This is a genomic window from Trinickia sp. (assembly GCF_057351765.1).
Genome location: NZ_JBMRBK010000054.1, coordinates 1 through 57,218 on the forward strand (window position 1 = coordinate 1; position 57,218 = coordinate 57,218).

The 57,218-nt window shown below is 64.5% G+C and carries 48 protein-coding genes, 4 tRNA genes and 1 pseudogene (1 of these 53 running past the window's edge); 33 read left to right on the forward strand and 20 right to left on the reverse strand.

Annotated features, from left to right (window positions below):
• The first annotated feature begins 58 nt into the window (after positions 1-58).
• The 4 genes from ACO1XS_RS14900 to ACO1XS_RS14915 all read left to right on the forward strand — a co-directional run bounded on the left by ACO1XS_RS14900 (position 59) and on the right by ACO1XS_RS14915 (position 2,627).
• Positions 59-313 carry a formate dehydrogenase subunit delta gene (locus ACO1XS_RS14900; RefSeq protein ID WP_331572826.1) on the forward strand — a complete coding sequence of 85 codons (255 nt, stop codon included), beginning with the start codon at positions 59-61 and terminating at the stop codon, positions 311-313.
• Between the two features lie 9 nt (positions 314-322).
• The gene (locus ACO1XS_RS14905) at positions 323-1,363 is read left to right on the forward strand and encodes a 2-dehydropantoate 2-reductase (protein ID WP_331572698.1); all 1,041 of its coding nucleotides are present in this window, start codon (positions 323-325) and stop codon (positions 1,361-1,363) included.
• A 336-nt stretch (positions 1,364-1,699) separates the two neighbouring features.
• Positions 1,700-1,930 carry a hypothetical protein gene (locus ACO1XS_RS14910; protein WP_486391047.1) on the forward strand — a complete coding sequence of 77 codons (231 nt, stop codon included), beginning with the start codon at positions 1,700-1,702 and terminating at the stop codon, positions 1,928-1,930.
• Positions 1,908-2,627, forward strand: a complete 720-nt coding sequence (locus ACO1XS_RS14915; protein ID WP_331572700.1) for a GntR family transcriptional regulator — start codon at positions 1,908-1,910, stop codon at positions 2,625-2,627. Before ACO1XS_RS14910 ends, ACO1XS_RS14915 begins: the two co-directional genes overlap by 23 nt.
• Before the next feature lie 15 nt (positions 2,628-2,642).
• On the opposite strand, the gene ACO1XS_RS14920 is transcribed toward ACO1XS_RS14915, so the two are convergent.
• On the reverse strand, positions 2,643-3,590 hold the full coding sequence (locus ACO1XS_RS14920) for a LysR family transcriptional regulator (RefSeq protein WP_486391048.1): 948 nt from the start codon (positions 3,588-3,590) through the stop codon (positions 2,643-2,645).
• 543 nt (positions 3,591-4,133) lie between these two features.
• On the opposite strand from ACO1XS_RS14920, the gene oxlT reads away from it, so the two are divergent.
• Positions 4,134-5,432 (forward strand): oxalate/formate MFS antiporter, encoded by a 1,299-nt coding sequence (gene oxlT, locus ACO1XS_RS14925; protein ID WP_486391049.1) that lies wholly within the window; start codon positions 4,134-4,136, stop codon positions 5,430-5,432.
• Positions 5,433-5,678: 246 nt separating this feature from the next.
• On the opposite strand, the gene ACO1XS_RS14930 is transcribed toward oxlT, so the two are convergent.
• Entirely contained in the window at positions 5,679-6,062 is a 384-nt protein-coding gene (locus ACO1XS_RS14930) for a hypothetical protein (RefSeq protein WP_331572706.1), read from the reverse strand.
• A 263-nt stretch (positions 6,063-6,325) separates the two neighbouring features.
• Here ACO1XS_RS14930 and ACO1XS_RS14935 point away from each other — a divergent pair, with 263 nt between their 5' ends.
• The 14 genes from ACO1XS_RS14935 to ACO1XS_RS15000 all read left to right on the forward strand — a co-directional run bounded on the left by ACO1XS_RS14935 (position 6,326) and on the right by ACO1XS_RS15000 (position 17,692).
• A complete protein-coding gene (locus tag ACO1XS_RS14935; RefSeq protein WP_486391050.1) occupies positions 6,326-7,039 on the forward strand; it encodes a GntR family transcriptional regulator in 714 nt (237 codons plus the stop codon).
• A 221-nt stretch (positions 7,040-7,260) separates the two neighbouring features.
• Positions 7,261-9,003, forward strand: coding sequence for an oxalyl-CoA decarboxylase (oxc, locus tag ACO1XS_RS14940; protein ID WP_486391051.1), 1,743 nt, complete (start codon positions 7,261-7,263; stop codon positions 9,001-9,003).
• 32 nt (positions 9,004-9,035) lie between these two features.
• Positions 9,036-10,286, forward strand: coding sequence for a formyl-CoA transferase (gene frc / locus ACO1XS_RS14945; RefSeq protein WP_331572712.1), 1,251 nt, complete (start codon positions 9,036-9,038; stop codon positions 10,284-10,286).
• Positions 10,287-10,353: 67 nt separating this feature from the next.
• Entirely contained in the window at positions 10,354-10,785 is a 432-nt protein-coding gene (locus tag ACO1XS_RS14950; RefSeq protein WP_331572714.1) for a PAS domain-containing protein, read from the forward strand.
• A gap of 29 nt (positions 10,786-10,814) precedes the next feature.
• The gene (locus ACO1XS_RS14955) at positions 10,815-11,090 is read left to right on the forward strand and encodes a hypothetical protein (protein WP_331572716.1); all 276 of its coding nucleotides are present in this window, start codon (positions 10,815-10,817) and stop codon (positions 11,088-11,090) included.
• Between the two features lie 92 nt (positions 11,091-11,182).
• A complete protein-coding gene (gene frc / locus ACO1XS_RS14960; RefSeq protein ID WP_331572830.1) occupies positions 11,183-12,430 on the forward strand; it encodes a formyl-CoA transferase in 1,248 nt (415 codons plus the stop codon).
• Between the two features lie 133 nt (positions 12,431-12,563).
• Positions 12,564-13,343 carry a fumarylacetoacetate hydrolase family protein gene (locus ACO1XS_RS14965; protein WP_331572718.1) on the forward strand — a complete coding sequence of 260 codons (780 nt, stop codon included), beginning with the start codon at positions 12,564-12,566 and terminating at the stop codon, positions 13,341-13,343.
• Position 13,344: 1 nt separating this feature from the next.
• The gene (locus ACO1XS_RS14970) at positions 13,345-14,940 is read left to right on the forward strand and encodes a Re/Si-specific NAD(P)(+) transhydrogenase subunit alpha (RefSeq protein WP_486391052.1); all 1,596 of its coding nucleotides are present in this window, start codon (positions 13,345-13,347) and stop codon (positions 14,938-14,940) included.
• Between the two features lie 13 nt (positions 14,941-14,953).
• The gene (locus ACO1XS_RS14975; RefSeq protein ID WP_486391053.1) at positions 14,954-16,345 is read left to right on the forward strand and encodes an NAD(P)(+) transhydrogenase (Re/Si-specific) subunit beta; all 1,392 of its coding nucleotides are present in this window, start codon (positions 14,954-14,956) and stop codon (positions 16,343-16,345) included.
• A gap of 204 nt (positions 16,346-16,549) precedes the next feature.
• Positions 16,550-16,625 (forward strand) — tRNA-Glu (locus tag ACO1XS_RS14980).
• A 77-nt stretch (positions 16,626-16,702) separates the two neighbouring features.
• Positions 16,703-16,779 (forward strand) — tRNA-Asp (locus ACO1XS_RS14985).
• A 62-nt stretch (positions 16,780-16,841) separates the two neighbouring features.
• A tRNA-Glu gene (locus ACO1XS_RS14990) sits at positions 16,842-16,917 on the forward strand.
• A 77-nt stretch (positions 16,918-16,994) separates the two neighbouring features.
• A tRNA-Asp gene (locus ACO1XS_RS14995) sits at positions 16,995-17,071 on the forward strand.
• 156 nt (positions 17,072-17,227) lie between these two features.
• Positions 17,228-17,692, forward strand: coding sequence for a GNAT family N-acetyltransferase (locus ACO1XS_RS15000; protein WP_331572723.1), 465 nt, complete (start codon positions 17,228-17,230; stop codon positions 17,690-17,692).
• 30 nt (positions 17,693-17,722) lie between these two features.
• Here the strand turns inward: ACO1XS_RS15000 and ACO1XS_RS15005 are convergent, their stop codons facing one another.
• Positions 17,723-18,601: an AraC family transcriptional regulator gene (locus tag ACO1XS_RS15005; RefSeq protein ID WP_486391054.1), complete on the reverse strand. Its 879-nt coding sequence runs from the start codon at positions 18,599-18,601 to the stop codon at positions 17,723-17,725.
• 117 nt (positions 18,602-18,718) lie between these two features.
• Between ACO1XS_RS15005 and ACO1XS_RS15010 the strand changes: the two genes are divergently transcribed.
• Positions 18,719-19,150: a gamma-glutamylcyclotransferase family protein gene (locus tag ACO1XS_RS15010; RefSeq protein ID WP_486391090.1), complete on the forward strand. Its 432-nt coding sequence runs from the start codon at positions 18,719-18,721 to the stop codon at positions 19,148-19,150.
• 45 nt (positions 19,151-19,195) lie between these two features.
• Here the strand turns inward: ACO1XS_RS15010 and aceB are convergent, their stop codons facing one another.
• Complete coding sequence (aceB, locus tag ACO1XS_RS15015; protein WP_486391055.1) at positions 19,196-20,788, reverse strand: malate synthase A; 1,593 nt, start codon at positions 20,786-20,788, stop codon at positions 19,196-19,198.
• 141 nt (positions 20,789-20,929) lie between these two features.
• Here aceB and ACO1XS_RS15020 point away from each other — a divergent pair, with 141 nt between their 5' ends.
• Together ACO1XS_RS15020 and ACO1XS_RS15025 are read left to right on the forward strand one after the other, a co-directional pair.
• Positions 20,930-21,832, forward strand: a complete 903-nt coding sequence (locus ACO1XS_RS15020) for a LysR family transcriptional regulator (protein WP_486391056.1) — start codon at positions 20,930-20,932, stop codon at positions 21,830-21,832.
• A 151-nt stretch (positions 21,833-21,983) separates the two neighbouring features.
• Positions 21,984-22,418 carry a universal stress protein gene (locus tag ACO1XS_RS15025; protein WP_331572731.1) on the forward strand — a complete coding sequence of 145 codons (435 nt, stop codon included), beginning with the start codon at positions 21,984-21,986 and terminating at the stop codon, positions 22,416-22,418.
• A gap of 97 nt (positions 22,419-22,515) precedes the next feature.
• Here the strand turns inward: ACO1XS_RS15025 and aceA are convergent, their stop codons facing one another.
• The 3 genes from aceA to ACO1XS_RS15040 form a co-directional block, all read right to left on the reverse strand.
• Entirely contained in the window at positions 22,516-23,823 is a 1,308-nt protein-coding gene (gene aceA, locus ACO1XS_RS15030; RefSeq protein WP_486391057.1) for an isocitrate lyase, read from the reverse strand.
• A gap of 411 nt (positions 23,824-24,234) precedes the next feature.
• Positions 24,235-25,779: a DEAD/DEAH box helicase gene (locus ACO1XS_RS15035; RefSeq protein ID WP_486391058.1), complete on the reverse strand. Its 1,545-nt coding sequence runs from the start codon at positions 25,777-25,779 to the stop codon at positions 24,235-24,237.
• Positions 25,780-26,154: 375 nt separating this feature from the next.
• Positions 26,155-26,424 (reverse strand): acyl-CoA-binding protein, encoded by a 270-nt coding sequence (locus ACO1XS_RS15040; RefSeq protein ID WP_440558691.1) that lies wholly within the window; start codon positions 26,422-26,424, stop codon positions 26,155-26,157.
• Positions 26,425-26,597: 173 nt separating this feature from the next.
• Here ACO1XS_RS15040 and tsaB point away from each other — a divergent pair, with 173 nt between their 5' ends.
• The 4 genes and pseudogenes from tsaB (at position 26,598) to ACO1XS_RS15060 (ending at position 29,605) form a co-directional block, all read left to right on the forward strand.
• Entirely contained in the window at positions 26,598-27,362 is a 765-nt protein-coding gene (gene tsaB / locus ACO1XS_RS15045) for a tRNA (adenosine(37)-N6)-threonylcarbamoyltransferase complex dimerization subunit type 1 TsaB (RefSeq protein ID WP_486391059.1), read from the forward strand.
• Positions 27,359-27,853 carry a ribosomal protein S18-alanine N-acetyltransferase gene (rimI, locus tag ACO1XS_RS15050; protein ID WP_331572741.1) on the forward strand — a complete coding sequence of 165 codons (495 nt, stop codon included), beginning with the start codon at positions 27,359-27,361 and terminating at the stop codon, positions 27,851-27,853. Before tsaB ends, rimI begins: the two co-directional genes overlap by 4 nt.
• Before the next feature lie 175 nt (positions 27,854-28,028).
• A pseudogene (locus ACO1XS_RS15055) lies at positions 28,029-28,610 on the forward strand (uracil-DNA glycosylase); the annotation flags it as partial.
• A complete protein-coding gene (locus ACO1XS_RS15060; protein ID WP_486391060.1) occupies positions 28,607-29,605 on the forward strand; it encodes a DUF1853 family protein in 999 nt (332 codons plus the stop codon). The pseudogene ACO1XS_RS15055 and the gene ACO1XS_RS15060, both read left to right, overlap by 4 nt.
• On the opposite strand, the gene thiD is transcribed toward ACO1XS_RS15060, so the two are convergent.
• Positions 29,590-30,396: a bifunctional hydroxymethylpyrimidine kinase/phosphomethylpyrimidine kinase gene (thiD, locus tag ACO1XS_RS15065; RefSeq protein WP_440558695.1), complete on the reverse strand. Its 807-nt coding sequence runs from the start codon at positions 30,394-30,396 to the stop codon at positions 29,590-29,592. The two genes, ACO1XS_RS15060 and thiD, sit on opposite strands and share 16 nt — an antisense overlap.
• A gap of 37 nt (positions 30,397-30,433) precedes the next feature.
• Positions 30,434-31,741: a lysophospholipid transporter LplT gene (lplT, locus tag ACO1XS_RS15070; RefSeq protein WP_331572747.1), complete on the reverse strand. Its 1,308-nt coding sequence runs from the start codon at positions 31,739-31,741 to the stop codon at positions 30,434-30,436.
• A gap of 233 nt (positions 31,742-31,974) precedes the next feature.
• On the opposite strand from lplT, the gene alr reads away from it, so the two are divergent.
• Together alr and radA are read left to right on the forward strand one after the other, a co-directional pair.
• Entirely contained in the window at positions 31,975-33,045 is a 1,071-nt protein-coding gene (gene alr / locus ACO1XS_RS15075) for an alanine racemase (protein ID WP_486391061.1), read from the forward strand.
• Between the two features lie 90 nt (positions 33,046-33,135).
• On the forward strand, positions 33,136-34,512 hold the full coding sequence (gene radA, locus ACO1XS_RS15080; protein ID WP_486391062.1) for a DNA repair protein RadA: 1,377 nt from the start codon (positions 33,136-33,138) through the stop codon (positions 34,510-34,512).
• Positions 34,513-34,577: 65 nt separating this feature from the next.
• On the opposite strand, the gene ACO1XS_RS15085 is transcribed toward radA, so the two are convergent.
• Positions 34,578-35,630 carry a CaiB/BaiF CoA transferase family protein gene (locus ACO1XS_RS15085; protein WP_486391063.1) on the reverse strand — a complete coding sequence of 351 codons (1,053 nt, stop codon included), beginning with the start codon at positions 35,628-35,630 and terminating at the stop codon, positions 34,578-34,580.
• A 37-nt stretch (positions 35,631-35,667) separates the two neighbouring features.
• A complete protein-coding gene (locus ACO1XS_RS15090; RefSeq protein ID WP_486391064.1) occupies positions 35,668-37,626 on the reverse strand; it encodes an ATP-binding cassette domain-containing protein in 1,959 nt (652 codons plus the stop codon).
• Between the two features lie 126 nt (positions 37,627-37,752).
• Between ACO1XS_RS15090 and ACO1XS_RS15095 the strand changes: the two genes are divergently transcribed.
• A complete protein-coding gene (locus tag ACO1XS_RS15095) occupies positions 37,753-38,232 on the forward strand; it encodes a glutathione peroxidase (RefSeq protein WP_440558701.1) in 480 nt (159 codons plus the stop codon).
• Positions 38,233-38,264: 32 nt separating this feature from the next.
• Here ACO1XS_RS15095 and cls read toward each other — a convergent pair whose 3' ends face one another.
• The 6 genes from cls to dapC all read right to left on the reverse strand — a co-directional run bounded on the left by cls (position 38,265) and on the right by dapC (position 44,472).
• Positions 38,265-39,716 (reverse strand): cardiolipin synthase, encoded by a 1,452-nt coding sequence (gene cls, locus ACO1XS_RS15100; RefSeq protein WP_486391065.1) that lies wholly within the window; start codon positions 39,714-39,716, stop codon positions 38,265-38,267.
• 91 nt (positions 39,717-39,807) lie between these two features.
• Positions 39,808-40,695, reverse strand: coding sequence for a 50S ribosomal protein L3 N(5)-glutamine methyltransferase (gene prmB, locus ACO1XS_RS15105; protein WP_486391066.1), 888 nt, complete (start codon positions 40,693-40,695; stop codon positions 39,808-39,810).
• Positions 40,696-40,715: 20 nt separating this feature from the next.
• Positions 40,716-41,855 carry a succinyl-diaminopimelate desuccinylase gene (gene dapE / locus ACO1XS_RS15110; RefSeq protein ID WP_486391067.1) on the reverse strand — a complete coding sequence of 380 codons (1,140 nt, stop codon included), beginning with the start codon at positions 41,853-41,855 and terminating at the stop codon, positions 40,716-40,718.
• A 123-nt stretch (positions 41,856-41,978) separates the two neighbouring features.
• Positions 41,979-42,341, reverse strand: coding sequence for an ArsC family reductase (locus tag ACO1XS_RS15115; RefSeq protein WP_331572765.1), 363 nt, complete (start codon positions 42,339-42,341; stop codon positions 41,979-41,981).
• A complete protein-coding gene (gene dapD / locus ACO1XS_RS15120; protein WP_486391068.1) occupies positions 42,341-43,168 on the reverse strand; it encodes a 2,3,4,5-tetrahydropyridine-2,6-dicarboxylate N-succinyltransferase in 828 nt (275 codons plus the stop codon). The genes ACO1XS_RS15115 and dapD overlap by 1 nt, the downstream gene beginning before the upstream one ends.
• 98 nt (positions 43,169-43,266) lie before the next feature.
• Positions 43,267-44,472: a succinyldiaminopimelate transaminase gene (dapC, locus tag ACO1XS_RS15125; RefSeq protein WP_486391069.1), complete on the reverse strand. Its 1,206-nt coding sequence runs from the start codon at positions 44,470-44,472 to the stop codon at positions 43,267-43,269.
• A gap of 284 nt (positions 44,473-44,756) precedes the next feature.
• On the opposite strand from dapC, the gene smc reads away from it, so the two are divergent.
• The 4 genes from smc (at position 44,757) to def (ending at position 52,234) form a co-directional block, all read left to right on the forward strand.
• Positions 44,757-48,275, forward strand: coding sequence for a chromosome segregation protein SMC (smc, locus tag ACO1XS_RS15130; protein WP_486391091.1), 3,519 nt, complete (start codon positions 44,757-44,759; stop codon positions 48,273-48,275).
• Between the two features lie 70 nt (positions 48,276-48,345).
• Entirely contained in the window at positions 48,346-49,578 is a 1,233-nt protein-coding gene (locus ACO1XS_RS15135) for a cell division protein ZipA C-terminal FtsZ-binding domain-containing protein (RefSeq protein WP_331572771.1), read from the forward strand.
• Positions 49,579-49,655: 77 nt separating this feature from the next.
• Complete coding sequence (gene ligA, locus ACO1XS_RS15140) at positions 49,656-51,704, forward strand: NAD-dependent DNA ligase LigA (protein ID WP_486391070.1); 2,049 nt, start codon at positions 49,656-49,658, stop codon at positions 51,702-51,704.
• The gene (def, locus tag ACO1XS_RS15145; RefSeq protein WP_173259048.1) at positions 51,701-52,234 is read left to right on the forward strand and encodes a peptide deformylase; all 534 of its coding nucleotides are present in this window, start codon (positions 51,701-51,703) and stop codon (positions 52,232-52,234) included. The genes ligA and def overlap by 4 nt, the downstream gene beginning before the upstream one ends.
• A gap of 60 nt (positions 52,235-52,294) precedes the next feature.
• Here the strand turns inward: def and ACO1XS_RS15150 are convergent, their stop codons facing one another.
• The 3 genes from ACO1XS_RS15150 to map all read right to left on the reverse strand — a co-directional run.
• Positions 52,295-53,044, reverse strand: a complete 750-nt coding sequence (locus tag ACO1XS_RS15150; protein ID WP_331572777.1) for a pseudouridine synthase — start codon at positions 53,042-53,044, stop codon at positions 52,295-52,297.
• Between the two features lie 1,020 nt (positions 53,045-54,064).
• Positions 54,065-56,635 (reverse strand): [protein-PII] uridylyltransferase, encoded by a 2,571-nt coding sequence (locus ACO1XS_RS15155; protein WP_331572779.1) that lies wholly within the window; start codon positions 56,633-56,635, stop codon positions 54,065-54,067.
• A 114-nt stretch (positions 56,636-56,749) separates the two neighbouring features.
• A protein-coding gene (gene map, locus ACO1XS_RS15160) for a type I methionyl aminopeptidase (RefSeq protein ID WP_331572781.1) crosses the window boundary here: on the reverse strand, positions 56,750-57,218 show its 3' portion. The gene runs 338 nt beyond the window's last position; 469 of the gene's 807 nt are visible here — the last part of the coding sequence; the start codon falls outside the window, past its right edge; its stop codon occupies positions 56,750-56,752.

Sequence of the window (57,218 nt, forward strand, 5' to 3'; positions counted from 1 at the left end):
CGCGAGCGCGGCGCGGCCCATGCGGGCACGGGCAAATGAGCACAGTGAGAGACCGACGATGAACGAGCAGCACCTGATCGAGATGGCCAACCGCATCGGCGAGTTCTTCGAGTCGATGCCCGATCGCGACGAGGCCCTCGCCGGCATCGCCGAGCATATCCGCTCCTTTTGGGAGCCGCGCATGCGACGCGTCCTACTGAACGCGCTCGACGCGGCCAGTGCGTCCACGATGCGCGAGATCGTTCGCGAGGCGCTTTCGCTGCGCCGCGCCGAACTCGAGCCGCGCGCCACCGCTTTCGTGACTTCACTTTAGGGAACCCATATGAAGATCTGTGTATATGGCGCCGGCGCGATTGGCGCTTACATGGGCGCACAGCTTGCGCTGGCCGGTGCCGATGTGAGCTTCATCGCGCGTGGCCCTCATCTCGCGGCCATGCAGAAAAATGGCGTCCGGCTTCAAACGGAAGAGGGCGAGCGTGTGGTCAACGTGCGGTGCACGTCCGATCCGCGCGAGCTTGGCGAGCAGGACTACGTCATCGTCGCACTCAAGGCGCATTCCGTGGCCGGCGTCGTCGACGCAATGCAGCCGTTGCTGGGCCCGAATACCGCGATCGTGACGGCCATCAACGGCATCCCGTATTGGTACTTCTATCGCCATGGGGGCGTATTCGCCGGCACCATGCTCGACAGCGTCGATCCGGGCGGCACGCAATGGAAACGCCTCGGGCCCGAACGCGCGATCGGCTGTGTGCTGTATCCGGCTGCGGAGATCGTCGAGCCCGGTGTCGTACGCCATGTCTACGGCAAGAAGTTTCCGATAGGCGAGCCGAGCGGCGAGAAAACCGAGCGCATCCTCGCGTTGCAGGAAATGATGGTGGCGGCCGGCTTCGATGCGCCGATCCGTGACGACATCCGCGATGAAATCTGGCTCAAGCTCTGGGGCAATCTCTGCTTCAATCCGATCAGCGCATTGACGCATGCGACGCTCGACGTCATCACGAGCAACCCCGGCACGCGTGCCGTGTCCCGAACGATGATGCTCGAGGCAAAGTCGATTGCGGATCGCTTCGGAGTGCATTTCCGCGTCGATGTGGAGCGGCGCATCGACGGTGCGGGCGCCGTTGGGGCGCACAAGACTTCGATGCTTCAGGATCTCGAGTCCGGCCGTCCGATGGAAATCGATCCGTTGCTGACCGTCGTGCAGGAGATGGGCCGCCTCGTTGGCCAGGCGACCCCGATCATCGACACCGTTCTCGCGTTGATCAAGCTCCGGGAGCAAACGGCGCAGCACGCGCTTGCGCAGACAGCCGCCCGGGCCGCCTCGCAGCCTCCCGGCGTCACGCAAGGGGCTCGCGCGGCGTAACGCATCGTAGGGGAACTGCTTCCCGGCCGATTCCCGCCAGCCTTTTTTCTCTCCCGCACCCCGTTGCCGCGCCTGCGGCGACGGTGTCCGCATCCCGAAGTCCGCCTGATTCCCTTTTTGGTGCAAGCGATTACCCGCTGACATCCGTGCGGCGCGGTATCCTGTCGGTCGTGCGTCGCCCGGTACTCCGCGTGCGTGGGGCTCCTCCTCGTACGCGTGTCGCTGAAACAACGGATCGCGGCGATGCCGTGAAATATCACATACAAAATATTGACGGCCGCCGCGTCGCAGCATTACCATGGCTACCATCTGATCAAACTTCTCCTGGAGTGGGAAATGGAACTGGTGGAACTTCCGAACTTGTCGTTGCTTTCGCTCGCGGCCGTCGGTCTTGGCAGCCTCGTTACCTACTTGATTTCGCAATGGCTGCCCGCATCGGTCGCGGATCTCGCGGCCAAACACGGGCGTTTCGTCGGCCTGGGCGAAGTGGAGGGCGCCGGCGTGCACGCTGGGGCACGCCCGGGGCGGACTCGTGAGGCACTAAATGTCGTCAGAACTGCTAACTAAAACTACCGCTTCACCGCTCACGCTTTCGCTGAAATCGATCGGCGCGAGCGTCAGCTTGCGCGATCAGGCTTATGCGATGCTGCGCAAGGCGATTGCGGACGCCGATATCTACGCGACGCGGGAGCCCGTGAGGCTCGATGAGCGCATGCTGAGCGAAACGCTCGGCGTCAGCCGAACGCCGATTCGGGAAGCGATGACGCTGCTCGAACAGGAGGGTTTTTTACGCACGGTTCCGCGCCGCGGGATTTACATCGTGCGAAAGAGCCGGCGCGAGATCGTCGAAATGATCCAGATGTGGGCCGCACTCGAGAGCATGGCGGCGCGCCAGGCGACGCTGCACGCGACGGACGAGGAAATCGCCCGTTTGCGCCGCATGTTCGACAACTTCCGCGATACGACTCCCGCCGAGCATATCGAAGAGTATTCGGATGCGAACATCGCGTTCCATCAGGCGATCGTCGAACTGTCGAAATCGCAGATCATCCTCGAAACGATCAAGAACATCTTCGTGCACGTCCGGGCGATCCGGCGAATGACGATTTCGCAAAGCGACCGTGCCGCTCGCTCGATCGTCGACCATCTGCGCATCATCGAAGCGCTCGAAAAACGCGATACCGAGCTGGCGGAGCGACTCGTCCGTCAACATTCACTCGATCTGGCCGATTACGTCGACGCGCATTGCGATTTTCTCGACTGATCGCGCGGCCCGGGTTCAGGCGTGCTTCGCGGTCAGCGCGCCAACCCGGGTAATCTGCTCGAGCAATGCCGCGCCTTCGTCGATCAGGAAACGCTTGAAGGCTTCCGCAACGGGAGGCAGGCGTTTGTTCTTGCGGTGCACGACATACCAGTTGAGCATGACGGGGAAGCCCTCGACGTCGAGCACGACGAGATTGCCGACTTGCAATTCGAGACTGATCGTGTGAGCCGACAGGAAAGCGATGCCCATACCCGCGATCACGGCTTGCTTGATCGTCTCGGTGCTCTTGATCTCCATGGCCACCTTCGGGTGCTCGAGCCGGCCGGAGAGTCCCTCTTGCATCGAATTCCAGGTGTCCGAGCCGCGCTCGCGCACAATGAACGGCTCGTCGGCCAGTTGTGCCATGGTGATGAAGCGTTTCGACGCGAGCGGATGCGTCGGTGCCGCGACGATGACATAGGGATGGGGCGCGAACGGCTCGGTCGTGACGTCCATATTGACCGGCGGGCGGACCATGACCGCTAAGTCGGTCTGATTCGTCGATAACTGCTGAAGCAATTCCTCGCGGTTGTGGACCGCGAGATTGAATGTCACCCCGGAATAGCGGCGTGTGAACTCGGCGAGCAAACGTGGAAAGAAATAATCGCCCGCGCTGATGACGGCGACATTGAGCGTACCGCCGGAGATACCTTTGAGCTGGCTCATCGCTTCGTCCTCCTGCTGGAATTGCTGAAGGATCGTGCGGCTGAACTGCAGCATTTCGGTGCCGGCCGGCGTCAGGTAGATTTTCTTCCCAAGCTGTTCGAAAAGAGGCAACCCCGCGTGCTCTTCGAGTTGAGCAACCTGCGTGGAGACCGCCGGCTGCGTCAGATGAAGCTCCTCTGCGGCACGTGAAAAGCTCAGGAGGCGGGCAACCGTTTCGAAGACCTTCAGCTGCCGAAGCGTTGCATTTCTGATAGTCATGGCCGAAGCGGGTCCATAAGCAAAACTGGATCGTCATCGTAACAAACTTCAGGTTTTCCTAACTTAGCAAAGACCCTATGCGTCGGCCCCTTTTGCCGACGAAACGCACTTTGCGCACATTAGGGATAACACCCGGCAGGAGCGACCTGACTTGCGTAGGCGAGAGACCGGCAATCCCGCAACGTGTTGCGCCGTGGGCCCCGAGCCGTGCTCGGGCGGTCCATAAGTGAAAGTGAATCGAGACGGTAACAAACTTTGATTATCGGTAATTCATCGCTGCCCCTAGCATGCGTCTATGCAATCAGGCTTTGTCATCGAACAGGAAAGCGCGCATCGGCGCCGCGCCGCGCAGCAAGGCGGCTCGAGCCCCGGCGCGAGTCTGTCACGTCGATGCCGTCGGCCGGTTGCCTTTTCACTCATCGCATTCAAGGGCTCAGGCACTCACTCGATTTTATAAATGATTCATAAAGAATGAATGAATTAAGAGTGTAGGCCCGTTGCGCCTCTCGCTTTTCAATAATTAGATGGATGGAGACGAAGCAAATGGACGGAAACGTTGCATTTTGGAAGGGCAGGTGGTCTCAGCTGTTCATCGGCATGCTCTGTATGGCACTCGTGGCCAACCTTCAGTACGCGTGGACACTGTTTGTCGCACCGATGCAGGCGCGGCACCATTGGGAACCTGCGTCGATCCAGCTGGCTTTCTCGATCTTCATTCTGACCGAGACCTGGCTCGTTCCCGTGGAAGGGTGGCTCGTGGACCGCTTCGGCCCGCGGCCGGTGGTGGCGCTCGGCGCGGTTTGCGCGGGCCTGGCATGGGTCATTTATTCGTTTGCCACCACGCTGCCTGAGCTCTATGCAGCCTCGGTCATCGCCGGAGTCGGGGCGGGATGCGTCTATGGTACGTGTGTCGGCAATGCGCTGAAGTGGTTCCCCGATCGCCGCGGTCTCGCGGCGGGGCTCACTGCCGCCGGTTTCGGTGCGGGTGCGGCCGTCACCGTGATTCCGATCGCCAACATGATCACGCGCTCGGGCTACGAACACACGTTCTTCTTCTTCGGCATTCTGCAAGGCGCCTCGATCTTCGTGCTCGCCATGCTGCTCGCCAAACCGACGGGCCGCGGCGCGGTCGCGCCCAAGCGCAAGTTCGCGGTCACGAAGGTCGACTACACGCCTGGTCAGATGGCTCGTACGCCGGTCTTCTGGGCCATCTATATCTCGTTCGTCGCTGTGGCGGCCGGCGGGTTGATGGCAACGGCGCAGATCGGGCCGATCGCCAAGGATATGGGCCTGGCGCGCTTGCCGATGACGCTCTTCGGGCTGACGTTGCCGCTGCTGACGATGACGCTTTCGATCGACAACATCTGCAACGGCTTCACGCGGCCGCTGTGCGGCTTCGTCTCGGACAAGATCGGCCGTGAAAACACGATGTTCATCGTCTTCATCGGTGAAGGCCTCGCGCTGCTCGGCCTCATGCAGTACGGCACGAACCCCTATGCGTTCATGACGTTCGCGGCGCTGATCTTCCTGTGCTGGGGCGAAATCTTCTCGATCTTCCCCGCCATCTGCGCGGACACGTTCGGCAGCAAATTCGCCGCGGGCAATGCGGGGCTGCTCTATACAGCCAAAGGTACCGCGTCGCTGCTCGTGCCGCTCGCATCGATCCTGGCCTCCGCCGGCGGATGGAACGCGGTGTTCCTGGTGTCGGCCGCCATCACGATCACTGCGGGGGTCGCGGCGAAATTCCTGCTTGCCCCCATGCGCTCGCGTTGGATCGAGGCGCAGGGGGAGGGTGAATCGTTCGTTGCGGCACCTCGTTCGTCGTCGTCGCTGACGCATTGATCGCAGGCTAATGGGCGCCTTGCTCGGTTTCGGGCAAGGCGCCCAATGTTTTTGGACGGACGGATTGCGCGAGCTCGACTCGCGCGCAGCACTAACAAGACACGGCAAGCCTCGGCAAGTAACAAGCCTCGACAAGTAACAAGCCCCGGCAAGTAACAAGCTCCGGCAAGTAACAAGCAACAAAAACGCCGCGCGATGAATGCGCGGCGTTACGAGAAAAGATTAGGAGTACTGATGAATACCGGATCAGGCGCCGGCGAGCATGGGCAAGCTGTAATCGGTCTGGACCTGCGTATCGCGCGCGCGGACCTGCACGACGGAGGGGCGGTTCGTTTCCATGTGGATCGCCGTGTCGAGAATCGGCAGCGGCTCGGGGCGCTGCGCGTTTTTCCTCGTCAGGATGGCGTGGCTCAGGAATTCCGGGCTGTAGGCCTTGAGCAGATGCGGATGGTGAGTCTCGATGTACGTCACGATCCGCATCGCTTCGTCCTCGATGCAGGCAAGCGATGCAAGCGTGCGCGCATCCCACCGAAAGCGCAGTCCCAACTCCTCAAACGCCATGTTGTAGGCGCACACATGCGCGTGCAGATCGGCCTCGGCCTCGCGCCCCTCGATGAATGCCTGGCTCATAGCCCTTTCCTCCGGATCGATGAATCGGTGAATCGATGATTTGACTAGAGCATAAAGCGCCGATTGGATAGTCGATAGTTAAAGTTTTATTGGAAAACCATAAGGCAATACATATGGATACCCACGCCAGCCGCGCTGCGGCGGCCTCGCTGCAACGACCCGCCCCTCTTTCCTCGCGTAGCCACTGCATCGGAACGCTTGGGTCTGGTAGATATCTGATATACAGTATTGAGAATATCGAAGAGGCGAGGGGACAGAGAGCCATGGAGAGGGAAGCTGAGAGCCGCGGTGTACCGGCGGCATTGACGTTGGCGCCGATCGGCGCCTCGGCGTCGCTGCGCGACCAGGCCTACGCGAGCCTGAAGCGTGCGATTGCCGAGACGGACATTTACCGTTCGCACGAGGCGGTCCGCCTCGACGAGAAGGAGCTGGCCGAGGCGCTCGGTGTAAGTCGTACGCCCGTGCGCGAGGCCATGACGTTGCTCGAACAGGAAGGGTTCTTGCGGACCGTGCCGCGGCGCGGCGTCTACATCCTGCGCAAGACCAAGCGCGAGATCGTCGAGATGATCCACATGTGGGCGGCGCTCGAAAGCATGGCCGCGCGTCTCGCGACGCTGAGGGCGACCGACGAGGACCTCGCGCGGCTGCGGCGGCTCTTCGACGACTTCGGCGAGACGGCGCCCGCGGACCAGGTCGAGGAGTACTCCGAGGCGAATATCGCGTTTCACCAATCGCTCGTCGAGTTGTCGGACTCGCCGGTTCTCATCGAAACGGTCAAGAACATCTTCATGCATGTGCGCGCGATCAGGCGCATGACGATCGCGCGCAGCGATCGCGCCTCGCGCTCGATCGGCGATCACATGCGAATCATCGAAGCCCTCGAGGCGCGCGATACCGAGCGCGCCGAGCGCCTCGTAAGACAGCATTCGCTCGATCTCGCGGCGTTCGTCGAGGCGCATTGCGACTTCCTCGATTGAAGCAGCGGTATCGGTAAAGCAACGGAATCAGGGCGAGCTCGAGAGGCGGCTCGCTTGTGCACCGCAACCGAAAAACGGTCAGCGGTGGGTCGCGTCGAGGGCTGAGGGGAATCGCACTGCAGCAACGTTCAACGGGCCGCAAAAAAAGCCTTGACTAATACTGTGTGTGGAATATTGTATATCACCAGAAACACCAAACATCTGCGCCAAGGAGGCAAGACATGGCAGAAGTCGTTGGGACGATCGAGCCGGAGACGATCCCCGCTACCGAAACACCGCCGATGACCGACGGCTTTCATCTCGTCATCGACGCATTCAAGCTGAACGGCATCGAGACGATCTACGGGTTGCCGGGCATTCCCGTGACCGACCTTGCGCGTCTCGCGCAAGCCGAGGGCATGCGGGTCATCAGCTTCCGACATGAGCAAAACGCAGGCAACGCCGCGGCAGCCGCGGGTTATCTCACGCAAAAGCCAGGGCTTTGCCTGACGGTTTCGGCGCCTGGCTTTTTGAACGGATTGACCGCACTTGCCAATGCGACGACGAACTGCTTTCCGATGATTCTCGTGAGCGGCTCGAGCGAGCGCGAAATCGTCGATCTGCAGCAGGGCGATTACGAGGAGATGGACCAGCTCAATATCGCGAAGCCGCACGCGAAGGCTGCATTCCGCGTCCTCCATGCGGAAGACATCGGCATCGGCGTGGCCCGCGCGATTCGTGCGGCCGTCTCGGGCCGTCCCGGCGGTGTTTATCTCGATCTGCCCGCCAAGCTCCTGGCGCAGACCATGGATGCCGCGGCCGGCCGGAAATCGCTCGTGCGCGTGGTCGATGCCGCGCCGCGCCAATTGCCCGCGCCGGAATCGGTGAGCCGGGCGCTCGAATTGCTCAAGCGCGCCAAGCGTCCGCTGATTCTGCTCGGCAAGGGCGCGGCCTATGCGCAGGCCGACGCCGCCGTCCGAGAGCTGGTCGAGAAATCGGGCATTCCCTATCTGCCGATGTCGATGGCCAAGGGCCTGTTGCCTGACAATCATCCGCAATCGGCGTCCGCGGCGCGTTCTTTCGTGCTCGCCGAATCGGACGTGGTCATGTTGATCGGCGCGCGCTTGAACTGGCTGCTCTCGCACGGCAAGGGCAAGACCTGGGGCAGCCCGAAACAGTTCATTCAGATCGATATCGCTCCGACCGAAATCGACAGCAACGTGGCCATCGCGGCACCGGTGATCGGCGATATCGGCTCGTGCGTCGCGGCGCTCGCCGAAGGCATTGGCGCGGATTTCCCGAAGCCGGCGGCCGATTGGCTCGCAGCCGTGGCCGAACGCAAGAACAAGAACCTGACGAAGATGGCGGCCACGCTCGCGGCCGATCCCACGCCGATGAACTTCCACAGCGCGCTGAGCGTGCTGCGCGACGTCGTCAAGGCCAACCCCGACATCACGATCGTCAATGAAGGCGCCAATACGCTCGATTACGCGCGCAGCATCATCGACATGTACCAGCCTCGCAAGCGGCTCGACTGCGGCACGTGGGGAATCATGGGTATCGGCATGGGCTTCGCGGTGGGCGCTGCCGTCGAAACCGGCAAGCAGGTCATCGCGATCGAGGGCGACAGCGCCTTCGGCTTCAGCGGTATGGAAGTCGAGACGATCTGCCGCTACGACCTGCCCGTGTGCATCGTCGTGTTCAACAACAACGGCGTTTATCGCGGCACGGACGTCAACCCGTCGGGCGGAAAAGACGTCGCGCCGACGGTGTTCGTCAAGGGCGCGCGCTACGACAAGATGATGGAAGCGTTCGGTGGCAAGGGCTATCACGTGACGACCACGAAAGCGCTCCAACAGGCACTCGACGAAGCGATCGCGGTCGGCAAGCCGGTGCTCATCAACGCCGTCATCGACGAATCGGCGGGCACCGAAAGCGGCCGGCTGACCAACCTCAATCCGCAAAGCGCGGCAAGCAAGAAATAACGCTCGAGATTCCCATACATCAGGAGAAAAAAATGAGCCTTCCGTTAGACGGCATCAAGATCATCGATTTCACGCATGTTCAGGCCGGCCCCGCCTGCACGCAGCTGCTCGCCTGGTTCGGTGCGGACGTGATCAAGGTCGAGCGCCCGGGCGCCGGCGACGTGACGCGCAATCAGCTGCGCGACATTCCCGACGCTGACGCGCTGTACTTCACGATGCTCAACAGCAACAAGCGTTCGCTGACGCTCGACACCAAGAAGCCCGAGGGCAAGGCGGTGCTCGAAAAGCTGATCCGCGAATCGGACGTCCTCGTCGAGAACTTCGGCCCCGGCGCACTCGATCGCATGGGCTTTTCGTGGGAGCGCATCAAGGAGCTCAATCCGAAGATGATCGTGGCATCGGTCAAAGGCTTCTCGGAGGGGCATCACTATTCCGATCTGAAAGTGTATGAGAACGTCGCCCAGTGTGCGGGCGGCGCCGCCTCGACGACCGGCTTCTGGGACGGCCCGCCGACGATCAGCGCGGCCGCGCTCGGCGATACCAACACCGGCATGCATCTTGCGATCGGCATCCTGACGGCGATCATCGGCCGCCAGAAGACGGGCAAGGGGCAAAAGGTGGCAGTCGCGATGCAGGATGCGGTGCTGAACCTGTGCCGCGTCAAACTGCGCGATCAGCAGCGTCTCGAGCGCGTGGGCTTCCTGAAGGAGTACCCGCAGTATCCGCACGGCACGTTCACCGACGTCGTACCGCGCGGCGGCAATGCGGGCGGCGGTGGGCAGCCGGGCTGGGTGCTCAAGTGCAAGGGCTGGGAGACGGATCCGAACGCCTATATCTACTTCACGGTCCAGGACCATGCGTGGGAACCGATTTGCCGCGCCCTCGGCCGTCCGGAATGGATCAACGATCCCGACTACATGACGCCGGAGGCCCGTCAACCGCATATCTTCGACATCTTCGGCAAGATCGAAGAGTGGCTTGGCGACAAGACGAAGTTCGAAGCGGTCGACATCCTGCGCAAGTTCGACATTCCGTGCGCGCCGGTGCTCAGCATGAAGGAGCTGGCTTATGACGAATCGATGCGCAAGACGGGTTCGATCGTCGAAGTGCCGCACAAGGTACGCGGCACCTACCTGACGGTTGGCAGCCCGATCAAGTTCTCGGACCTCAAGCCCGAGATCACGTCGTCGCCGCTGCTCGGCGAGCACACGGAGGAGGTTCTGCAACAGCTTGGCTATACCCAGGAACAGATCTCCCAAATGAAGGAGATCGGTGCCGTCTGACGGTCTGCGCGAAAGCGGCGGGGGCGGTCGATATACTGCCCCCGTCAATACGAATGGGATATGCGCCATGAAAACGACAGTCGATTTGCAGCAGTTGCTTTCGGTTATCGGCGATGCGGTCGTCGTCTCGGACGCCGAGGGCAGCATCACGTTGTGGAACCCCGCGGCCGAACGCATGTTCGGCTTCACGGAGCAAGAGGCGCTCGGCCAGTCGCTCGATCTGATCATCCCTCAACGCTTGCAGCAGCGTCATTGGGACGGCTATCGGAAGACGATGGAGACGGGCCAGACGCGCTACGGCAACGACGTGTTGAAGGTACCGGCCGTGCACAAGGATGGCCGTGCGCTGTCGATCGCGTTTACGGTCGCGCTGCTTCATTCGGCTGACGGCGCATTGACGGGGATCGTCGCGGTGATTCGCGACGAGACGAGCCGCTTCCAGGAAGATCGCAATTTGCGCAAAAGGCTCGCGGAGCTCGAAGCGCGCGCTGGCGCGTGAAGCGCGGCTCGGCCGGCAAGCCGCACGCGATGCGGGAGAGCACAACGAAGGGGCGTGTGATGCAGGTGGAAATACTGGGCCGGTTTCGGCTCGAGCTGTCGGCGAGGCAACTGATCGACAACGGCGGATGGACAGCCTTCGCGGCGGTGCGCGATGCGGCGGACGGCGAGCCGCAGGAGCATGTGAGCCTGCTGCCGTTTCAGCGGGTCGTCGACGATGCGGTCTTCGCGAGCGAAGCCGCCGCGCTCGCGGCGGCGCGCCGGGCCGCGATGGCGCTCGTCGTCTCGGCTGGATCGTCGCGCTGACGGACTCGCACACCGCCGACCGACTGGGAATGCGGCACCTTGCGCCATCGCAATCGGCGCTGATCGATACGAATGAATATTGGAGACAGGAAGTGGGCAAGGCATTGAAGGGGGTGCGTGTCCTCGATTTCACGCATGTGCAGTCCGGGCCAACCTGCACGCAGCTACTGGCCTGGTTTGGCGCGGACGTCATCAAGGTCGAGCGGGCAGGAGCGGGCGACGTTACGCGCGAACAACTGCGCGACATTCCCGATGCCGACAGTCTTTACTTCACGATGCTCAATCACAACAAGCGTTCGGTGACCATCGACGCGAAGCATCCCGAAGGCAAGAAAGTGCTCGAGGCATTGATCCGGAAATGCGACGTGCTCGTCGAGAACTTCGCGCCGGGCGCGCTCGAGCGCATGGGCTTCGGCTGGGAGCGCATACAGGAGTTGAATCCGCGCATGATCCTCGCTTCGGTCAAGGGCTTCGGGCCGGGACCGTACGAGGACTGCAAGGTCTATGAAAACGTCGCCCAGTGCGTGGGCGGCGCGGCGTCGACTACGGGTTTCGACGATGGGCCACCCGTCGTCAGCGGAGCGCAGATCGGCGATAGCGGCACCGGGCTGCATCTCGCGCTCGGCATCGTGACGGCGCTTTACCAGCGCACCGTTACGGGCCGCGGACAGTACGTGCTGGCGGCCATGCAAGACGCCGTGCTCAACCTTTGCCGCGTGAAGCTGCGCGATCAGCAGCGCCTGGATCGAACCGGTGTACTGCGCGAGTATCCGCAGCATCCCGCGGGCACCTTCGGTCCGGCCGTGCCGCGTGCGGGCAATGCGTCGGGCGGCGGCCAACCGGGCTGGATCCTGCGCTGCAAGAACTGGGAGTGGGATTACAACGCCTACATCTATTTCATTGCGCAGGCGCCCGTGTGGGGCAAGATCTGCAACGTCATCGGCAAGGAGGAGTGGGTCACCGATCCCGATTACGCGACCCCCGATGCGCGGTTGCCGCGACTCAAGGATATCTTCGCCGAGATCGAACGGTGGACCATGAGCAAGACCAAGGTCGAGGCGATGCAGATTCTGAACCGCTACGACATCCCGTGCGGTCCGGTGCTGTCGATGAAGGAGATCGCGGAGGACGAGTCGCTGCGCAAGACGGGCACGATCGTCGAGGTCGATCATCCGGTGCGCGGGTCGTACCTGAGCGTCGGTAACCCGATCAAGCTCTCCGACAGCCCGACCGTCGTCACGCGCTCGCCACTGCTTGGCGAGCATACGGACGAAGTCATGGCGGAGCTCGGATTTTCTGCCGATCAGATTGCGGAGCTGCGCGCGGCAGGCGCGATCTGATCGGAACTGCACCGGCGAAATGCGGCGGCCCGCTCGGCGGGCCGCGCATCGCGCCGCGTTGCAACGGGCGGGCATTGCGTTGCATCGCATCGGCTCGCCCGACAAGCCCAATTCAACTTCAGGAGATATCCCGATGAGTTCGTGGATACGCTTTCACTCGTCCGGCGGAAGCGTCGGCTTCGGTGTACTCGAAGACGATTGCGTGGCCGAGTACGAGGGCGATATGTTTGGCGCGGCTCGTGCGACCGGATCCCGGCGGCGGCTCGAGGACGTGCGGCTCGTGAGCCCGTGCGCGCCGACCAAGGTCATCGCTTTATGGAACAACTTTTACGCGCTGGCCGAAAAGCTCGGCAAGGCGGCGCCTTCGCATCCGCTGTTTCTGATCAAGCCTCCGATGTCCGTGATCGGCCCGGGGCAGCCGATCCGGCGGCCGACCGGCTACGGCGGCAAGATCGCTTATGAGGGCGAACTCGGCATCGTGATCGGCAGACAATGCCGCGACGTGTCCGTCGACGAGGCCGCGGCCTGCATCTTCGGCTACACCTGCATCAACGATGTCACGGCTGTCGAGCTGCTCAACGAGGATCCCAACTTCGCACAATGGTGCCGGGCGAAGGGGTTCGACACGTTCAGCTGCATCGGCCCGGCCATCCGCACCGATTTCGACTGGCGCAACGCCCATGTCGTGACGCGCCTCGACGATGTCGAGCGGCAGAATTATCCGCTGGCGGACATGATTTTTTCGCCCGAGGCACAGGTGAGCATGATCTCGCATGACATGACGCTGATGCCGGGCGATGTCATCGCGTGCGGGACGTCTGTGGGCGTGGGTTCCATCAAGGATGGTGCCGAGGTCAGCGTGTCGATCGAGGGCATCGGCGCCCTGTCCAACGTGCTTGGTGCGAGGGGCTGATATGGCGATGACCATTGCGGTGCCGAAAGAGGTGCATCCGGGCGAGCGGCGCATCGCCGCCACGCCCGAGACAGTCGCACAATTGCGCAAGCTCGGCTATGAAGTGAGCGTCGAAACGGGAGCGGGTGCGGCGGCCGCGTTCGATGACGAAGCGTATCGCGCGGCGGGTGCTCGGATCGTCACCGATGCGCGCGCCCTATGGAACGAGGCCGATGTCGTCGTCAAGGTCCGGCCGCCCGAGCACCATCCGGCGCTTGGGGTCGACGAGGCCACGCTCCTCGGACCGGGCGCGACGCTCATCGGCTTTCTCTGGCCTGCGCAGCATCCCTCGCTCGTCGATGCGCTGGCCGCTCGCGGCGCCAATGCGCTCGCGATGGATTGCGTGCCGCGTATTTCGCGCGCGCAAAAGCTCGATGCGCTGAGTTCGATGGCGAACATGGCCGGCTATCGCGCGGTGATCGAAGCCGCGTATCGCTTCGGCCGGCTTTTTACCGGTCAGATCACGGCCGCGGGCAAGATGCCGCCCGCGAAGGTCATGGTCATCGGCGCCGGCGTGGCGGGTCTCGCCGCGATCGGTGCGGCGCGCGGGCTCGGCGCGATCGTGCGCGCTTTCGATACGCGCCCCGAGGTCGAGCAACAGGTGCAGAGTCTCGGTGCCGAGTTTCTGACCGTCGACATCGACGAGGAGGGCAGCGGGGCAGGCGGTTACGCGAAAGAGATGAGTGCGCGCTTCATCGAAGCGGAGATGGCACTGTTCGCGGCGCAGGCCAAGGAAATCGACATCATCGTCACGACCGCATTGATTCCGGGCAAGCCGGCACCGAAGCTGATCACCCGGCAGATGGTCGAATCGATGCGCCCCGGCAGCGTGATCGTCGATATGGCGGCCGAGCAGGGCGGCAACTGCGAGCTGACCAAGCCGGGCGAGGCCGTCGTCGAACACGGTGTGACCATCGTCGGCTATACCGATTTGCCGAGCCGCATGGCAACCCAATCGAGCCAGCTTTATGCCACCAACGTTCGGCATTTGCTGACCGATCTGACGCCGCAAAAGGACGGCACGTTGCGAATCGATATGGACGACGAGGTCGTGCGCGGCGCCACGGTGGTCCATGCGGGCAAGCTCACCTGGCCGCCGCCCGCGCCGAAGCAACCCGCCGTCGCGTTGCATCGCCCCGCGCCGGGCGCGGTACCGCATGCGGTGCCTGGGATGGCCGACAAGAGCGAAGCCGGGACGGCCGCGCGTGCGTCGGGCGCAGCTTCGGCCGTGCTGCTGGGCATCGCCGTACTGGCGCTTCTCGCGTTGGGCGCGCTCGCGCCGTCTTCGTTCGTTTCGCATCTGACCGTGTTCGTGCTGGCCGTGTTCGTGGGCTATCAGGTCATCTGGAACGTGACGCCTGCGCTGCATACGCCGTTGATGAGCGTGACCAATGCGATCAGCGGAATCATCGTCATTGGCGCACTCCTGCAGCTCGGCACCGGCAATGCGCTCGTGACCGTGCTGGGCGGCATTGCGCTCTTTGTCGCGACGATCAACATCGCCGGCGGGTTCCTCGTCACACAACGCATGCTGAAGATGTTTCAGCGCAATTCATAAGGAGTCCTGAGCGATGCTCAATGGAATCGGCAATATCGCGTATCTGGGCGCGAGCACGCTGTTCATCCTGAGCCTGCGCGGGCTCAGCCATCCGGTCAGCGCACGGCGCGGCAATCTCTATGGGATGCTCGGCATGCTCGTCGCGATTGCCGCGACGCTCTTGATTGCGCCGGGCGTGAGCCTCGCGGTCGTGCTCGTATGCGCGGCAGCGGGCGCCACACTGGGGGCGCTGCTCGCCAAGCGCGTCGAAATGACGCAAATGCCGCAGCTCGTGGCCGTGCTGCACAGCTTCGTGGGACTGGCCGCCGTCGTGACGGCCGTCAACAGCTATTTGGCACCGCTCGCCGGGCTCGCGGGCGCCGCGCGCGTCATCCACGAATGCGAGATCTATCTCGGCGCGCTGATCGGGATGGTCACGTTCACAGGCTCGATCGTGGCGTTCCTGAAACTGCAAGGCACGCTCGGCGGCAAGCCGCTCATCTTGCCGGGGCGACATGCACTGAACCTCGGCATCGTGGCTGTCGCGCTTGCGCTCGGTTACCGGTTTCTGACGGCACCGTCGGCCGATGCGGGGTTGTTCGCACTGCTGACGATGATCGTCTTTGCAGGGGCGCTGGGTGTTCACCTCGTCATGGCCATCGGCGGCGCCGACATGCCTGTCGTGGTATCGATGCTCAACAGCTATTCGGGGTGGGCCGCGGCGGCCACGGGCTTCATGCTCGATAACGATCTGCTCATCACGACGGGTGCGCTCGTGGGATCGAGCGGAGCGATTCTCAGCTACATCATGTGCCGCGCGATGAATCGGAGTTTCATCTCGGTGATTCTCGGGGGCTTCGGCACGACGAGCGCCGCGAGCAGTACACAGGCCGCCGGCGAAGTCGTGGCCGCGACGGTGGACGAAGTGGGCGCGTTGCTGCGCGACGCGTCGGACGTCATCATCGTGCCCGGCTATGGCATGGCGGTCGCGCAGGCGCAGTCGACCATCAGCGAAATCACGCGCAAGCTGACTTCGATGGGCGTGAAAGTGCGCTTCGGTATTCACCCCGTTGCCGGTCGTTTGCCCGGACATATGAACGTGCTGCTTGCCGAGGCCAAGGTCCCGTACGACATCGTGCTCGAGATGGATGAAATCAACGACGATTTCGCGCACGCCGACGTGGTGCTCGTGATTGGCGCGAACGACATCGTCAATCCCGGCGCGCTCGAAGATCCCACCAGTCCGATCGCGGGCATGCCGGTGCTCGAAGTCTGGAAAGCGCGCACGGTCGTCGTTTCCAAGCGCAGTATGGCTTCGGGGTACGCGGGAGTCGACAATCCGCTCTTTTACAAGGACAACACACGCATGTTGTTCGGCGACGCCAAAGCCAGCGTCGATGCGTTGCTGCAAGCGCTCGCGGCCTGAAGAGAGCCCGCCGGCGCGCCCAAAAGCGCTTGCGAACAGGCAAAATGGGTGCGTATAATCGCGGGCTTCGCTCTTGCGCAAGTTGCGCTGGGCGGTGAAGAAGAAAATACTTCACAAACGCGGCACGCGAAGATAGAATGGCGATCTTCGCTTTTGACGAAAAGCCGATCGCGGCAGTAAGTCGAGCAGTAACGTGAGAATTTTGTCCCCTTCGTCTAGAGGCCTAGGACATCACCCTTTCACGGTGAGTACAGGGGTTCGAATCCCCTAGGGGACGCCAGACATCGCGGTGCAGCTGAAAAGCGCGCCGCAGCGCCAGAGACAAGACCAACACTCTGGCGTCACGATGCCAAGACTGGAGTGGTAGTTCAGTTGGTTAGAATACCGGCCTGTCACGCCGGGGGTCGCGGGTTCGAGTCCCGTCCACTCCGCCAGACAAAGCCCGTTCAGTTCATGCTTGAACGGGCTTTTTTAATAGAAGTGCAAGCTGTACGTTGTCCCCTTCGTCTAGAGGCCTAGGACATCACCCTTTCACGGTGAGTACAGGGGTTCGAATCCCCTAGGGGACGCCAAACATCGCGGCGCTGCTGAAAAGCGCGCCGCAGCGCCAGAGACAAGACCGACACTCTGGCGCCACGATGCCAAGACTGGAGTGGTAGTTCAGTCGGTTAGAATACCGGCCTGTCACGCCGGGGGTCGCGGGTTCGAGTCCCGTCCACTCCGCCAAAAATGAAGAAAGCCCGTTCGAGCATGCGTTCGAACGGGCTTTTTTTTAGCCGCTCGGCCAATCTACGGCGAAAGCGCAGCGCCGGGGAAATTCTCGGTTGCCAGCCGCGTCGCCCTGGCTTACCGTGTCTGGGATTGCTCCTCGTTCCGGCTGCGATGTTCGACCCCTCCGATGCCCCGTTGCCGTTTCATCTGCGCGAAGCCGTGCCCGACGACTTCGTCTTTGCGGAAGCGCTGACCCGTGCGAACATGAACGGTTACTACGAGCGCCATCACCTCGTCTGGCGGGCCGATCTGTTCTACGCGAGCTGGTGCGAGTCGGAGAACTTCGTTCTCGAGTCGGACGGCGAACCGATCGGCGTGCTGCGGATGACGGAAGAGGGCGATTCGCTTCATATTCGCGACGTGCAGATCGCCGCTGACCACCGGCGTCAGGGCGCCGGCACCTTCTTGCTGAGAACTTGCCACCGATGGGCACGCGAACGCGGCTTGCAGGAACTCCAATTGCGTGTATTCGTCGATAACCCGGCCGCGCGGCTCTATCTGCGTATGGGTTACCGCAGCGCCGGCCCTCGGTTGGCGCAATTCGGCGCAATCCGGCATATGACGCGGCGCGTCTGAGCGGCCGTTTCTCCGGCGCCAGCGGAATGCTCAGCGGTGCGACATGGCTTCGGCAGCACCCTCGATTTCGTCGTCGGCCTCCCCGGGAGGGGCCTCGGTGCGTTCATGGCCGCGCACCATGAACGCGCGCGGGCTCTCGCCGAACGCGCGCCGGAACATCGCCGAAAACGCGCTTTGGCTCTGATAACCGAGTTCGCGCGCGATCCGCGAAAGCGCGAGCCCTTGGTTGAGCAAAGGAATGGCGCGTGCGAGGACCGCTTGCTGTCGCCACTGGGAGAAGCTCATGCCGAGCTCCTGCCGAAAAAGACGCGCGATCGTGCGCGTGCTGGCGCCCACGCTCGCCGCCCAGTATTCGAGCGAATCGGTATTGCCCGGATCCGCGAGCAGCGCTTCGCATAATGCACGGAGCCGTTTTTCGCGCGGCATCGGGACCGACAGCGGCAGCGGCGCAGCGCGGGCAAGCTCGTCGAGCGCGAGCGCGCCGAGCAGCTTCTCGCGAGCCGGCGCGAGATCGGCCATATCCATCGCCGCAATGACCTCGCGCAACAGACACGAGACCTCCATGACACGGCAGCTCTCGAGCCCGGCCGGAACCGCGGACTCGTCGATATAAAGCGTGCGCATGTAGGCCTCCTCGACGACGACCACTTCATGCGGTACATGCGGCGGCACCCAGATTGCTCTCGACGGCGGCACGATCCAGCTACTGCTCTCGATCGCGAGCCGCAACACGCCGCGCGGGGCGTAGGCCAGCTGTGCCCACGCGTGCATGTGCATGGTGATGCGTTCGCCGGCCGGCATGGGCCGCGAACGGACACGGATCGGATGGGCGCGCGTCGGTGCGAATTCGGGCGGAATGTCGACGAAATGCACGCGTGCGGCGGGCGGTGCCAAGGCTCGTAAGGTCATGGTTGCGTTAGCATACTATCGCTCTCGGGGGACCGGCATGCATAATGCATGTCCGGCGCGAGCGGCGACCGGGCACCGGCGTATGAACGAGTAAGGCACCGGAACAGTGGGGTGGAGATGCTACACGTTTTCGTATATGGCACTTTGCGCGAAGGCGAAGTGAACGACATCGGCCAGGCCGCCGCGCGTCACGGGCTGCCGGCCCCACGGCTCCTCGGCGCGGCTTCGGTGCAGGGGCGGCTATACGATTTCGGCAGCTATCCAGGACTTGTGCCGGACCAAGAGGCTCCCGCAGTGCGCGGCGACGTCTACGAGATCGACGATGCACTCCTGCCGGTGCTCAACGAAATCGAGGAAGTCTATCCCGGCGTCGAGGGCCTGTTTCGCTTGCGCGAGATCGGCGTCGACGTTGCAGGACGGGAAGTGCGGTGTTTGTTCTATCCGGTGGCGGCGGAGTCCGTCGCCGAGCGCTTGTTAATCCGCGCGGGCGACTGGGTCCGCTACCGCATCGCACGCGACGCGGCACCCGAGCTCCGCTATGGCAGCTGAGCGTAGCTGACAGCAACGGGCCCGGGGCGCGACGCGGTCGCCGGATCAGATTTCCTCGTAGAGCGGCAAGGTCAGGAATTCGGTGAACTGCTCCGACGTCGACATCTGCTCGAAGATCTGCGCCGCACGCTCATAAGGCGCCGCTTCCCCGTCAACGGCCTGCTTTACTTTTTCCAACTCTTGTTGCGCCAGCGCGCGGACGAGCTCGGCCGTGACCTTGCGGCCGTCGTCGAGCGTGCCCTTCGGCGAGCGGATCCATTGCCAGACCTGCGAGCGCGAGATCTCGGCGGTTGCCGCGTCTTCCATCAGGTTGTGAATCGGCACGCAGCCGTTCCCCGTGAGCCACGAACCGAGGTAATGGATGCCGACGTTGATGTTGTTGCGCAGACCCGCCTCCGTGATCGGGGCTTCCGGGCGGAAGTCGAGCAGGTCCTTGGCGGCGACCTGTACATCGTCGCGTCGTTTGCCGATCTGATTCGGCTTGTCGCCGAGCACCTTGACGAATTCTTCCATCGCGAGCGGTACGAGGCCGGGATGCGCGACCCAGCCGCCGTCGTAACCGTCGGTTGCATCGCGCGCCTTATCGGCGCGCACACCCGCCATCGCTTTCTCGTTCGCCGCTGCGTCGCTCTTGATCGGAATCAACGCACTCATGCCGCCGATCGCGGGCGCATTGCGCCGGTGGCACGTCTTCAGCAACTGCAGCGCGTAGGCGCGCATGAACGGCACGGTCATCGTGATCTGAGCGCGGTCCGCGAGGCAAAACGCTTCGTCGTTCTTGAACTTCTTGATGGCCGAGAAGATGTAGTCCCAGCGGCCGGCGTTGAGCCCCGAGCTGTGCTCGCGCAACTCGTAGAGAATTTCGTCCATCTCGAAGGCGGCGAGGATCGTTTCGATGAGCACCGTAGCCCGGATCGTCCCGCGCGCGAGTCCGATCGCTTCCTGCGCCGCGATGAAGACATCGTTCCACAGGCGCGCTTCGAGATGGCTTTCGATTTTCGGCAGGTAGAAGTAGGGGCCGCTACCTCGCGCGATCAATTCTTGTGCGTTGTGAAAGAGGTAGAGCGCGAAATCGAAGATGCCGCCCGAGACGCGCTGGCCGTCGACCTTGACGTGTTTTTCGTCGAGATGCCAGCCGCGCGGACGCACGATCAGTGTGGCGACCTTGTCGTTGAGCCGATATTGCTTGCCGTTCTGTTCGAGCGAGATCGTACGGCGCACGGCATCCTTGAGGTTCAATTGCCCGGTGATCTGGTTGTGCCAGTTCGGGGTATTCGAATCCTCGAAGTCGGTCATATAGGCGTCCGCACCCGAGTTCAGCGCGTTGATGATCATCTTGCGCTCGACCGGGCCCGTGATTTCGACACGTCGGCATGCCAGATCCTCGGGCAGCGGCGCAATGCTCCAATCGCCGTCGCGCACCGACTGCGTTTCGGCCAGGAAGTCGGGACGCTCACCCGCGTCCAGCCGCCGCGTGCGCGCCGCGCGCCGCTCGAGCAATTCGCGCCGGCGCGGCTCGAACCGACGATGCAGCTTCGCGACGAGCGCAAGCGCGTCGGGGCTCAGGATGGTCTCGAAACCGGGCTCGATCGGGCCGGTGATCTCCATGCCTTGCGGCAGCGACAACGTGTTCGCCATGTGTTTCTCCTTGGTCGGTCAAATGGCAAAATCGCTCATTCTATTGGTGATGATTTGGTATAAAAAAGCGTCTCGAAGTTAATTGATCTTTGACTTTTTGATACATAATCTTCGACTGTTCGAATCTCTAGATCCCCGGTCATGGCGCGCTTCAAGCAAATCGAGACTTTCGTCGCCGTGGCGGCGAAAGGCAGTCTTTCCGCGGCCGCCCAGGCCGAAGGCGTGGCGCCCGCCGTCATCGGGCGCCGGCTCGACGCACTCGAAGAGCGGCTCGGCGTAAGGCTCGTCGTGCGGACGACGCGCAAACTGACGCTCACGTTCGAGGGGGCGGCGTTTCTCGAGGATTGTCAGCGGATCGTCAGCGATCTCGCCGATGCGGAGGCGAGCGTGTCGGCTGGCGGCGTCAAGGCGAGCGGCCATCTGCGCGTATCGGCACCGGCCGGCTTTGGCCGCAAGCACGTGGCGCCGCTCGTGCCCGAGTTCGCGGCGGCTCATCCCGACGTTTCCGTCACGCTCGACCTGTCGGATCGGCTCGTCGATCTCGTGAACGAGGGCTTCGACTGTGCCGTGCGGCTCGGGGACCTGTCCGACTCCTCGCTCGTCTCGCTCAAGCTCGGCGAAAACCGGCGCGTCTGTGTGGCCGCGCCCGCCTATCTCGCGCGTCACGGCGCGCCGGATACGCTCGCCGCGCTTGCGAGCCACAACTGCCTCACGCTGGCGGCGAACGCGAACCAGCAGCGAGTCTGGACCTTCCAGCAGGCGGGCGAGGTCGTGTCGATCAAGGTCGGCGGCGCGGTGGAGTGCTCCGATGGCGCGGTCCTGCATGAGTGGTGCCTCGCCGGCCACGGGCTTGCCTGGCGCTCCTGGTGGGAGGTCGGTGGCGACATCGCGGCGGGGCGCCTCGTCACGGTGCTCGACCGGTTCGCGGCGCCGCCCATCGGCATTCAGGCGGTGTTCGCACAACGGCGGCATTTGCCGCTGCGCGTCCGTCTTTTCCTCGATTTCCTCAAGCACACCTACGCTCAGCCCGGCTACTGGCAATAGTGTCAGGCGGGTTTTCGATATGCGGACTGTCCCGTAGCCGCGCGAAAGCCGGGCGGTGCGGGCACTACAATCGACTTCAGGCACCCGGCGCAAGGCGCGCAAAAGACGCTGCGGGTGTCCCTGCGCGATGTCGCCAGTACTGGAGAGGGCCATGTTCAAGCACATCCTGGTTCCGACCGACGGTTCGGACTTGTCGCAAAAAGCGATCGACGGGGCGATCGATCTTGCGCGAACGGTCGGTGCGCGGGTGACTGCCTACACCTGCTTGCCGCAGTACCCGTATTCGCCCTACGCCGAGGTGGTGATCGAGCCGCCCGAAGACTTTCAGTCCCGCAGCGAGCGCGAAGCGCGCGTGCTTCTGCACGAGATCGAAGCGGCTGCCGAGCGCGTCGGAGTGAGCTGCAGGAGCGAGACGAGCGCGCATCCTTCGCCGTATCTCGGGATCATCGATGCGGCCGAACGCGGCGGCTGCGACGTCATTTTCATGGCGTCGCATGGGCGCCGTGGGCTGGGCAGTCTCCTGATCGGTAGCGAGACGCAGCGCGTGCTCACGCACACCACGATTCCCGTGATCGTCTATCGCTGAGCCGGCGCCCGGCGACGCGTCGGCGTTGCCGGGCCGGAGGTTCAGCTGCGCCGGGCCGATGAGCCGCGGCGCAGCGACTGCGACTTGCCGACCTGCTTTAAGCGACCTTCTTGCTATCGAAGAACTGTTCGTCTTCGGTCGAGCCGTGCAACGCCGTCGTCGACGCGTCGCTTTCGACCGTTTGCGTGACGGCATCGAAGTAGCCGGTGCCGACTTCGCGCTGATGCTTGACCGCCGTAAAACCCTTCTCGGCTGCTTCGAATTCGGCTTGCTGCAACTCGACGAAGGCGCTCATCTGCGTGCGGGCATAGCCGTGCGCGAGGTGGAACATCGAGTAATTCAGCGCATGGAAGCCGGCGAGCGTGATGAACTGGAACTTGTAGCCCATCGCACCCAGTTCCTTCTGGAACTTGGCAATCGTCGCGTCGTCGAGATTCTTCTTCCAGTTGAACGACGGGGAGCAGTTGTACGACAGCAGCTTGTCGGGGAAGACCTTGTGGATCGCTTCGGCGAATTTCTTCGCGTATTCGAGGTCCGGCTTGCCGGTCTCGCACCAGATCATATCGGCGTAGGGCGCATAGGCCAGGCCGCGCGACACGGCTTGCGCCAGGCCCGGCTTCGTCCTGTAAAAGCCCTCCACAGTCCGCTCGCCGGTCAGAAACGGGCGGTCGTTTTCGTCGATATCCGAGGTCACGAGATCCGCCGCTTCGGCGTCGGTGCGCGCGATGAGAACGGTCGGCACGCCGCATACGTCGGCCGCGAGCCGCGCCGCGGTCAGCTTGGCGATGTTTTCGCGCGTCGGCACGAGCACTTTGCCGCCCATGTGGCCGCATTTCTTGACCGAAGCGAGCTGGTCCTCGAAATGCACGCCGGCGGCGCCCGCCTCGATCATGGCTTTCATGAGCTCGAATGCGTTGAGCACGCCGCCGAAGCCGGCTTCGGCATCCGCAACGATCGGCGCGAAGAAATCGATATAGCCTTCATCGCCGGGATTCTTGCTCTCGGACCATTGGATCTGGTCTGCGCGCGACAACGTATTGTTGATGCGCTTCACCACGAGCGGCACCGAATTGGCGGGGTAGAGCGACTGATCGGGATACATCTCGCCGGCAACGTTCGCGTCGCCGGCCACCTGCCAGCCCGACAGATAAATCGCTCTCAGGCCGGCTTTGACCTGCTGCATGGCTTGATTGCCCGTCAGCGCGCCGAGCGCATTGACGAACGGTTCGGTATTGACGCCCTTCCAGAGCTTTTCGGCTCCCACGCGGGCGAGCGTATGTTCCGCTTGCAGGGAGCCGCGCAGACGGACGACATCTTCGGCGGTATAGCTGCGCTTGATGCCTTTCCAGCGTGCGTCCGTTTCCCACTGGCGTTGAAGTTCCTGAGCCTGCTGCTGACGTGACATGGTGTGCTCCTGGTTGCGTATGAGGGAAAAACCGATTCATCTGCCGCGTGCCACCGACGTGACGAAGTCTTATATAAGAGTCTAGGCAAACCCAAAACTTAGCAACAGCCATGCTACCCGCTTTTTTAGACAAAAATTCTATTTAATTATCAACGAGTTACAACAATATATCACGATGTGAAAGATGGTTTTCTATGCTGCAATGACTGACGTTGTGCCACGCAGCACGGTTTTTTACGACGCAAAAAAATTTTCCGCATTGTGAAATGCTGTTCGATCTCCGCGTTGGATGCCTGCCTGTGCTGAAGGCCCGACTCAGTCGGCAAAAAAAAACCGGTGTCCATGGACACCGGTCTTGAAGGAACCCGCTTTGCAGGGCCGTCGGCCTCGCAAAGCGCGATACATCAGTCGTTAGCTGCTGCGGCGTGCGCCACCGCGTGCCGAATCGCCACGCCGACCCTGATAGCCGTCGCGCGAACCGCCGCCGTTGGGACGCCCGCCGGCGGGGGCGCCACGGCCTTCGCCGTGGCTGTACGAGCCGCTGCCGGTGCGCGCACCGCCGTTTGCGTTCGAGCCGAACCGGCGAGGAGCGCTGCTGCTGCCAGGCCGGCCGCGGCCACCGAAACCGCCGCGATTATTCGTCGGCGGTGCCTTGCGCGGCTCGAAGCCTACGACCACATTGACGGGCAGCGTCGTACGCACGAACCGCTCGATGCGCTTGAGCGCACCGAATTCGGCGTGATTGACGAGGCTGACGGCCGTGCCGGTCCGTCCGGCCCGGCCGGTACGGCCGATCCGGTGCACGTAGTCTTCCGCGAACTTCGGCAGGTCGTAGTTGAACACGTGCGTGACGCCGGGGATATCGATGCCGCGCGCAGCCACATCGGTCGCGACGAGCACGCGCACACGGCGCTCGCGCAGCGCGCGGATCGTGCGATTGCGGGCGCCTTGCGGCAGATCGCCATGCAGCGCCGCCGAAGCGAAGCCTGCATCGGCGAGACGGCCGGCCAGCTGGTCGGCTTCGCTTTTCGTTGCGGTGAAGACGATCGCTTGGTCGAGCGCCGTGTCGCGCAGCAAATGCTCGAGCAGGCGGTCTTTGTGGTCGCGGTCGTCGACGTAGTGAATCGCTTGCGAGATGTTGTCGCGCGATTCGGGGCGATGCTCGATTTCGATGCGCTCGGGGTTGCGCAGCAGCCGGTTCGTCAGCGAGCCGATCTTGCCGTCGAGCGTAGCGGAGAAGAACATCGTCTGGCGCGTGGCCGGCGTGGCCGCGACGATCGTTTCGATATCCTCGATGAAGCCCATGTCGAGCATGCGGTCCGCTTCATCGATCACGAGGATTTGCAGCAGCGACAAATCGATGCGGCCGCGCTCGAGGTGATCGAGCAAACGTCCCGGCGTGGCAACGAGAATCTCGGGGTTTTTCGCCAGCAGCGTCAACTGCTGACCGTAGGCGACGCCGCCCAGAATGCTGACCGTACGCAGACGCCGCAGGTGCTTGCCGTACGTCGATGCGGCCGTCGTCACCTGCATGGCCAGCTCACGCGTCGGCGTCAGCACGAGCAGGCTCGGCTGTGCCACGGGCGGGCCGCGGCGCGGGCGGCGGTCGCCCGCTGCCTCGCGCGGCTCGGCGGTTTTCGTCTTTTGCAACTGAGCGAAACGCTCGATCGCCGGCAGCATGAACGCCGCCGTCTTGCCCGAACCGGTCGGGCTCGAGACGAGCAGGTCACGCCCGGCGATGGCGGCGGGGATCGCGCGTTCTTGCACCGGGGTGGGCTTGACGTAGCCCGCGGCCATCAGCGCCGAAACGATCTCGGACGACAGACCGAGCGCGGCGAAGCCGGAACCGGCCGTCTCGACGGAGTCGGCGGCGGGTGCGGCGGGCGCGGTATCGATGTCGAGACCGAGTGCTTGATCGGCGATGGCGGTCATGGGAGAGGTGAAGCTCGAGGTCATGAGAATCCTTAACAACTGTGGGAAGGAACGTCGGCGCCAATCGGCATCACCCAAGTCGTCGGATTCAGCATGCAATACTTCAGCGAGCAAATCGAAAAACGGGGGCAGCCCGCAAGTTACGGCGAGCTTTTCGTTAGAAGCTGTATCGAGTGCGGGATGCCGGTGTGGCATCGCCGCCAGCCTGATCGAGGCGGCCCGCAGGGGCCTGGGCAGGAGGGGACAGTTTCTAAACTGGATTGGAGCAAAACGCTACGCAGCGCTGCACCGCGGGAAAGGCCGAAAACACCTTTGGCACATTTGTGTGGCGAAGCGCAGGCCGCAGTATAAGGGTTTTTGCTGCGCTGCGCCACCCACGACGCCAAAAACTGGCCGTTGCTACGATGCCGTGCCGCTTTTGAGCGACTCGACCAGCTCGACATACTGTTGCTTCGCCTGGTCCTGCGCGGTTCCTTTCAGTGAAGCCCACGCGTCGTGTTTGTACTTGCCGACGATATCGGCGAAACCCGGTTTTTCGCCTTGCACGTCGCCCTCCGTGGCCTGCTTGAAAAGCGCGTAAAGGCGCAGCAGCGTCATGTTGCCCGGTTTCTCCGGTAGCGCCTTGACGTCCGTCTGTGCCTGCTCGAAGCGCGCATCGAGTGTGCTCATTGGATTCTCCCTGTGGAGCGATTGGGCGGCCGATCATAGCAAGCTCCGTCTCCGAAAACATCGAGCAAACCTTCCAAACGCTTGGGCCGCACAGGTCGGGCCGCACAGGTGGGGCCGTGCGGGCTGCCGGTTTGCGATCCGGAACCGACGGGCGCCGCATTACAATAGCGGCCATGACCCGAACCGTTCTGCTTGCTCTCGATACCTCGACCGAATATTGCTCGGTGGCGCTGCTCGACGCCGACGCCCGCACCGGCCAGCCGCCCGCCGCGGCGCCGCGCGTGCTGGCTCGGCATGAGAAAACGGGCGCGGTCTCCAGCGCGCGCGTGCTGCCCGCCGTGAAGGAGTTGTTCGACGAAGCCGGTTTGACGTTGCGCGATTGCAATGCGATCGCCTTTGGCGCCGGCCCCGGTTCGTTCACGGGGCTACGCACCGCGGCAGGCGTCGCGCAAGGCCTGGCCTTCGGTCTCGCGCTACCGGTGGTCCCCGTAAGCACGCTGCTCGCCTGCGCGGAAAGCGCGCGTTTGCGCGACCCCGCGGCCACGCGAGTGCTCGCCGTGCTCGATGCGCGCATGGGCGAGGTCTACTGGGCCGATTACGCGTGGAGCGCGGATGCCGCCGAATGGCACATCGTTTCGGCACCCGCCCTCGGCGATCCCGGCGCGCTCGCCATTCCTTCGGAGCCGTTCACGCTGGCCGGCAATGCGGCGGCCGCGTTCGGGGACCGGCTCGCCGCGGCTGGCGCTGCGCGGACAGTGGACGGCGAAGCGGTGCCGCATGCCGTGCCGCTCGCGCATGCGGCGTGGCGAGCCTATCGCGCCGGGCGTGTCGTGTCGGCCGAGCAGGCCGCCCCCGAGTACATTCGCGACAAGGTGGCTCAAACGAGCGCCGAACGCGAAGCGGTCCGCGCGGTGCGCGAGGAGGGGCGCGGGCAATGAGTGGCGTGTTGCTGGCCGATCGGTATATCTCGCCGATGACCGATGCCGATCTCGACGAGGTGGCTTATGTCGAGCGCGAAGCCTACGAGTTCCCCTGGTCACGCGGCAATTTCGAAGACTCGCTGCGCAATGGTTACTTCGGCGTTTGCATGCGCCACGTCACCGGCACGCTCATCGGGTACTGCGTGCTGATGCCTGTCGTCGACGAAATGCACCTGCTCAATTTATGCGTCGCGCCGCAGGCGCAGCGCACGGGCGCGGGCCTCGCGTTGTTGCGCGAAGCTGCGCGTCTCACGCGCAGCAAGGGCCTGACGGGCCTGCTGCTCGAGGTCCGGCCGTCCAACGTCCGGGCCGTGAAGCTGTACGAACGCTTCGGCTTCTCGACGATCGGGCGCCGCAAGCACTACTATCCGGCGCGGCATCGCGGCCGCGAGGACGCACTCGTCATGCGATTCACATTTCCGAAGGAGGATGCGCATGGCGCTCGATGAAGCCGCGCTGGACATGCTGGGGCTTGCACCGCTTTGGGCTCGGCGCGGCGGTGGCACGGCGTCGCGTGCCGATCCACCCGACCCACCCGCGCACGAAGCCGATGCGTTGCTCGAAGCATTCGGCGAAGTTGCGGTGCAACCGTCTCAGCCGGCGCCGACGGTCGATCGCGCCGATGTCGCGGCGCTCGACTGGGAGGCGCTCGAAGCCCGCGTGGCCGGCTGCGAGCAGTGCCGCCTGTGCGAGAAACGCACGCGCACCGTGTTCGGGGTCGGCGATCGCGAGGCCGATTGGATGCTGATCGGCGAGGCGCCGGGCGAAAACGAGGACAAGCAAGGCGAACCGTTCGTCGGCCAGGCCGGCAAGCTGCTCGACAGCATGCTGCGCGCGCTGGCGCTCGCGCGCGGCGAGAACGTCTATATCGCCAACGTCGTCAAATGCCGCCCGCCCGGCAACCGCAATCCGGAGCCCGACGAGGTGGCGCGCTGCGAACCGTACCTCCAGCGACAAGTCGCGCTCCTCAAGCCAAAACTGATCGTCGCGCTGGGGCGCGTCGCGGCGCAAAACCTGTTGAAGACGGATGCGAGCATTTCGTCGCTGCGCCAACGCGTGCACCGTTACGAGGGCGTGCCCGTCGTCGTCACCTATCACCCCGCTTATCTGCTGCGCAGTCTGCCGGACAAGGCGAAAGCGTGGGCTGACCTATGTCTCGCGGACGACACCTATCGGCAAGCGCTTTCCGAACGGGCGGGTGAATGAGCGCGTTCGAGCCGGCAGCCGAGGCGGCCGCGCTCGATGCGTTGCTCGAGCGGCTCCATGAGCCGTCCGTCCGGGATCTCGCATGGCTGCTTTTGAGCCCGTCGCTTTTGCGGCCGCAGCCACCGCTCGGCATGCTTGCCGAGCCTTTCGACAGTCCGGCCGACGCGGCGGCGAGTGTCGCGTGGCTCCTGACGCTCGAGCGCGACCCGGCGCCGCTGCGCGAGTGCCTTGCCGCATCGCGATTCACCCGGTTGGGCCGCTACGCAGAATGCCTGCTCGCATTTTTCCTCGAGCACGGCCCTTCGCTGAGGCTCGTTGCGGCCAACGTGGCGTTGCGCCGGGCAGGCCGCACGCTCGGCGAATGCGATTTTCTGATCCGGACACCGGACGGACTCCGTCTGCATTGGGAGCTCGCGGTCAAATGCTATTTGCATGCGGGCGGCACCGATGCCTCGCTGGCCGACTACGTGGGCCCGAGCTTGCAAGACCGCTTCGATCTGAAGCTCGCGCATCTCGTCGAGCACCAACTGCCGCTTTCCGCGCGCGACGAGTTCGCGTCGCTCGGTCATGCGGGTCCGTGGGACGCGCGGATGTTCGTGAAAGGCTGGCTTTTCTATCGATGGAACGAAGCGTCGGGCGGGCTCGAACTGCCGCCGATGCCGGCGGCGATCGATCCGCGGCACGCGCGGGGGTTCTGGCTCGAGCGCACGGCGTTGCCGCGTTTTGCCGCGGGCCGTGCCGACGCCTGGGCCGTGCTACCGCGCCTTGCGTGGCTCGCCCCCCGATCCGAGCGTGCGGTGCAAGCGGGGGAATTCGTGTCGGCCGATGCGCTCGCCGCGCGCCTGGCCTCGCAGAGCGGACCGACGATGGTGGCCGCCTTCAGCCGTTGCGCCTCGGGCGACCCTTGGATCGAGCAGGCGCGCGGCTTCGTCGTCCCGGACGGCTGGCCGCGGGCGGCGGCCGTCTTCGCCCGGCAGTCCTACCACCAGCGATAGAAGTGATGGAGCGGGCCGGTGCCGGTACCCACGTCGAGTCGTACGCTTTCGCGCATCGCATCGAGCAGATAGGCCTTGGCACCGGCGATTGCGTCGCCGAGATCGCTATGCCGCGGCATCAGCGCGGCGATGGCGGAGGAGAGCGTGCAGCCTGTGCCGTGCGTATTCGGTACTGTCAGCCGCGCCGCTCCGAAACGCCTCGTGTTCGTGGCTTCGACGAGCCAATCCGGGCTTTGGGCACCGCCCAGGTGACCGCCCTTCATCAATACGGCTTGGGCGCCCAGCGCCCGCAGCGCCTGCGCCTGATCGAGCATGGCCGCCTCGTCGGTGGCCTCGGGGCCGCCGAGGAGCGCCGCCGCTTCGGGCAGATTGGGCGTCACGAGGCTGGCGAGCGGTACGAGCTCGTCGCGCATGGCGGCCACGGCGTCGGGGGCGAGAAGAGGGTGCCGGCTCGATGAAAGGATGACGGTGTCGAGTACGACGAACTGCGGTCGGTACTGGCGCAGTGCACCGGCTACGGCGCGCACGATATCGATGTTGGCAAGCATGCCGATCTTGACCGCATCGATGCGAATGTCGCTGAAAACCGCATCGAGTTGGGCGCCGACGAATGCCGCGTCGGGCGCATGCACGGCGAAGACGCCGCGCGTGTTCTGGGCGGTCAGCGCCGTGACGACGCTCGCGCCGTAGGCACCGAGCGCCGAGAACGTCTTGAGGTCGGCCTGGATTCCCGCGCCGCCGCCCGAGTCGGAGCCGGCGATCGAAAGGACGTTCGGTATGGCATGCGACATGGCGACTCCCCGGCCCGGTGCCGGCTTCGTGCTCGACTCAGTGTTTGACTTCGCCGATCAGCGCGACTGCATCGAAAGCGCGCTGATTGGCTTGGTGGCGCCGCATGACCACCCACATCATCAGACAGACGAACGTACCGAACAGCACGATCACGATCGATACCGGCACGTCGAGCCAGACGAGCACCGCATAAAGGCAGAGCATGATCAGCACGGACAGATTCTCGTTGAAATTCTGCACGGCGATCGAATGTCCCGCGGAAAGCAGCACGTGCCCACGATGCTGGAGCAGCGCATTCATCGGCACGACGAAAAAGCCCGACAGGGCGCCGACGACCATCAGGAACAAGTAAGCAATGATCAGATAGCCGGGCACATGCACGCGCCCGAAGTAAAGGCCCCAGTTCGCGGGAATCAGATGGCGGGTGTAAAAGGCCATGAGCATGACGGCGATGCCCATGAGCACGCCGACGGGCAGTACGGTAAGCGACTTCTTGAGCGGCACTTTGGCTGCGGCTGCCATTGCGCCGAAGGCTACCCCGAGGGCGACGACGGCCTGCAGAATCGCGCCTTCGGACAGCGACATGCCGAGCGAGACTTCGGCCCATTTCAGCACGATGAACTGAAGCGTCGCGCCCGCGCCCCAGAACAGCGTCGTGACCGCCAGCGAGATCTGGCCGAGCTTGTCGCGCCACAGCGTCAGGAAGCACTCGGCGAAATCGGTGACGAGCTTGATCGGACCGTGTTCCTGCCGCGGATACCGTGCGCCGGTATCGGGGATGCGCAGGTTGAAGAGCGCCGCAATGAAGTAGATGCCGACGATGACGAGCATCGCGGCTTCGGCCGGCGTGGCGACGAACGGAATATGGTGCCGAAGGATGTGCACGGCGATATGGGGGCTGATGAGCGCGCCCCCGAGCACGGTACCGAGGATGATCGATGCGACCGTGGTCCCTTCGATCCACCCGTTTGCCGCGACGAGCCGCTCGGGCGGCAGCAGTTCGGTGAGGATGCCGTATTTGGCGGGCGAATAGGCCGCCGCGCCGAACCCGACGATGCCGTAGGCGAGCAGCGGATGCGCTCCGACCATCATGACGATGCAGCCGACGATCTTGATCGTGTTGGTGACGAACATGACGCGCCCTTTGGGGCGGGAATCGGCAAACGCACCGACGAACGCTGCAAGCACCACATACGAGAGGACGAAAAACAGCTTGAGCAGCGGCGTCATCCAGTTCTGGGCATGCAGGTCTTTGAGCAGAGCGATGGCGGCAATCAGAAGGGCACTATCGGCCAGCGACGAAAAAAACTGCGCGGCCATGATGGAATAAAAACCTTTTTTCATCAGATGCGATGCTGTCCTCGTTGTGCCTTGTCCTGGCTCCTCGCGAGCGACGCGTTTGGGCCTATGCCGTTCGAAATGGGTTGTGCGCACGGCTTTATATCACGAAAATAGGTGCCTTCGGACGGCTGCTCGCGTTGCCCAGGCGGCGCCAGCGGCCGTTCACCCGCGCGAAAGGAGCGCCACGAGCGCCCGATAGCGCCTGCTTGCGCCCTTAAGTTCTTACGAAAACACCCATGCCGCGCCCGCTTCTCGCCACGATCCATACCGCCGCCCTGGCCAACAACCTCGCTGTCGCCCGCCGCCACGCGCCGAACTCCAAGGTCTGGGCAGTCGTCAAAGCCAATGCCTACGGCCACGGATTGGCCCGTGCGTTCCCGGGCCTGCGGGCAACCGACGGTTTCGGTCTGCTCGATCTCGAAGAGGCGGCCAAGTTGCGCGAGCTCGGCTGGGCCGGTCCGATCCTCCTGCTTGAGGGCTTTTTCCGGCCTACCGACATCGACGTGATCGACCGGTACAGCCTCACGACGACGGTGCACTGCGACGAGCAGTTGCGCATGCTCGAAATGGCGAGGCTCTCGAAGCCCGTCAACATTCAACTCAAGATGAATACGGGGATGAACCGGCTCGGGTATACGCCCGAGAAGTTCCGGGCCGCCTGGGAACGGGCGCGCGCGTGCCCCGGAGTCGGTCAGATCGCGTTGATGACGCATTTTGCCGATGCGGACGGCGAGCGCGGCATCGAAGAGCAACTCGCGGCATTCGAACGCGGTGCCGAAGGAATCGCGGGCGCGCGCAGTCTTGCGAACTCGGCCGCCACGCTCTGGCACCCTGGCGCGCATTTCGACTGGGTGCGCCCCGGCATCATCCTTTACGGCGCATCGCCCTCGGGCGTCACCGCCGCGATCGAAGGCACCGGCCTGCAGCCGGCCATGACGCTCGCCTCGGAGCTGATCGCCGTCCAAACGCTGAGCGCCGGGCAGACCGTCGGCTACGGCTCGGCGTTCTCGGCACCGGGCCCGATGCGCATCGGGGTCGTGGCTTGCGGCTACGCCGACGGCTATCCGCGCTGTGCGCCCGACGGCACGCCGATCGTGGTCGACGGCGTTCGCACGCGCGTGATCGGACGTGTTTCGATGGATATGCTGACCGTCGATCTTACGCCGTGCCCGGCGGCCAATGTCGGCTCGCGCGTAGAGCTCTGGGGCGCGCAGGTGCCGATCGACGATGTCGCGCGCGCCTGCGGCACGATCGGCTACGAGCTCATGTGCGCGGTGGCGCAACGCGTGCCCGTGCGCGCGGAATAGCTTCGCACCTGTTGCGTTGTGCCCGTCGAGCACCATTGAAACCATCTAGAACGGCCGAACCGGCACCGCCGGATAGCGGACCCATAGCGCGTGGCAAAACAAAAAACGACGTATAGCTGTACCGAGTGCGGCGGACAATCTCCCAAATGGCAAGGGCAGTGCCCGGCCTGCGGAGCATGGAACACGCTCGTCGAGACGGTCGCACCGGCCGCCGGCGCACATCGCTTCCAATCGCTCGCGAAAACCGCCCCCGTGCAACGGCTCGCCGATATCGAAGCGGCCGACGTGCCGCGATTTTCCACCGGCATCGGGGAGTTCGACCGCGTGCTGGGGGGCGGCTTCGTCGCAGGTGCGGTTGTGTTGATCGGCGGCGATCCCGGCATTGGCAAATCGACGCTGCTCCTGCAGTCGCTCGCCGCGCTGGCCGAAGAGCGCCGCGCACTCTATATCAGCGGCGAGGAATCGGCGGCCCAGATCGGCTTGCGTGCGCAGCGGCTGGCGCTTGTCGAGCCAGGCTCGAAGGCGGCCGAGCTGAGGCTGCTCGCCGAGATTCAGCTGGAAAAGATCCAGGCGGCGATCGAGGCGGAGCGGCCCGATGTCGCCGTCGTCGATTCGATTCAAACGATCTATTCCGACGCGCTCAGCTCGGCGCCGGGCTCCGTCGCCCAGGTGCGCGAGTGTGCGGCGCAGCTCACGCGGCTCGCCAAGCAATCGGGGACGACCGTCGTCATGGTCGGCCACGTGACGAAGGAGGGCAGTCTTGCCGGCCCGCGCGTGCTGGAGCATATCGTCGACACGGTGCTTTACTTCGAAGGCGATACGCATTCGTCGTTCAGGCTCGTGCGTGCGTTCAAGAACCGTTTTGGCGCCGTCAACGAACTCGGCGTTTTTGCGATGACGGAACGCGGGCTGCGCGGCGTGGCGAATCCCTCGGCGCTTTTTCTCTCGCAGCACGAGCAGATCGTACCGGGCTCGTGCGTGCTCGTGACGCAAGAGGGGTCACGGCCACTGCTGGTCGAAATTCAGGCTCTCGTCGATACGGCGCATGTGCCGAATCCGCGCCGTCTGGCCGTCGGGCTCGAGCAAAACCGGCTCGCGATGCTGCTTGCCGTGCTGCATCGGCATGCCGGCATCGCCTGTTTCGATCAGGATGTGTTCCTCAACGCGGTGGGCGGCGTGAAGATCGCGGAGCCGGCCGCGGATCTGGCTGTCTTGCTTGCGATCCACTCGTCGATGCGCAACAAGCCGCTGCCGAAGGGGCTGATCGTGTTTGGCGAAGTCGGTCTGGCCGGTGAAATCCGGCCGTCGCCGCGGGGCCAGGAACGGCTCAAGGAAGCGGCCAAGCTCGGTTTCACGGCGGCGCTGATTCCGAAGGCGAATGCGCCGAAGCAGACGATCGAGGGACTGCAGGTATTGGCCGTCGAGCGAATCGACGAGGCGATCGGCCGCGTCAAGGAGCTGGAGTAGCCGCTAGCTGCATAGCGCCCTGCGCAGCGAGCGCATCTTGCAGGCGCGGGCGCGCGAAGTACGCGCTACGAGTCCGCGTCCGTTGTCGTGAACAAAAGGTGTTGGCGCGCTTCCTCGACGGTCAATACGGGGCTCACACAGCAATCGAGCGGCTCGAGCAATGCGAGCCAGGCCGCAAGCGGCTGGCTGGCGATGCGCGCGGCCAGCTCGCGCGTCAGCGATGCAGCGTCGGCGCCGCCCGCCGCCTGACCGAGGCTCCAGTGGCGACTCGTCCAATCCTCGCGCCCCAATGCGCGGCACAGCTTCTCCCAGAATTTGAGCTCCAGCGCGCCGATGGCCAGCCAGCGTCCGTCCGCCGTCTTGTAGACGTTGTAGCAAGGCGCGCCGCCGGTCATCAGTCCGTGTCCGGCGGCGAGGTCCGCCGATGCGGCGTGCTGCCCGCCGGCATGCTCGAGTGTGGCGTGGGCCACGACGTTGCAGGCGCGGATGGCATGCGTCATCGATATGTCGAGAAACGAGCCGCCGCCTCCCTGCGTGACCTGCCATAGCGCGGCAAGAATCTGGGTGAGCGCCGTCGATGCGCCGCCGAGAATATCGGCGATCTGAATGTTGGGAATGACGGGCGTGCCGTCCGCCCCTCGGATTTGATCGAGGACACCGGCGTAAGCCAGATAGTTGATGTCGTGTCCGGGCCGATGCGCAAAGGGCCCAGTTGCACCATAGCCGGTGATCGCGCAGTAGACCAGTTTGGGATTGATTTTGGCGAGGCTTGCGTAATCGAGCCCCAGGCGGGCCATCACGCCGGGCCGGAAGCTCTCGACGAGTACGTGCGATTCGCGTACGAGCGCGCGCAACACCGTGCGGCCCGTCTCGCTCTTCAGGTCCAGCCGCGTTTCACGCTTGCCGCGGTTGACGAGCCGGTAAAACGCGCTCGGCCGGCCCGCGGACCGGTCCGCCGCGCTTTGCAGCATCGCCCGCGCGCCGTCGCCCGCTCCGGGCTCTTCGATCTTGAGTACGTCGGCGCCGAGCTCCGCCAGCCGCAAAGTGGCGAGCGGTCCGGGCAGCAAACGGGTGAGGTCCAGCACGCGCAGACCTCGCAACGGGGCAGTCAAGAGCACACCTCCTCTCGGTCGAATGAGCGCCCGCACCCGGGCGCTAGCCTATCTGTTCGAGTTCCTCCTGCGCTTCGAGCCACTGAGCTTCGAGCGTCTCCAGGCGCGATTGGACATCGGCTTGCTGCCTGAGCGTCTCGGTCAGCCGGGCCTTCATGGCGGGCTCATAGCTGGCCGCATCCGCGACGAACGCGTCTAGCGCTGCCTTTTGCGTGTTCAATGTTTCCATCTCTTTCTCGATTCTGGCAATCCTCGTTTGCAACGGCTTTTTCAGTTGCGCGAGTTTCTGTCGAACCTGCGCCTCCTGGCGGCGCTGATCTTTGCGGTTGGCCGCGCCGGCCGTGAGGCCATCCACCGCGTCGCCAGCCTCGGCATGCGCCGCTCGGGCCGCGCTGCGCGCTTGCGCGGCGTGTTCGAGGAGCCAGTCGCGATAGTCGTCGAGATCGCCATCGAACGGCTCGACACGGTGATGCGCGACGAGCATGAACTGATCGGTGCTCGCTCGCAGCAGATGCCGGTCGTGCGAAACGAGGATCAGCGTCCCTTCGAACTGCGCAAGCGCCATGGTCAATGCGTGCCGTGTTTCGAGATCGAGGTGATTCGTCGGCTCGTCGAGCAACAGCAGATTCGGTTTTTGCCAGATGATGAGTGCCAGCGCGAGCCGCGCCTTTTCGCCGCCCGAGAACGGTGCGATCGGCGCGCTCGCCATGTCGCCGGAAAAATTGAAGCCGCCCAGGAAGTCGCGCAGCACTTGTTCGCGGGCATCGGGAGCGATGCGCGCCAGATGGGCGAGCGGTGAATCGTCGGGCCGCAGCGTTTCGAGCTGGTGCTGGGCGAAGTAGCCGATCACGAGCCCGCGGCCTTGATGCATCGAGCCCGCGAGCGGTTCGAGCGTGCCAGCCAGTGTCTTGACGAGCGTCGACTTGCCTTGGCCGTTCGCGCCCAGCAGCCCGATGCGCTGACCGTTCTGGATCGACAGCGTCACGCCTTCGAGGATCGGGATGTCGATATCGCCGCCATCGCCGCCATCGCCACGGTAACCGCACCGTACGTCCTCCATGACGAGCATCGGATTCGGCGCGGCATCGGGCTCGCGAAACTCGAACGTGAAAGGCGACGCCACGTGAGCCGGTGCGATGAGCTCCATTTTCTCGAGCGCCTTCATGCGGCTTTGCGCCTGCCGGGCCTTGGTGGCCTTGGCCTTGAAGCGATCGATGAAGCTTTGCAGATGGGCGACCGTTTTTTGCTGCTTCTCATAGGCGCTTTGCTGCAACGCAAGCTGCTGCGCGCGAAGGATCTCGAACTGCGAGTAGTTGCCGCCGTAGCGCGTCACCCGCCGGTTGTCCAGATGCAGCGTGACGTTGCAGACCGAGTCCAGGAACTCGCGGTCATGCGAAATCACGATCAGCGTGCCGGGGTAGCGGTGCAGCCAGTCCTCGAGCCAGACGATCGCGTCGAGATCGAGGTGATTCGTCGGCTCGTCGAGCAGCAGCAAATCGGAGCGGCACATTAGTGCCTGCGCGAGGTTCAGCCGCATGCGCCAGCCGCCCGAAAAGCTCGCGACGCTTTCGCGCGTTTGCGCGAGCGTAAAGCCCAATCCGAGCAGCAGCGCCTCGGCGCGGGCGGGCGCCGTATAGCCGTCCGCATCGGCGAAGGCTGCATGCTCGTGGGCGAGGGCCTCGCCGTCATGGGCGCGTTCGGCCGCGGCGATGCGCGCTTCGACCTCGCGCAAATCGGCGTCGCCGTCGAGCGTATATTCGAGGGCCGATTTCTGGGCGGCCGGTGTGTCTTGCGCCACATGCGCGATGCGCCAGGTGGGCGGCAGCGAAACATCGCCCGCGTCGGCATGCAGTTCGCCGCGCAAGACGGCAAAGAGCGTCGACTTGCCCGCGCCGTTCGCGCCGACGAGTCCGGCTTTCTCGCCCGGATTGAGGGCGAACGACGTGGCTTCGAAAAGGGGCTTGACGCCGCGCGAGAGGCTGAATTGGTTGAAACGGATCACGACGGAATTTGACGGCTCGAAAAACGCTATTTTAGACGGGGCTGCCGTGATCGGGCGCGCTCAGTTTGGCCCCGATATCGCATAGACTGCCGGTTCGTCGGGAACGATAACGCAGGAGAGGGCACGATGACATCGCTTTATGAATTTACCGCACGCGAACTCGGCGGCGAGCCGGTGAGCTTGGAACGCTACCGGGACAAGGTGCTGTTGATCGTCAACACGGCCAGTGAGTGCGGGTTCACGCCGCAGTATGCCGGCTTGCAACGCCTGCATGACCGTTATGCCGCGCGCGGCTTCGAAGTGCTGGGCTTTCCGTGCAATCAATTCGGCAAGCAGGAGCCCGGGGACGCGGCCCAGATCGGCAGCTTTTGCGAGAAGCAGTACGGTGTTGCCTTTCCGATGTTCGAAAAAATAGATGTCAAGGGACCGAACGCGCACCCGCTGTATCGCTATCTGACGCGGCAGGCGCCGGGCGTGCTCGGCACGCGCTGGATCAAATGGAATTTCACGAAGTTTCTGGTCGATCGTAGCGGCCGCGTCGTCAAGCGCTATGCGCCGGCCACGAAGCCCGAGGAACTCGAGGGCGATATCGAGGCGTTGCTGTAAAGCGGCAGCCTGCTTGACCCTGCGCCGGTGCATCACAGAATCGGCGAAAAAAGCCGCGCCACATGCATCAGAATCCGCCGCCGCGCGGGTGCATCGTGGTATTCGCTGCGCTCGACTTGGTAGGACTGTTCGAAGTCGTCAAGCAACATGGCCTCGACTTCGCGGGCAAAGCCAGGATCGATCGTCAGCACCATGATTTCGAAATTGAGGCGAAACGAGCGATTGTCGAGATTTGCGCTACCGATCGCGGCGGCGATATCGTCGATCAGCACGACCTTCTGGTGAAGGAAGCCCGGCCGATACCTGAAAATGCGTACGCCCGCCCGCAGCAGATCGTAGGCATACAGCTTCGATGCCTCGAACACCACGTAGTGATCGCGGCGGCTCGGGATCAGGATCCTGACATCGACGCCGCGCATCACGGCGAGCCGCAACGCCGAGAACACCGCCTCGTCGGGAATCAGATAGGGCGACGTGATCCAGACGCGCGTCTGGGCGGCATTGATCGCCTCCACGAAAAACAGCGAGCCGGTTTCGAATTTGTCGGCGGGGCCCGGTGCGACGACGAGACAGTGCATGTCGCCCACCGCCTCGGGTTGCTCGGCTTGCGACGGCGGCAGTTGCGGCAGATCCTGCGTGGCCCAGTGCCAATCCTCGATGAACACGAACTGCACGCTCGCCACCACAGGCCCGCGCAACTCGATGTGCGTATCGCGCCAGGGCGAGAGGCGCGGATTGCCGCCGAGATACTCCACGCCGACGTTATGGCCGCCGACGAATGCGCGTTCGCCGTCCACCACGACGATCTTGCGGTGATTGCGAAAATTCAACTGGAAGCGGTTGACGAAGCGCCGGTTCGTCGCAAACGGATGGATGTCGATGCCGGCCGCGCGCAGCGCCAGGACATAGTGCTGCGGCAGATCGAACGAACCGATGCTGTCGTAGAGAAACGATACGCGAACGCCCGCGGCCGCTTTGGCGATGAGCAGATCCCTCAGCATTCTTCCGAGCGCGTCGTCGCGCACGATGAAAAACTGCACGAGCACGTAGCGCTGTGCGTGCTCGATGGCGTCGAGGATGGCGGCGAACGTCGCGTCGCCGTTGACGAGCGTGCGTGCGCTGTTGCCGGGCAGAAACGGCATGCCGCTCAGGCTTGCCAGCGAGCGCACGACATGGTGACCGAGCGCCTCGGCGGGCGCGCCGGCCGTCGAGGCGCTCGTATCCCAGGTCTGCGGGTGGGCGCGCGAGCGTACCAGCTCGTTCTCGACCCGGCGCGCGTCGACATAGCCGGCGAACTTGCTTCGTCCGAGAAAAAGATACGGAACGACCGTCAAATACGGCATCGCCACGAGCGAGACGGCCCAGGCGATGGCGCCTTGCGAGGTGCGCGTGTGCAAGATCGCATGGCAAGCGGCGACGGCGCCGAGCACGTGCGCCGCAAAGATGAGACTGCCGAGCGAAAGCCAGTTGAATTCGAAGTGCATGAGACAGCCTGTTCCGTCCGCGATGACACGCGCATCGCCCGTGCGCATCTTACCGAAACGCCGGCGGAAGATGATGAGGCCGAAGCGTGCCTCAGGGTGCCGGCAAATCGTTCGCCGAAAGGAGGAACACGCTGTCTTCGCCTGCGCTCGTCGGCAGCCACACGAGATCGAGCCCGCCGAATGCCGCTTCGACATGTGCGCGCTCGTTGCCGATCTCGACGATGAGCACACCTTCTTCGGTCAGCCAGTTGCGCGCCTCCCCGACGATGCGGCGAACGATGTCCATGCCGTCGTCGCCGCCCGCAAGCGCGAGGGCCGGCTCGTGGCGATACTCGGCCGGCAGCTCCGCCATCGATGCGCTGTTCACGTAGGGCGGGTTGGCAATGACGACGTCGTAGCGGCGTTCGGGCAACGGCGCGAAAAGGTCGCCTTCGAACAGCGCAATGCGGTCCTCGAGCCCGTACTCCGTCACGTTGAGCGCGGCGACTTCGAGCGCCGGCGCGGAGATGTCGACCGCATCCACGTCGGCATTCGGAAACGCGTGGGCGGCGAGGATGGCGAGCGATGCGGAACCGGTACAGAGTTCGAGCACCGCGCCGACTTCGTCGGGGTCCGCGACGTAGGGCTGCAGGCCGTCTTCGAGCAACTCGCCGATGAATGAACGCGGCACGATGACGCGTTCGTCGACGTAAAAGCGCCGGCCGTGCATCCAGGCTTCGTGCGTGATGTAGGCAGCGGGCAGCCGTTCGTCGGCGCGGCGAGCGATCACGGCGAGCACTTCTTCGATCTCGCTGGCGAGCAGTCGGGCGTCGAAAAATGGTTCGAGCGTATCGAGCGGCAGGTGCAGCGTATGCAGGATCAGGTACGCAGCCTCGTCGTAGGCGTTGTCGCTGCCATGGCCGTAAGCAAGCCCCGAGGCATTGAAGCGCGAGACCGCATAACGGAGCAGGTCGCGAACGGTGATGAACGGCGTCGTCATTGCTGCAGCTCCTTCGCGCATCAGGCGATCAGCGCTTCAAGCACGCGCCGATAGATGTTTTTGAGGGGCTCGATGAAAGCGAGCTCGATGTGTTCGTCGATCTTGTGAATGCTGCCGTTCGGCGGGCCGAACTCCACGATCTGCTTGCAGATTCGCGCGATGAAGCGTCCGTCCGAGGTGCCCCCTGTCGTCGAGAGCTCGGCGCTCACGCCGGTCTCCTGCCCGATGGCCGCGACGACCGCGTTCGACAGCTCGCCGCGCGGCGTGAGAAACGGCAACCCGCTGACGGTCCAGTCGAGTTCGTAATCGAGGCCGTGTTTATCGAGGATGGCATGCACGCGCTGTTGCAGCCCCTCGACGGTGCTCGCGGTCGAGAAGCGGAAGTTGAACGTCAACTCGGCCCGCCCCGGAATCACGTTGCTCGCGCCGGTGCCGCTGTGCAGATTCGAGACCTGCCAGGTCGTGGGGGGGAAGTATTCGTTGCCGGCGTCCCAGTGTTCGGCAACCAACTCCGTCAGCGCGGGCGCCAGGAGATGAACCGGATTCTTTGCGAGATGCGGATAGGCGATATGGCCTTGCACCCCTTTGACCGTGAGCTTGCCCGACATCGAGCCGCGCCGGCCGTTTTTGACGACGTCGCCGAGTGTCGCGTCCGACGTGGGTTCGCCGACGATGCAGTAATCGAGCGTCTCGCCGCGTGCTTGGAGCGCTTCGACGACTTTCACCGTACCGTACGTGGCGGGCCCTTCCTCGTCGCTCGTGATCAAAAAGGCGATCGAGCCGCTGTGATCGGGATGAGCGGCGACGAACTCCTCGGTCGCGACGACGAAGCCCGCGATCGATGTCTTCATGTCAGCCGCGCCGCGGCCGTAGAGCTTGCCGTCCCGCTGCGTGGGCACGAACGGCGGCGAACTCCATTGTTCGAGCGGGCCCGTCGGCACGACATCGGTATGGCCGGCGAATGCGAGCAGTTTTCCGCCTGCACCGCTTCCGCCGCGCTTGACGGCCCACAAGTTCGTGACACCGTGCGCTTCGATCGTCTCGCACGTGAAGCCGACGGCTTGCAGGCGTTCGATCAGCAACTGCTGGCAATCCTGGTCGTCGGGCGTGACGGATGCACGCGCGATCAGCTGTTCGGTAAGGGCGAGGGTGCCGGACATGGATTCGAATCCGTATCAACAAAAAATGCCGGCCGCACGGCGGCCGGCAGTTGCGTTCGAGGCGTTGTCCCGTGCGACGCACGCCGCGCCGGTGCGCGGCAGGCAGTGCACCGGGGCAACGGGCTACGCGAAAAGCGTTTCGTAGGCTTCGACGGAAAAGCCGAGCGTCTTCACGCGCCCGTCGACCACCACCACGGGGCGCTTGACGACGGAAGGCTTGTCGACCATGAGCGCAACGGCACCGTCGCGCGTCTCGGCGGCCGCCTTGGCGGCATCCGGGAGGCCCCGCCACGTCGTGCCCCGGCGATTCAGCAGCAGTTCCAACGGTACGTCGGCGAGCCACGCGTTCACGAGCGAAGCGGTCAGCCCCGCCTTCTTGAAATCGTGAAACTCGAACGGCACGCCGCGCGCTTCGAGCCAGGTGCGCGCCTTCTTCACGGTATCGCAGTTGGGAATGCCGTAGACGACGGTATGCGCGGCCGACATCAATCGCCCCGCAGCAGCTCGTTGAGGCCCACTTTGGCACGCGTCTTGGCATCGACCTTCTTGACGATCACCGCGCAGTAAAGGCTATGCGACCCGTCCTTCGAGGGCAGATTGCCCGCGACGACGACCGAGCCCGGCGGCACGTAGCCGTAGCTGACTTCGCCCGTTTCGCGATCGTAGATCTTGGTGCTCTGGCCGAGGTACACACCCATCGAGATGACCGAATTCTCGCCGACGATCACACCCTCGACCACCTCCGAGCGCGCGCCGATGAAACAGTTGTCTTCGATGATGACGGGATTGGCCTGCAGCGGTTCGAGCACGCCGCCGATCCCGACGCCGCCCGACAGATGCACGTTCTTGCCGATCTGCGCGCACGAGCCGACCGTGGCCCAGGTATCGACCATCGAGCCTTCGTCGACATAAGCACCGATGTTGGTGTAAGAAGGCATCAGCACGACGTTTTTCGCGATGAACGAACCGCGGCGCGCGATGGCGGGGGGCACGACGCGAAAGCCGCCCGCCGCGAAGTCTTCGGCCGTGTAATGGGCGAACTTCGAAGGCACCTTGTCGTAGAACTGCGAGTAGCCGCCTGCCGGCATCGGGGCATTGTCCTCGAGCCGGAACGACAACAGCACGGCCTTTTTCAGCCATTGGTTGACGACCCATTGACCGTCTTTCTTTTCGGCGACGCGCAGCGCGCCGCAATCGAGTTCGCCGATCGCATGTGCGACGGCTTCGCGCACTTCGGCCGGCGCGGCCTTCGGCGAGAGCTCGGCACGGTTGTCCCAGGCGGTGTCGATGATTTGCTGAAGTTGTTGCGACATGGTCTCGATTTGGCTAAGTGGATATCGGATGGGCAGTTCCGGCCCGGCTGAGCGGTGCGGCAATCAGGCGGCGGCGAGCCGCCGCGCGGGCGCGACCGCTACCGAGCGAGCGAACGGCAGAAATCGACGATGCGCCGGGCGCCTTCGACGCACTCGCTCTCGTTCGCGACGAGCGCCAGGCGGATGAAATCCCGGCCGGGGTTGACGCCATGCGCGGTGCGCGCGAGATACGAGCCCGGCAAAACGGTCACATTATAGTCGGCGTGAAGACGCCGGGCGAATTCGGTGTCCGAGAGCCCGGTGCGTGCGACGTTGGCCCAGAGGTAGAACGCGGCGTCGGGCAGCTTCACGTCGAGCACCTCGGCAAGCATCGGCGTGACCGCCGAAAATTTGCTCACGTATTTCGCGCGGTTTTCGCGCACGTGCGCTTCGTCGCTCCAGGCGGCAATGCTCGCGCTCTGGTAGACAGGCGAAAGCGCGGCGCCGTGATAGGTTCGGTAGAGCAAGAAGCGTTGAAGCAATCGGGCATCGCCTGCCACGAAGCCCGAGCGCATGCCGGGCACGTTCGAGCGCTTCGACAGGCTCGACAGCATGACGAGACGCTCGAAGCCGCGGCCGAGCCGGTGGGCTGCCTCCAGGCTGCCGAGAGGCGGCTTGGCTTCGTCGAAATAGATCTCGGAGTAGCACTCGTCCGAGGCGATGACGAAACCGTGCTCGTCCGAGAGCGCGAACAGTTGGCGCCAATCGTCGAGCGTCAGCACCGCTCCGGTCGGATTGCCTGGCGAGCAGACATACAGCAACTGCGTGCGCGACCAGACGTCTCGCGGCACGGCGCGGTAGTCGCACGCGAAGTTGCGTGCCGGGTCGCTGTTCGCGAAGTACGGTTGCGCGCCGGCCAGCAGGGCCGCGCCCTCATAGATCTGATAAAACGGGTTGGGGCAGAGCACGACCGCATCCGGGCGCGAGCCGTCCACCACCGCTTGCGCAAGCGAAAAAAGCGCTTCGCGCGAACCCGACACGGGCAGCACTTCGGTTGCCGGATCGAGCGCGGGCAGACCATAGCGCCGGGAGGCCCAGCGCGCGATCGCCTCGCGCAGCGCGGGCGAGCCCGCCGTCGCGGGATAGTTCGACAGCGTGTCGAGCGATGCCACGACAGCATCGGTGACGACCTTCGGCGTGGCGTGCTTGGGCTCGCCGATGCCGAAGCTGATGTGAGGCAGCGCGCTCGGCGGTGCCGAGTCCTTGAGCAGGGCGCGCAGCTTTTCGAACGGATAAGGCTGGAGGCTGTCGAGTCGAGGGTTCACGTTGGGCTTCGGCGTTGACGAAATCGAAAGCGGCTGTGCTCGCCCGCTACCATGCCGGATCCGGCGACGCCTTCGGGGCCAAGCCCGCCAGCGCGCTCGAGGCTCGGCCGCGGTGCGGCGACGATCGAGAAGGCGGCCATTATAGCCGCCCTGGCTCGCCCCGTTGCGCTGCGTCGCTCGATGGGCCGGGACGCGATTGGGGCGATGGTATGATTGCCACTTGCCCGCGGGCCGTGCGGCTCGCGGCCCGTTCGACCTTCCCCTATTCAATCAGCGATATCGCCGTGCGTCTGACCTCGATCAAACTCGCTGGCTTCAAGTCCTTCGTCGATCCCACCCACTTCCAGGTCCCCGGCCAACTGGTCGGTGTCGTCGGGCCCAATGGTTGCGGAAAATCGAACATCATCGATGCCGTGCGCTGGGTGCTGGGCGAGTCGCGCGCCTCCGAGCTGCGCGGCGAGTCGATGCAGGACGTGATCTTCAACGGCTCGACTGCGCGCAAGCCCGGCAGCCGCGCGAGCGTCGAGCTCGTATTCGACAATGCCGACGGCCGCGCGGCCGGCCAATGGGGGCAGTACGCCGAAATCGCGGTGAAGCGCGTGCTTACGCGCGACGGCACGTCGAGCTACTACATCAACAACCTGCCCGCGCGCCGGCGCGACATTCAGGACATCTTCCTCGGCACCGGCCTGGGGCCGCGCGCCTACGCGATCATCGGGCAGGGCATGATCTCCCGGATCATCGAGGCCAAGCCCGAAGATCTGCGGGTCTTTCTCGAGGAAGCCGCCGGCGTGTCGAAGTACAAGGAGCGGCGCCGCGAGACGGAGAACCGCCTGCACGACACGCGCGAGAATCTGACGCGTGTGGAGGACATCGTCCGCGAACTGAGCGCCAACCTCGAAAAGCTCGAGGCGCAGGCGGTCGTCGCGACCGAGTTCAAGACGCTGCAGGCGCAAGGCGAGGAAAAGCAGCGGCTGCTGTGGCTCTTGCGCAAGAACGAGGCCGCTGCCGAGCAGGCGCGGCAACAGCGCGCCATTTCCGAGGCGCAAATCGATCTCGAGGCGCAGACCGCGCGCCTGCGCGAAGTCGAAGCCGACCTGGAGACGTTGCGCGTCGCGCACTATGCCGCGAGCGACGCAATGCAGGGTGCGCAGGGCGCTCTGTACGAAGCGAATTCCGAGGTGAGCCGGCTCGAAGCGCAAATCAAGTTCATCGTCGAGTCGCGCAATCGCGTGCAGGCCCAGATCGCGGCGCTGACGGCGCAGCGCGAGCAATGGCAGGCGCAGGCCGAAAAGGCGCGCGGCGAGCTCGAGGATGCCGATGCACAGCTTGCCATCGCCGAAGAAAAGGCAGTGCTGGCCGAAGACGCGGCGGCGGCGAAGCACGATGCATTGCCGGCGCTCGAGGCGCAATGGCGCGATGCGCAGGCGCGGCTGAACGACGAGCGCGGCGAGATCGCCCAGACCGAACAGGCGCTCAAGCTCGAGGCAGCGCATCAGCGCAATGCCGATCAACAGTTGCAGCAGTTGCAACAGCGCCACGAGCGCCTCAAGGCGGAGGCGGGTGGCCTCGACGCGCCGGACGAGGTGCAGCTCGAGGAAGGGCGCATGCAGCTTGCCGAGCATGAGGAGATCCAACGCGATGCGCAGGCGCGTCTGGCCGAGGCCGAGGGCGCGCTGCCGGCGCTCGATGCGGCGCGGCGCGAGGCGCACGAGCGCACGCAAACGGAAACGGCGCGCATCCATCAGCTCGAAGCGCGGCTCGTCGCGCTCAAGCATTTGCAGGAAAACGTACAGACCGACGGCAAGATTCAGCCCTGGCTCGACAAACACGAACTGGGAGGTTTGCCGCGTCTGTGGAAGAAGCTGCATGTCGAAACGGGCTGGGAAACGGCGCTCGAATCGGTGTTGCGCGAACGGCTCGCCGCGCTCGAGATCTCCAATCTCGACTGGGTCAAGGCGTTCGCGAGCGATGCGCCCCCGGCCAAGCTTGCGTTCTACGCGCCGCCTTCGGCTGGCGTGCCGCGCGAGCAGGCCCCGGGCCTGCGGCCGTTGCTCTCGCTCATGCGCATCGACGACGCGGGGCTGCGCGCGGTGCTGGCCGACTGGCTCGGTCATGTGTACGTCGCCGACGATCTGGGCTCGGCGCTCGCCCAGCGCACGCAGTTGCCGGAGGGGGCGGCTTTCGTCGTCAAGGCGGGGCACGTACTCACGCGTGTAGGCGTTCAGCTTTACGCGGCGGATTCCGAGCAGGCCGGCATGTTGGCCCGCGAGCAGGAGATCGAGAACCTCACACGCCAATTGCGCGCGCAGACTTTGTTGGCGGACGAGGCGAAGACCGCGGCGATTCGCACCGATGCGGCGCACACCCAGGCGACGCAAGCGCTGGCCGATGCGCGCGCGCAGCTCGAGCGGGCGACCCAGCGCGTGCATGCGCTGCAGCTCGACGTGCTGAAGCTCACGCAAGCGCACGAGCGCTATACCCAGCGCAGCACGCAGATTCGCGAGGAACTGGACGAAATCGGCGCGCAGATCGAGGATCAGCGCGCGCAGCGCGCCGAATCCGAGGCGAACTTCGAGCGCCACGACGGCGAGCTTGCCGCGTTGCAGGCCCGTTTCGAGGACGATCAGCTCGCGTTCGAAGCACTCGACGAAACGCTGAGCGCGGCGCGCACGGAGGCCCGCGATCTCGACCGGGCGGCCACCGACGCGCGCTTCGCCGCGCGCAACATGGCCAATCGGATCGAGGAACTCAAGCGCAGCATTCACATCGCGCAAGAACAGAGCGAACGCGTCGCGGCCTCGCTCGAGGATGCCCGCGCGGAACTGGAATCGATCAACGAGCAGACCGCGCATACGGGCCTCCAGGAAGCGCTCGCCGTGCGCGCCGAAAAGGAAGCCGCGCTCGGCGCCGCGCGCATCGAGCTCGACGACCTGACGGCGAAGCTGCGTCATGCCGACGAAATGCGGTTGACGACCGAGCGTTCGCTGCAGCCGCTGCGCGAGCGCATCACCGAACTGCAGTTGAAGGAGCAAGCGGCGCGCATCGCCGGCGAGCAGTTCGTCGAGCAACTCGCCGAGGCGGGTGTCGACGAAGCCGAGCTGCAGCAAAAGTTGACGCCGGATATGAAGCCGTCGTACCTGCAAGGGGAAGTGACGCGCATCAACAACGCGATCAATGCGTTGGGGCCCGTCAACATGGCGGCGCTCGACGAGCTGGCGGCCGCGACCGAGCGCAAGACGTTCCTCGACGCGCAATCGGCCGACCTGACGGCCGCCATCGATACGCTCGAAGACGCCATCCGCAAGATCGACCAGGAGACCCGTACGCTGCTGCAAGGCACGTTCGACGAAGTCAACCGGCATTTCGGCGAGCTCTTCCCGCGTCTTTTCGGCGGCGGGCAGGCGAAGCTCATCATGACGGGCGACGAGATTCTCGATGCGGGCGTGCAGGTGATGGCCCAGCCGCCCGGCAAGAAAAATTCGACCATCCACTTGCTGTCGGGCGGCGAGAAGGCGCTGACGGCCACGGCGCTCGTCTTCGCGATGTTCCAGCTCAATCCCGCGCCGTTCTGCCTGCTCGACGAGGTCGATGCGCCGCTCGACGACGCAAACACGGAACGCTTTGCCAATCTCGTGCGCGCCATGTCCGAAAAGACGCAGTTCCTCTTCATTTCGCACAACAAGATCGCGATGGAGATGGCGCAGCAACTGATCGGCGTGACGATGCAGGAGCAGGGTGTCTCGCGCATCGTGGCGGTCGACATGGAAACCGCGGCCGGTTTCGCACAGAATACGGCTTGAACGAACGACAGCGGCGGTCGGCACACTGCACGGCCGCCCTCGACGAAAGAACGTGCTTCATGGAGCGTGCATGGACGAGTTGACACTCGGGTTGATCGGCGCGGGCGCCGTGGTGGTGGCGGGAGTGGTCGGATACAACGCATGGCAGGGGGCGAAAGTGCGCCGCAGGATGCCAAGACCGATGCCGCCCGACGCCGCCGAAGCACTTGCGCGTCACGATTCCGAGGAGGAGCGGCCGTTTATCGAGCCCGCGCGCGCAAACGTTCGCCGCGAGCCGGCGCTCTCCGATGCGCCGGCCGCAGCCGAGGCGCCCAGGATCGAACCGAGCTTCGGCGCCGCGCCGCTCGACACGCCGGCCGATCTTCAAGCGGACGCGACGGTGCCCGACGGCGATCTGTCGCGCGACGTGCCAGGAGCGCGGCACGCGGAGCAGATGTCCGATGCGCCCGTCGCGCCGGCTGCCACGACGATTTCCTCGGCGCCGCCGCATGTCGTCGATCGCCGCATCGACTGCGTGGTGCCGATCAAGCTAGGCGGCTCCGTTGCCGGCGACAAAGCGGTGCCGTTCGCGCAGCGATTGCGCCGAGCCGGCAGCAAGCCCGTCTATATCGAGGGCAAGGCCGAAGGCGCCGGCGCCTGGGAGCTGCTGCAAAACGGGCAACGTTATGACGAACTGCGCGCGGCGGTTCAGCTGGCGAACCGCGGCGGTGCGTTGAACGAGCTCGAGTTCTCGGAATTCGTCTCCGGTGTGCAGCAGTTCGCCGACGCGGTCGACGGCGCCCCCGAATTTCCGGACATGCTCGAAACGGTGTCGATGGCGCGCGAACTCGACAGCTTCGCGGCGCAGTGCGACGCGCAGTTGTCGATCAACGTCCTCTCGGATGGGGCGCCCTGGTCGGCCAACTACGTGCAGGCCGTGGCTTCCCAGGACGGATTGCTGCTCTCGCGCGACGGTACGCGCTTCGTCAAGCTCGATGCGAGGCAAAGCCCCGTTTTCATGCTGCAGTTCGGCGACACCAACTTCCTGCGCGATGACCTGACCTACAAGGGCGGGCAGATGATCACGCTGATTCTCGATGTGCCGGTGGCCGACGAGGATATTCTGCCGTTCAGGCTCATGTGCGACTACGCGAAGTCGCTGGCCGAGCGCATCGGCGGGCGTGTCGTCGACGATCAGCGTCGGCCGCTTCCCGAATCGGCGCTGCTGGCGATCGAAAAACAACTGATGACGCTTTACGCCAAGCTCGAGGAGGCCGGCATCCCCGCCGGCTCCGCGGCGACGCGCCGGTTATTCAGTCAATGACGCCGGACGGCTTGCGCGCATGACGGGCGCTGCGATAATGCCGGGGTGAACTCGAAATCGAACAAGAGCGCCCCGGCATGGCCCCACACACTGCACAAGCACCGACAGACCAACCCGCCGAGCGCGCAGCATGGCTGCGTGCGGAGCTCGATCGCGCCAACTATCAGTACTACGTGCTCGATCAGCCCGAGCTGCCCGATGCCGAATACGACCGGCTCTTTCTCGAACTGCAGCGCATCGAAAGCGAACACCCCGATCTGATCACGCCCGAGTCGCCGACGCAGCGTGTCGGCGGCCAGGCATCGAGCGGCTTCGCGCCCGTGCACCATGCGGTGCCGATGCTCTCGCTGAACAACGGCTTTACCGACGAAGATATCGTCGCCTTCGACAAACGCGTTGCCGACGTGCTCCACAGCGAATCGGTCGAATACGCGTGCGAGCTGAAGTTCGACGGCCTCGCGATCGCGCTGCGCTACGAGAACGGCCGGCTCGTGCAGGCAGCGACGCGCGGCGATGGCGCGACGGGCGAGGATGTGACCCAGAACGTGCGTACGATCCGTTCCATTCCGCTCAAGCTGAAGGGCGATCGCGTGCCGCGCCTCGTCGAGGTGCGAGGCGAGGTGCTGATGTTCAAGCGCGACTTCGAGCGGCTCAACGCGCGTCAACGCGAAGCCGAGCAACGCGAATTCGCGAATCCGCGCAATGCGGCGGCGGGCAGTCTGCGGCAGCTCGATCCGAGAATCACCGCTCATCGGCCGCTTTCCTTTTTTTCATACGGCATCGGCGAACTCGACGGTATCGAGATGCCCGGTACGCATAGCGCGCTGCTCGACTGGTACGGCGAGCTCGGGTTGCCGGTGTGCGCCGAACGCGCCACGGTCAACGGCGCGCAAGGGCTCCTCGAATTCTTCCGACGTATCGGCGAAAAACGCAAGTCGTTGCCTTACGAGATCGACGGCGTCGTCTACAAGGTCAATCGGCGAGACGAGCAGGACCGGCTCGGATTCGTTTCGAGAGCGCCGCGTTTCGCGCTCGCGCATAAATTCCCGGCCGAAGAGGCCATGACGGAGCTGCTCGACATCTACGTCAACGTCGGGCGCACGGGCGCGATTACGCCGGTGGCGCGGCTGAAGCCGGTCTTCGTCGGCGGCGTGACCGTCACGAACGCCACCTTGCACAACGAAGACGAGGTACGCCGCAAGGACGCCCGCATTGGCGACACCGTCGTCGTACGACGCGCGGGCGATGTGATCCCCGAGCTCGTGTCCGTCATGCTCGAGCGCCGGCCCGAGAACGCGCGCGAGTTCGTGATGCCCACGCACTGCCCGGTCTGCGGTTCGCGCATCGAGCGGCTGCCGGACGAAGCCGTCGCACGATGCACCGGGGGGCTGTTCTGTCCTGCGCAGCGCAAGCAGGCCATCTGGCATTTTGCGCAGCGCCGCGCGCTCGATATCGATGGGCTCGGTGAAAAGATCATCGACCAGCTCGTCGAGCAGCAGCTCGTGCGTACACCGGCCGATCTTTTCAATCTGGGCTTTGCGACGCTGGCCCAACTCGACCGCTTTGCCGAAAAATCGGCGCAGAATCTGCTGGATTCGCTCGAACAGGCCAAGCACACGACGCTTGCCCGCTTCATCTATGCGCTCGGTATTCGGCACGTGGGCGAATCGACGGCGAAGGACCTCGCGCGCCATTTCGGCTCGCTCGATCCGTTGATGAACGCGTCGATGGAGGAATTGCTCGAAGTCAACGATGTCGGCCCCGTCGTGGCCGAGTCGATTCATCAGTTCTTCGCGGAAGAGCACAATCGGACTGTCATCGAACAGTTGCGGGCGCCCGGCAAAGTGAGCTGGCCCGAAGGGCCGCCGGCGCCGCGCGCGCCGCAAGGCGCGCTGGCCGGCAAGACCGTCGTGTTGACCGGTACGCTGCCGACATACTCGCGCGAAGACGCCAAGGAACTGCTGGAGGCGGCCGGCGCAAAGGTGTCCGGCTCCGTGTCGAAGAAAACCGATTATGTGGTGGCGGGAAGCGAGGCGGGCAGCAAGCTTGCGAAAGCCGAGGAACTCGGCATTCCCGTGCTCGACGAAGACGGTATGCGCAAGCTTCTGGAGGGTCACAATCCATGATTCGCGAAATTCTCAAGATGGGCGATCCGCGTCTTTTGCGCATTGCCCAGCCCGTCGATCATTTCGACACGCCCGAGCTTCATGCACTCATCGCGGACATGTTCGAGACGATGCATGCCGCCAACGGCGCGGGGCTTGCCGCACCGCAGATCGGTGTCGATCAGCAGGTGGTCATCTTCGGCTTTGGACACAACGAACGCTATCCCGAGGCACCGCCGGTGCCTGAGACGGTGCTCATCAACCCGACCATCACACCGGTATCGCAAGATACGGAAGAGGGCTGGGAAGGGTGCCTGTCAGTGCCGGGCATGCGCGGGATCGTCGGACGATTTTCGATGATCCGCTACCACGGGTTCGATCAGTATGGGCAGCCGATCGACCGCGTGGCGGAAGGCTTTCATGCGCGCGTCGTGCAGCACGAATGCGATCATCTGATCGGCAAGCTCTATCCGATGCGGATAACCGATTTCTCGAATTTCGGCTTCACCGAGGTGCTCTTCCCCGATCTCGACCCCAACAGCGACGACTGACGCGCGCTTCCCGTTCGTCCGGGCGAGCTCGCGAGAGCGAGCCCCGGACGGCGTCGCTGTTCAAAACGCCTCGTCCGCAAGCAGATAGCGCCATTTTCCCTGCGGCAGTGCGCCCAGCGCCACGCGGCCCATGCGGACACGCTTCAGTCCGACGACGTGCAAGCCGACGAGTTCGCACATGCGACGGATTTGCCGCTTCTTTCCTTCGCGCAGGGCAAAGCGCAGCTGTTCGCCGTTTTGCCAACTGACCTTGGCCGGTTTCAGCGCCGCGTCATCGAGCGACAAACCGAACCGCAGCAACGCGAGTTTGTCGGCGGGAAAGTGCTGATCGACATCGGTCGTGTGCTCGCCGTAGGTCACACGTACGAGATATTCCTTTTCCACGCTCGAATGCTCGCCGATCAGCTGCTTTGCGACGCGGCCGTCCTGTGTCAGCACGAGCAGCCCCGTCGAATCGATATCGAGGCGGCCAGCGGGCGCGAGCGCGCGCAGATGACTCGGGGAGAAGCGCACGGGCGAACGGTCCCCGTCCCAGCGATTGGCTGCGGTGACGAGCGTGACGGCGGGTTCGTAGCCGTCTTCGGCCTGTCCCGACACGTAGCCGACGGGCTTGTGCAGAAGGATCGTGACTTGCCGCGATTGCGCGGCGTGCGCATCGCGCGTGATGTCTATCTTCTGATCGGGGCGTACGCGAGCGCCGAGCGTATCGATTCGTTCGCCATCGACGCGCACCCAGCCATTCGCAATCCACTCATCGGCTTCCCGGCGCGAACATAGACCGAGTTCCGACATGCGTTTCGATAGGCGCATCGTCCCCGCCGTTTCGGGGTTCGCCGGGGCCTTAGCTGCGGCGGCACCGCTCGGGCGGTGCTCAGGACGCCCGGCACGCTCCGGACGCCCCGCACGGTCCGCACGGTCCGCACGGTCCGCACGGTCCGCACGTTCCGGACGTTCCGCACGTTCCGTCGCCTGGCGCTTGACCGGCGAGCCGGTCTTACGCTCGGGCCGCGCTTGCACGGCGGCGCCCGAGCGTTTGCCCGTGCCCGCTGCGCTCCGGTGGGGCGCGCGAGTTCCGCTTTCGTTCGCGGTGGCGCCTCCTCGTTTGTCGCTGCCCGCCGCGGTCCTGGGCGCGCGGGTGTCACTCCGACTCACGACCCCAGCGGCAGCCGTGCGTTTGCCGCTGCCCGTTCCGGTCCTCGGCGTGCGGGCTCCGCTTTCGTTGAACCCAGCCCCCGTGCGTCTGTCGTGGCTTGCCGCAGCCCGGGGCGCGCGGGCGCCACTCCGACTCACGTCGTCGGCGGCGCCCGCGCGTTTGTCGCTGCCCGTTCCGGTTCGCGGCGTGCGGCTTCGCGTTTCGTTAGCGACGCCCCCCGTGCGCTTATCGTTGCTTGCCGCAGCCCTGCGAGTTCCCGCTACGCTGTCGCGCTCACGGCCGCGCGGCACGCCGGCCGGCGCGCCTGCCGGGGAACTGCCGGACGCGGTTGCCCTGCGGGCGCCCGGTGCTGCCGGTCGCCGGCTTCTTTCACCGGGCGACGAGCCCGGCTTGTCCTCGCGCGTGCGACGCGCGAGTGCCGTGCCCGCGCCCCGGGCGCCGCCCGCGGCTTTCGCGGCGGGGGCGCGTGGCGCCGGTGCTGCCTTGCCGGGCGCTGTGCCCGCTGCACGCGGTGCTGCGGCACCTCGCGCCGGCTTGCGTGCCGACGGGCTGCCGGAACGAACGGGAGCGCGATCCGGTGTGTCCGGTCGCGGATGCTTGGCTGTCAGTTTGACGCGCATAGATTCTCTAAAAAACGGGACCGCGGGCGTAGGGCCAGAGCGGCAATGAAACAGCGCCTATAGCGCGATGGCTCGCAGCAGTTCGGTTTCCAGCTGAATTTGCAGCCGGCTGTCGGACAGACCCCGGCCATCGAGCAGGAAGACGTCTTCGACGCGCTCGCCGAGCGTATTGATGCGAGCGGCATGCACGCCGACACAATGGTTGGCGAGCACACGCGCGATCGAATAAAGCAGACCCAGCCGGTCGTTTGCCGAGACCGAGAGAATGTAGTACTGGCCGCGCTCGTCGGCCCGCAAATCGACGCGCGGCGTGATCGGGAACGTGCGCGAAAGGCGCGACAGCCGGCCCTTGGACGGCTCGGGCAACGGCTCGCCCGATGAAAGCCAGGCACTGAGCTGCTGCTCGACGAGATTCGCGATATCGCGATACTGCACGTCTTGCTCCGGATGCGCGACGATGAAGTTGTCGAGCGCATAGCCGTGGCGGGTCGTGCTGATGCGGGCATCGAGCACGGACAATCCGTTGCGCTCGAAGTAGGCGCAAATGCCAGCGAACAGATCCGGGCGATCGCGCACATAGACGAGCACTTGCAGCGCTTCGCCGATGGGCGCCGGGCGTGCGCGTACGATGGGCGCCTCGGCTTCGACGTGGCGATACAGCACGCGCGTTTGCCAGGCGATATCGGCGGCGTCGTGCCGCAGGAAGTAGCCGACATCGAGCTGCTCCCAAAGCGCGCGCTGGGCATTCTCCGGCACGGTCTCGAGCCGCAGCAGCGCGAGGGCTTCCTCCTTGCGCGTCTTGAGCTCGGAGTGCTCGTCGGGGCGTGCGCCGCCCAGCACGGCGAGCGTCATGCGGTAGAGGTCCTCGAGCAGCTTGCCTTTCCAGGTGTTCCAGACCTTGGGGCTCGTGCCGCGGATATCGGCGACCGTCAGCAGATATAGGGCGGTGAGCCGCCGTTCGGTGCCGACGAGTTCGGCGAATTGCTTGATGACAGCCGGGTCGCTCGTGTCTTGCTTTTGCGCAACCTGACTCATCGTCAGATGCTGCTGCACGAGCCAGACGATCAGCGAGGCGTCGTCTCCCGTGATGCCGTGCTCGCGGCAAAAGCGTCGCGCGTCGGCCATGCCGAGCGTCGAATGATCGCCCCCGCGGCCTTTCGCGATGTCATGAAAAAGCGCGGCCACGTAGAGCACCCAGTGGTGCTCGAAATTGGCCATCAACTGACTGCAAAACGGGTACTCGTGCGCATGCTCGGCCAGGGCGAAACGGCGCAGATTGCGCAGCACCATCAGAATGTGCTGATCGACCGTATAGACGTGATAGAGGTCGTGCTGCATCTGGCCGACGATGCGACGAAAATTCAGTAAATACCGGCCGAGCACGCTCGTTTGATTCATGAGGCGCAGTGCATGGGTGATGCCCTGCGGCTCTTTGAGGATCTGCATGAAGAGGCGCCGGTTCTCGGGCGCCTTGCGCCAGCGCGAATCCATGATTTCGCGGGCGTTGTAAAGCGCTCGCAGCGTACGTGCGGAGAGCCCTTTGGTGCCCGGCGTGGCCTCGTAGAGCAAGAATGCCTCGAGAATGGCGGACGGCGCGCGCTCGAACACGTCGTCGCTGACGATCTCGATCATGCCTTGCTTCTCGACGAAGCGATCCGATAGCACGCGCGTAATGCCGCTCGTGCGCGGGAAGAGCTGCGCTTCGACATTCTGAATCAGGATCGTCGCGAGCTGCGTCACGGCTTTCGCTGCCCAGTAATAGCGGCGCATGAGCTGCTCGCTCGCCCGCCGCGCCTGCGTCGAGTGGTAGCCGAAGCTCTCGGCGGCAGCGGTTTGCAGATCGAAAACGAGCACATCCTGGCGACGCCCCGCGATCAGATGCAAACGGGCACGCAGCATCTTCAGGAAGCCTTCGTTGCGGCGCAGCTCGCGCGCTTCGCGCGCCGTAATGAGACCGCGCTGGTCGAGCTCGCGCCAACTGCTGCCGAAGCCGGCGGCACGGGCGATCCAAAGAATCAGCTGCAAGTCGCGCAGCCCGCCGGGACTTTCCTTGACATTGGGCTCGAGGCTATACGGCGAGTCCTGGAACTTCGCATGGCGCTGACGCATTTCGAGGACTTTCGCCTGGAAAAATGCGCGCGCGTCGAGCGTTTCGTTAAAGCGCAGTGCGAAACGTTGAAAGAGCGCCGTGCTGCCCGTGATGCGTCGCGCTTCGAGCAAGGATGTGCGCACCGTGATGTCGCGCTCTCCTTCGTCGATGCATTCGTCGACGGTGCGCACGCTGCTGCCCAGTTCGAGCCCGAGGTCCCACGCCATGCCGATGAACCGCTCGATGCGCGCCTCGAGCTCGGGCCCGGGGGTTTCGTGCAACAGCACGAGAATGTCGATGTCGGAATAGGGCGAAAGCTCGCCGCGACCGTACCCGCCGACGGCGACGAGTGCGAGCGAGGCCGGCATTTCGCAGGCGAGCCAAGCGCGGCGCAACGCGTCGTCCGTGGCGCGCGCGAGCGCGCGCATGGCCGCATCGACATTGCCGGCGGTTTTGAAGCGATCGAGAAGCGCCGTCTTGGCGACGCGGTAATCCGCTTTGAGCGACATGGAGTGGGGCAGGGCGGCTGGGACGCTCATGTGACGACGAAGATGCGGCTGACGATGGCAACAAACGGTGGCCAGGCAGCGGGCGCCGCCGCTCGCGCGCGATGCGCGCCGCGGCCCCGCCAACTGACCGGATGCGCGCCGCCGCTAGGCGGCGACGGACAGACGGGGCCGTTCGGGCGTTCCGGCCGAAACGGTCAGCACGTCGAAACCCGTATCGGTGACGAGCACCGTATGCTCCCACTGCGCCGACAGGCTGCGGTCGCGCGTCTTGACGGTCCATTGATCGGGCATCGTGCGAATCTCGCGGCGCCCGGCATTGATCATCGGCTCGATCGTGAAGATCATGCCTTTTTGGAGCTCGAGACCGGTGCCGGGGCGGCCGTAATGAAGCACCTGGGGATCTTCATGGAAGACCTTGCCGATACCGTGGCCGCAGTATTCGCGCACGACACTGTAGCCATGTGCCTCGGCGTGCTTCTGAATGGCATGGCCGATATCGCCGAGCCGCGCACCCGGGCGCACCTGCTCGATTCCGAGCCACATGCACTCGTAGGTCGTCTGGGCGAGCCGCCTGGCGAGAATCGAGCCTTCGCCGGCGATGAACATCCGGCTC

Excerpts from the sequence above, each read along its gene's own strand:
- ACO1XS_RS14900 (WP_331572826.1), top strand. The coding sequence starts at position 59 with ATGAACGAGCAGCACCTGATCGAGATGGCCAACCGCATCGGCGAGTTC.
- ACO1XS_RS14905 (WP_331572698.1), top strand. The coding sequence starts at position 323 with ATGAAGATCTGTGTATATGGCGCCGGCGCGATTGGCGCTTACATGGGC.
- ACO1XS_RS14910 (WP_486391047.1), top strand. The coding sequence starts at position 1,700 with ATGGAACTGGTGGAACTTCCGAACTTGTCGTTGCTTTCGCTCGCGGCC.
- ACO1XS_RS14915 (WP_331572700.1), top strand. The coding sequence starts at position 1,908 with ATGTCGTCAGAACTGCTAACTAAAACTACCGCTTCACCGCTCACGCTT.
- ACO1XS_RS14920 (WP_486391048.1), bottom strand. The coding sequence starts at position 3,590 with ATGACTATCAGAAATGCAACGCTTCGGCAGCTGAAGGTCTTCGAAACG.
- oxlT (WP_486391049.1), top strand. The coding sequence starts at position 4,134 with ATGGACGGAAACGTTGCATTTTGGAAGGGCAGGTGGTCTCAGCTGTTC.
- ACO1XS_RS14930 (WP_331572706.1), bottom strand. The coding sequence starts at position 6,062 with ATGAGCCAGGCATTCATCGAGGGGCGCGAGGCCGAGGCCGATCTGCAC.
- ACO1XS_RS14935 (WP_486391050.1), top strand. The coding sequence starts at position 6,326 with ATGGAGAGGGAAGCTGAGAGCCGCGGTGTACCGGCGGCATTGACGTTG.
- oxc (WP_486391051.1), top strand. The coding sequence starts at position 7,261 with ATGGCAGAAGTCGTTGGGACGATCGAGCCGGAGACGATCCCCGCTACC.
- frc (WP_331572712.1), top strand. The coding sequence starts at position 9,036 with ATGAGCCTTCCGTTAGACGGCATCAAGATCATCGATTTCACGCATGTT.
- ACO1XS_RS14950 (WP_331572714.1), top strand. The coding sequence starts at position 10,354 with ATGAAAACGACAGTCGATTTGCAGCAGTTGCTTTCGGTTATCGGCGAT.
- ACO1XS_RS14955 (WP_331572716.1), top strand. The coding sequence starts at position 10,815 with ATGCGGGAGAGCACAACGAAGGGGCGTGTGATGCAGGTGGAAATACTG.
- ACO1XS_RS14965 (WP_331572718.1), top strand. The coding sequence starts at position 12,564 with ATGAGTTCGTGGATACGCTTTCACTCGTCCGGCGGAAGCGTCGGCTTC.
- ACO1XS_RS14970 (WP_486391052.1), top strand. The coding sequence starts at position 13,345 with ATGGCGATGACCATTGCGGTGCCGAAAGAGGTGCATCCGGGCGAGCGG.
- ACO1XS_RS14975 (WP_486391053.1), top strand. The coding sequence starts at position 14,954 with ATGCTCAATGGAATCGGCAATATCGCGTATCTGGGCGCGAGCACGCTG.
- ACO1XS_RS15000 (WP_331572723.1), top strand. The coding sequence starts at position 17,228 with ATGTTCGACCCCTCCGATGCCCCGTTGCCGTTTCATCTGCGCGAAGCC.
- ACO1XS_RS15005 (WP_486391054.1), bottom strand. The coding sequence starts at position 18,601 with ATGACCTTACGAGCCTTGGCACCGCCCGCCGCACGCGTGCATTTCGTC.
- ACO1XS_RS15010 (WP_486391090.1), top strand. The coding sequence starts at position 18,719 with ATGCTACACGTTTTCGTATATGGCACTTTGCGCGAAGGCGAAGTGAAC.
- aceB (WP_486391055.1), bottom strand. The coding sequence starts at position 20,788 with ATGGCGAACACGTTGTCGCTGCCGCAAGGCATGGAGATCACCGGCCCG.
- ACO1XS_RS15020 (WP_486391056.1), top strand. The coding sequence starts at position 20,930 with ATGGCGCGCTTCAAGCAAATCGAGACTTTCGTCGCCGTGGCGGCGAAA.
- ACO1XS_RS15025 (WP_331572731.1), top strand. The coding sequence starts at position 21,984 with ATGTTCAAGCACATCCTGGTTCCGACCGACGGTTCGGACTTGTCGCAA.
- aceA (WP_486391057.1), bottom strand. The coding sequence starts at position 23,823 with ATGTCACGTCAGCAGCAGGCTCAGGAACTTCAACGCCAGTGGGAAACG.
- ACO1XS_RS15035 (WP_486391058.1), bottom strand. The coding sequence starts at position 25,779 with ATGACCTCGAGCTTCACCTCTCCCATGACCGCCATCGCCGATCAAGCA.
- ACO1XS_RS15040 (WP_440558691.1), bottom strand. The coding sequence starts at position 26,424 with ATGAGCACACTCGATGCGCGCTTCGAGCAGGCACAGACGGACGTCAAG.
- tsaB (WP_486391059.1), top strand. The coding sequence starts at position 26,598 with ATGACCCGAACCGTTCTGCTTGCTCTCGATACCTCGACCGAATATTGC.
- rimI (WP_331572741.1), top strand. The coding sequence starts at position 27,359 with ATGAGTGGCGTGTTGCTGGCCGATCGGTATATCTCGCCGATGACCGAT.
- ACO1XS_RS15060 (WP_486391060.1), top strand. The coding sequence starts at position 28,607 with ATGAGCGCGTTCGAGCCGGCAGCCGAGGCGGCCGCGCTCGATGCGTTG.
- thiD (WP_440558695.1), bottom strand. The coding sequence starts at position 30,396 with ATGTCGCATGCCATACCGAACGTCCTTTCGATCGCCGGCTCCGACTCG.
- lplT (WP_331572747.1), bottom strand. The coding sequence starts at position 31,741 with ATGAAAAAAGGTTTTTATTCCATCATGGCCGCGCAGTTTTTTTCGTCG.
- alr (WP_486391061.1), top strand. The coding sequence starts at position 31,975 with ATGCCGCGCCCGCTTCTCGCCACGATCCATACCGCCGCCCTGGCCAAC.
- ACO1XS_RS15095 (WP_440558701.1), top strand. The coding sequence starts at position 37,753 with ATGACATCGCTTTATGAATTTACCGCACGCGAACTCGGCGGCGAGCCG.
- cls (WP_486391065.1), bottom strand. The coding sequence starts at position 39,716 with ATGCACTTCGAATTCAACTGGCTTTCGCTCGGCAGTCTCATCTTTGCG.
- prmB (WP_486391066.1), bottom strand. The coding sequence starts at position 40,695 with ATGACGACGCCGTTCATCACCGTTCGCGACCTGCTCCGTTATGCGGTC.
- dapE (WP_486391067.1), bottom strand. The coding sequence starts at position 41,855 with ATGTCCGGCACCCTCGCCCTTACCGAACAGCTGATCGCGCGTGCATCC.
- ACO1XS_RS15115 (WP_331572765.1), bottom strand. The coding sequence starts at position 42,341 with ATGTCGGCCGCGCATACCGTCGTCTACGGCATTCCCAACTGCGATACC.
- dapD (WP_486391068.1), bottom strand. The coding sequence starts at position 43,168 with ATGTCGCAACAACTTCAGCAAATCATCGACACCGCCTGGGACAACCGT.
- ACO1XS_RS15135 (WP_331572771.1), top strand. The coding sequence starts at position 48,346 with ATGGACGAGTTGACACTCGGGTTGATCGGCGCGGGCGCCGTGGTGGTG.
- ligA (WP_486391070.1), top strand. The coding sequence starts at position 49,656 with ATGGCCCCACACACTGCACAAGCACCGACAGACCAACCCGCCGAGCGC.
- def (WP_173259048.1), top strand. The coding sequence starts at position 51,701 with ATGATTCGCGAAATTCTCAAGATGGGCGATCCGCGTCTTTTGCGCATT.
- ACO1XS_RS15150 (WP_331572777.1), bottom strand. The coding sequence starts at position 53,044 with ATGCGCCTATCGAAACGCATGTCGGAACTCGGTCTATGTTCGCGCCGG.
- ACO1XS_RS15155 (WP_331572779.1), bottom strand. The coding sequence starts at position 56,635 with ATGAGCGTCCCAGCCGCCCTGCCCCACTCCATGTCGCTCAAAGCGGAT.